Consider the following 53,595-nt stretch of genomic DNA (forward strand, 5'->3'; position numbering starts at 1 on the left):
AGCGACAGCAGTTCGTGGATGGATCGCCGCCGTCGGCGCCAGAACGGCCTACATCGAGCCGGGCAGCCCTTGGGAAAACGGCTACTGCGAGAGCTTCAATGCGAAGCTCAGGGACGAGCTCTTGAACGGCGAGATATTCTACAGCCTGGCCGAGGCAAGGATCGTCATCGAAGGCTGGCGCCAACACTACAACACAAAGCGCCCACATTCGTCCTTAGGCTATCGGCCACCGGCTCCGGAGGCCGTGCAGTGGCCGGCTCCGCCATCCGGAGCCGCTTCGCCGGCCACCCCCACCATAGCTCCTTGGCCCCTCATGCACTAAGACTGAAACCGGACCACTTCATTGGGGCAGGTCAGTGTAGGACGGCACGCGGATGCCGCCCTGGAAGGACAGAAGCGAGGCGATGTTGACGATCTTGCCCATCCCGCGCGGCAGGGCCGCCTTGGCGAAGGCCTGGCAGGTAAAGAACAGCGCCTTGAGGTTCGTGTCCATCACCGCGTCCCAATCGGCCTCGGAGAAGTCCACCGCGTCGGCGCGGCGGATGATGCCGGCGTTGTTCACCAGGATGTCGATGCGTTCGCTCGCGAAGACCTCGCGCGCGGCCATCGGGTCGGCGAAGTCGAGACGCAGCGAGCGGCCAGTCTTTTTCGAAACCTGGCCCATCAGCGCCAGCGTCTCGTGGCAGTCGCGCCGGCCCGAGGCGATCACCTCGGCCCCCGCCTGCGCCAGCGCCACGGCGATGGCCTGGCCGATGCCGGTATTGGCGCCGGTGACCAGCGCGGTGCGGCCCTCCAGCGAGAAGTGGCTCACCGCAGGTCCTCCGGCTGGATGAAGTCCATGTCCGTGTAGTCCACGTTGTCGCCGGCCATCGCCCAGATGAAGGTGTAGCCGCCGATCCCCGCGCCGGAATGGATCGACCAAGAGGGCGACAGCACCGCCTGCTCGTTGGCGACGAAGAGGTGGCGGGTTTCCTGCGGCTCGCCCATCAGGTGAAGGACGCGCGCCTCGGGGGCCATGCCGTGATAGAGATAGGCCTCCATCCGCCGGTCGTGGACATGGGAGGGGATGGTGTTCCAGACCGAGCCGTCCTCCAGCGTCGTGTAGCCGAGGACCAGCTGGCAGGACTCCATCACCAGCGGGTGGATGAACTGCTTGATGGTGCGCTTGTTCGAGGTTTCCACCGCGCCCATGTGGACATGCTTGGCCTCGGCCACGGTGATCAGCCGGTGCGGCAGCGCCCGGTGCGCCGGGGCCGAGGTGAGGTAGAACCGCCCCTGCCCCAAGAAGGTGACCGGCCCTGCGCCCATGCCGAGATAGAGGACGTCGCCCTCGGCCAGGTCCCAGCCTTCGCCCGCGGCCTCGATCCGGCCGGGCCCGCCGATGTTCACGATCCCCATCTCGCGGCGGTCGAGGAAGGAGGGCGTCTTCGTCTCGGCGATCTGGTCGAGGGTCAGGCTGCCCCCGTCCGGCACCGCGCCGCCCACGACGAAGCGGTCGTAGTGGCTGTAGGTCAGGCGGATCTGCCGTCTGCGAACAGCCCCTCGACCAGGAAATGCCGGCGCAGCTGGGCGGTGTCCATGCCCTTGGCGTGGTCCGGGTGGATCGCGTGGCGGGTCTCGACATGGGTCACCAGGGGTCCTTTCAAAGGAGGTCGGATCAGAGGCCGGCAAGACGCGGCAGCCACATGACGACCGATGGCACATAGGTCACGAGCAGCAGCACCGCGAAGAGAAGCAGGTAAAATGGGCCGAGCGCGCGGATGGCTGTTTCGACGCGAACCTTTGCCACACCCGCTCCGACGAAGAGGCCGGTCCCGACGGGGGGCGTGATCGTCCCGATGGCGAGGTTGAAGACCATCACCACTCCGAAATGTACCGGGTCCATGCCGACCTCTCGTGCGATGGGCAGAAGGATCGGGGTGAAGATCAGGATCGCCGGACCCATGTCCATGAAGCAGCCGACGACCAGCAGCAGGATGTTGATGATCAGAAGGACGATCAGCGGATTCTCCGAAATCGCTAGGATCAGCGCGCTGACAGCGGCAGGGATGCCCGTGAAGGCCATTGCGAAGCTGAGCGCCGCGGATGCGGCCAGGAGCAACATGATCGTCCCGGTCATCTGGACCGTCTCGATCAGGAAGGACGGCAGGGCGCGCAAGGGCACCGTGCGGTGGATCACGAAGGCCAGCAGCATGGTGTAAATGACGGCGATGCCCGAGGCCTCGACCGCGGTGACGATGCCCAGCATGATGCCGCTGATGATCAGCACGATCAGCATGAGGCTGGGCAGCGCCCGCAGCGTGACCTGGGCCGCGTCGCGCATCGTTGGCCTCGCATCGCCGCGCCAGCCGCGCCGGCGCGCGATGAGGCCGGTCATTACCATCAGCCCCAGCCCCCACAGCACGCCCGCCACCGCGCCCGCCAGAAACAGCGCCGCGATGGATGCACCGCCGGCGACCAGCGAGTAGATGATGAACGCGGTCGAGGGCGGGATCAGCATGCCGGTCGGCGCGCTGGCGATGTTGACGGCGGCGGCGAAGCCCGGATCGTAGCCCTCGCGCTTCTGCATGGGCACCATGACCCCTCCGATCGAGGTCGAGGCCGCGATGGCCGAGCCCGAGATCGCGCCGAAGAGCATGTTACCCGCGATGTTCGTTTGCGCCAGCGAGCCCGGCACCCGGCCTGCCAGCAGCTTGGCGAAATCGACCAGCCGCACCGCAATGCCGCCCGAGTTCATGATGACGCCCGACAGGATGAAGAACGGCACGGCCAGCAGCGTGAAGCTGTCGAGGCTGGCCAGCATCTTCTGCGCCGATGTGAACAGCGCCATGTCGAAGGGCAGCACCAGCAAGAGCGCGGCGATGGCGGCGGCGGTGATCGCCAGCGCCAGCGGGATGCCGAGCAGGGCAAGGCCACCGAAGACGCCCAGCAGGATCAGGCTTGCGGTTCCGGCCATGTCACTCTCCGGGAAGTTCGGCCATGTCCTCGGCGGGAACATGGTGGCTGCGGCCGCGCAGCAGATCGGCAAGGTTCAGGCCCGCGTAAAGCAGCATCAGCCCGCCGCTGACGGGTAGCGCCCCATAGACCCAGCTCATCGGGATGCGCAGCACCGCGCTGGTCTGGCGGGCCGAAATCTGGACGCCGCGCATGCCACCCCAGATCAGCACGACCCCCGCGAAGATGGAAAAGGCCAACACCACCAGCCCCTCCAGACGCAGCTGCCAGCGGCGGGAGAGCCAACCGCGCAGCATGTCGATTGACAGGTGGCTGCCCTGCCCTACGGCATAGGCGGCCCCCAGCATCGACATCCAGATGACGCCGTAGCGCAGCACCTCCTCGGTCACCGAGGAGGGGGCGTTCAGCGCGTAGCGGCTGACGACCTGCCAGGCCAGCACGACGACCAGCACCAGAAGAAGGCCGCAGCACAGCCCGCCGACCACCAGGTCAAGGATGCGCCGCAGCCGGTCCATCAGGCCCCCTCGGCGCCGCGGATCTGTTCGACGACGGCGGCGCTTTCGGCCGGCAGCTCATCATAGATCGGCGCCACGGCGTCGCGGAAGGGCGCAACGTCGACCTCGTGGAACTCGACGTTGAACTGCTCGCGGGCCTCGGTGGCGGCGGCTTCGACCGCTTCATCCCAGACCGACTTGTGGAACTCGGTCGACTCGGCGGCGGCCTCGCGGACAGCGGTCTGGTGTTCCTCGGACAGGCGGTCCATTGCGGCGGTGCCGATCAGCAGGATGTCGGGGATGCGCGTGTGGCCGTCCAGCGTGTAATGCTTTGCGACCTCGGCATGGCGGGCGATGGTCAGCGCGAACTCGTTGTTCTCGGCCCCGTCCAGAACGCCCTGCTGCAGCGAGGTGTAGACCTCGGCTTGCCCCATCGCGACGGGGGTGGCGCCGAGCAGCTCGGTCATGCGGATCGCGGTCGGGCTTTGCAGCACGCGGATCTTGAGGCCGGCGAGATCTTCGACCGACTGCACCGGGCGGTTCACCGTGTAGAAGTTCCGAGCGCCCGAATTGTAGTAGGTGAGCCCGACAAAGCCCAGATCGGCGGTGGACTGGTAGATCGGGTCCATGATCGCCGCGCCGTCCATCGCGCGGTAGAAGTGGTCCTGGTCGTCAAAGAGAAAGGGCAGCGGGAAGACGCCATAGACCGGGGCGAAGCTCTCCAAGAGCCCGCCCGAGACCTTGGTCATGTCCAGTGCGCCGCCCTGCAGCATCTCGACCATCTCGCGCTCGCCGCCCAACTGGCCGTCGGGGAAGAACTGCACGGTCACTTCACCGGCGGTCTTCTCCTCGACGAGGCGGGCGAACTCCTCCATCGCCTCGACGGTGGGGGTGGCGTTCTGGGCATATCCGAAGCGCAGCGTTTCGGCTTGGGCGGCGCCGGCGGCCATGATCAGCGCCAATGCGGTCAGGGTCTTGTTCATTCTTCTCTCCTCCCTCAAAGATCGCGCGTCAGATGTAGCCGCGCAGGTATTCAGCCAGGGCCAGCATCGCCATCGCCTGCCCATAGGGCATCGAGGTCCGCGGGATCTGGCGGTAATAGTCGAGATCGCTGCCCATTGCGGTGCCGAAGGACACGTTCTGCAGCTCGCCCTCCGGGCTGATGTTGTCGATGACGGCCTTGATGGCGCGCTCGGCGACGGGGGCGTAGTCGGCGGGCAGGTAGCGGCGGCGCACGCCCTTCAGCAGGCCATAGGCAAAGCCCGCCGTCGCGGATGCCTCGAGGTAGCTGCCGCTGTCGTCCAGCAGCGTGTGCCACAGGCCGCTTTCGTCCTGCATCTCCCTCAGCGCGCGCGCCTGCCGCTGGAACAGCGACAGCAGGTGGCGGCGGGTCGGATCGCCCTCGGGCAGGTTCAGCAGCTCGATGAACTCGGGGATCACGATGGTGATCCAGCTGTTGCCCCGCGCCCAGAGCGCGCGGGCGAAGTTGTGGTTGCCGTCGAAGGTCCAGCCGTGAAACCACAGTCCGCTGGACGTGTCCGCCAGATACTGCGCGTGCAGCAGGAACTGGTACTTGGCTTCCTCGACATAATGCGGCCGGTTCAGCACGAGGCCGATCTTCGCCAGCGGCATGACCGACATCATCAGCGTGTCGTCCCAGAGCTGCTGGTCGTTCACGCTGTTATAGACGATGTGCTGCAACCCGCCCTCGTGGGTGCGCGGCATCTCATGCATGACCCACTCGGCCCAGGTGTCGAGGTAGGGCAGCCACATCGGGTTGCGGTCACGCTCGTAGAGATGCGCCAGCGTCAGGAAGGGGGCGACGGTGTTGATGTTCTTCGTCGGCGTGCCCTCGGCCAGCCGCGCGTCGAACCAGTCCCGGATGATGCGGGCAGCCTTGTCGCTGCCGGTCAGCTGTCCGTATTGCAGCAGCCCGTAGAGGCCGATGCCGTGAGTCCATTCCCACCCGGCCCAGCCCTTGGTGTCGATCACGCGCCCGTCTTCCAGCCGCAAGAGGAACTCGCCCGTGTCATCGGTGATGTTCACCAGGTTGTCGGCCAGGCGCTCGATCAGTCCCGCGGCTTCGCTGCGCGAGATGAAGCGGTCCTTCTGCCGCAGAATCGGGTGCATCAGTCTTCCTCCATTTTCGGAACGTCGTTCCGGAATTGACAGAAGCACAGCGCGTTTCGCAAATCAACTGCCATTATGCGTACCGCTGCACCAGCAATTGCTTGACAGGACGCCGCATCCCTTGTTTTTCAGAACGGTGTTCCGAAATAAGAAGAACCGTAATGGCCCCAAGACCGCAGAAGACTGAGAATGCCGCCGCCGTGCTGAAAGTGTTCGCGGTTCTTGAGTCGCTGGCTGAAGAGCGCCGGGCCAGTTTGGCCGAGATCGCGCAGCGGGCGATGACCTCGAAGACGACGGCGCACCGGCTTTTGCAGACGATGCTTGACCTCGGCTATGTCGAGCAGGACCGCGAGACAGAGAAATATGCCCTGACGCTGAAACTGTTCGGCCTCGGCGCCCGCATCCTGCGCGGGCAGGAGGATCTGCTGCGGGTCTGCGACCGCGAGATGGGCAAGCTGTCGCGCGCCACGGGCGAGTCGATCAACCTGGGCGTCATGGACGACTTCGACCAGCGCGTCGCCTATATCCACAAGTATGACAGCGCCTATAACCTGTCGATGCAGTCGACCTTGGGCAAGCGGAACCCGCTGCACTCGACCTCGCTCGGCAAGGCGCTGCTGGCGTTTCGCGACGAGGACGAGATCACGGAGCGCGTCGCCGCGATGGAGCTGAAGAAACTCGCGCCCCGCACCATCACCGATCGCGACGCGCTGCGCGAGGAACTGGCCGCCACCCGCGCCCGTGGCTACGCCGAAGAAATAGAGGAGTCCGAGGCCGGCGTGCGCTGCATGGCCGCACCGGTGATGGATCACGCGGGCAAGTCGGTGGCGGCGATCAGCATCGCCTTTCCGCTGGTCCGCTTCGACGAGTCGCGCAAGGCGGAATATGTGCGCCTCCTGACCGAGGCCGGACGCGCGGCCTCGGCCGCGCTTGGCTACGTCTGACACGCCGCCCACCAGGCCCGCGCGTAAACTGCCAGCGCCTCGCCCTCCGGGCGCGGCCAAGGCCGTGTCTCGGGCGCGCGGGCATCGGGCAGGCACAGCATAGCGGCCCCCGTGCTGGTTCCCGTGGCCGAGGCGGCCGTGGCAATACCGTCGGGGCTGAGCACCGCCAGCATGTCCAGATAGTCGGGATTGCGGGCAAATGGCCCCTCGACGATCACCGGCCCCGCAGCGCCCGCCAGATCGAGGCAAATCCGCGTCATCAGCGCCAGATACCACGCCAGCGCCGCCATCCGATGCCCCTCGGTCGCAGGCTCGGCAGTCCAGCTGGCCTGCCGGCCGGGAAATGGGCCGCAGCCGGATTGGACCGAGGGCAACAGCATCACCCCCTGCCCCAGCACCGCCGCCCGGTCGGCAGCGTCCGGCACGGCTGTGCTGCCCGCGCGAATGATCTCGTATTCCCGCCCGCCCATGAACCGAGCCGAGGGCACCGGCTGGCCAAGCGCGTTCACGTTCACCAGCACGTCCCGCGCAGGGTCAAGCGCGGCCGCCTGCCCGCCGACCGCCATGCAGACGACCCAGGTTCCCGTCGACACAACCGCAAACGGTCCCGTGCGCCCGAGAAGATGCGGATAGAGCGAGGCATTGCTGTCATGGATGCCCACCGCCACCGGCGTGCCGGCGGGGATGCCCGTCGCAGCCGTAACCTCTGGCGTGACGCCGCCCAGCACCTCATCGGCGCGGCGGGCGGGAGCAATGCGACTTTCCAGTCCAAGCGCTTTTGCCACCGGTGACAGCTGCCCCTGCCACGGGTCCCACAGGTCGGTGTGGCAGCCGAGCGAGGTCATGTCGCTTGCAAGCTCGCCCGTCAGCCGAAAGCCCCAGTACTGCGGATAGGTCACGACATGCGCGACACGCGCCGCCACCTCCGGCCGGCCCATCAGCCAGTGCAACTGCGCGCCGAGGTTCAGCCCGCCCGGCAGGCGCGGCGAGCCGGTGATGGCAAACCTAGAGCGCAGCGCGTTATAGGCAGGATCTGCGGGGATCGGATGCTCGTAGTCCAGCATCGGCACTGCCAACCTGCCTTGCCCGTCCAGCAGCACCGCCGCCGCGCCATGCGTCGTCACCGAGATGGCGTCGATCCCATGCGCCTCCTGCATCTGCCGAAGTCCGTCCAGGAAAAAGGTCCAGTGCCCGTCCAGGTCCATATGCGGCCAGGGCGGGCCCGGCAGGACGCGGTTCGGGCGGGTCAGAACGGCGATCTCGGCAAGCGTCTCGCCATCGACCAGCGCAAGCTTGCCGTTGGTCTTGCCGACGTCCAGAACGGCGATGCGCCTCATGGCAGGTGGAACATCTGAACCAGCGGCACTGCGACCGGCTCACTGTCCCCATGCGTCAGCATCAGGTCGGCCATATGCGCCCACCAGCGCTGCATCACCGGATGCGCGGGCAGATCGTCCATTCCGTGATCCTCGGGGCGCGTGAGCATGCCGAAGAGGGCGTTCGTTTCCGGGTCCAGGTGGATCGAGTAGTCGCTGACCCCGGCGGCGCGCAGCAACTCCACCAGCTCGGGCCAGATCTCATCGTGGCGTCGGCGGTATTCGTCGGCGGCACCGGGGTTCAGCATCATGCGGAAGGCGTAGCGGGGCATCAGGTCCTCAGCTTGAAAATCAGGCGCGGCACGGCGATCACGCCGATCAGCAGCGCGCCCACGACGATGGACATCACGATCCCCGGCACGTTCAGAAGCCCGAGGCCAAACGTCACCAGCCCCATCACAATGGCCGCCAGCACGACTCCAAGGATGGTGCCCGAGCCGCCGAGGATGCTGACCCCGCCCAGAACGACGATGGTCACCACCTCCAGCTCGAATCCTGTCGCAATCGAGGGGCGGGTCGAGCCGAGGCGCGAGGTCAGGCAGACCGCCGCAACACCGCTCATCAGGCCAGTCAGCAGGAACAGGATGAAGCGGATGCGGTCCACGCGGATGCCGGAAAAGCGCGCGGCGGTCGCGTTGTTACCAATGGCATAGACGATTCGGCCGAAGCTGGTGCGGTGCAGCAGCGTTCCGAAGACCAGCGCGGCGATGGTAAAGATCACCAGCTCGACCGTGATGACCCAGAAGACATAGCCCTGCCCGAACCAGGCGAAGCTGGCCGGGTATCCGGTGAAGGCCGCGTCGCCCAGGACGATGTAGCTGATCCCGCGGAAGAGGCTCATCGTGCCGATGGTCACCACGATGGAGGGCAGCCCCAGCCCCGCCACCAGCGCGCCGTTGAACGCGCCGCAGAGAAGGCCGGTGCCAAGGCCCACCAGCACGATCAGCGGCGTGCCGGCGCCAAGGCTCATCGCCATGCCCATCGCGGTCGAGGCCAGCGCGATGATCGCGCCGACGGACAGATCTATTTCTCCTGCGACGATCAGCATCGCCATGGCGAAGGCGATCATCGCCTCTTCGGTAAAGTTGAAGCTGGCGTCGCTGAGGTTCCACGGGTCGAGGAAATAGGGCGAGGCCATTGCGTTCATCAGGAAGATTGCGACGGCGACGACCAGCAGCAGGCTCTCCCAGCTTTTCAGGGCGCGGGCGGCAGGGCTGGTCAGGCGGTTGGGGATCTGGCGGGGTGCTGTGGTCGTGGTCATGTCCGCGCCTCGGCTTGCTTAAGGATGATGCGCCCCGGGTCCCGCCGGCCAAGCGTGTTCACGGCGATGGCAATCAGGATGGCGCTGCCCGAGATTGCCATCTGCCAGAAAGGCGAGATGCCGACGACCGGCAGCGCGTTCTTGATAATCCCTAGGAACAGCGCACCCATGACTGCGCCGCCGACAGTGCCCGCGCCGCCCGCGATAGCAATGCCGCCGATGACGCAGGCGGCGACTACGTCTAGCTCGAACCCGCGGGCGATGTCGACATAGGCGACAGCATACCGCGCAATCCACAGATATCCAGTCAGCCCGGCCAAGGCGCCGGCCAGCACGAAGGCCGCGAACTGCGTGCGCCCGACCGAGATGCCGGCATAGCCCGCCGCATGAGGATTGCCGCCGACCGCATAAAGCGCACGGCCAAGCGGCAGCCGCGCGACCGCCAGTCCGAGCAGCGCCACGGCGGCAACGGCGATCCAGGCCATGATGGGCAGGCCCAGGACGACCATGCGCGGCAGCGCCTTAAAGGGATCGCTCAGCTGGTGGGCGTTGATCCAGGCTCCGTTCGTCAAGAGGAAGATCGTGCCGCGATAGATCGTCATCGTGCCAAGCGTCACAACGATCGACGGGATGCCGAGCTTCCAGACCAGAAGCCCGTTCACCGCGCCAAGGGCCGCGCCCATGACGATGACGGCCGGCAGGATCACCGCCAGCGGCACACCCATCCCGTCCATCAGCGCCGCGACCATGCCGCAGAGCGCAAGGTTCGCGGCCACCGACAGGTCGATGCACTTGGTCAGGATCACCGTCATCTGCCCAAGCGCCAGAAGGATCAGGGGCGAGGTGTCGGTCAGCACGCGCGCAAGATTTCCGGGCGTCACGAAGGCGGGGAAGCGGCTGGCGATGACGGCCAGCAGGGCCAGAATGGCGAGCGCGAGAATCGCCTCGCGCGACTTGAGGATGGTCATGCGGCCTCCTGCTGGCTGATGCCGACGGCGGCGCGGACGAGGTTCTCGGGCGTCATAGCGGCGCCGGTGAACTCGCCGGCCAGGCGCCCTTCGCGCATGACGATGACGCGGTCGGACATGCCCAGAACCTCGGGGATTTCGCTGCTGACCATGATCACGGCCAGCCCTTGCCCGGCCAGTTCGGACATGAAGTCATGGACCGCGGCCTTTGAGCCGATGTCGATGCCCTTGGTCGGCTCGTCCAGGATGATCACCCGCGGCTTCGTTGCCAGCCACTTGGCGATGACGACCTTCTGCTGGTTGCCCCCCGACAGAAGCGCGATGTTCTGATCGAGGCTCGCCGCCCTGAGGTCCAGCCGCTGCGTATACTCACGCGCCAGCTTGAACTCCTCAGCCAGCCGCAGGAAGCCGGCGCGGCTGGTGCGCGGCAGCGAAGGCAGCGTGACGTTCTGGAAGATCGGCAAGCCCTTGACGGCGCCCTGCGCGCCGCGATCCTCGGGGACATAGACGATGCCCGCATCCACCGCCTGCGCGGTCGTGCGCAGTACGCGCACTTGGCCCTCGATCCTGCAGGCGCCTTTGGACGGACGGGTGATGCCGAACAGCGACTGCATCACCTCAGACCGGCCGGCCCCGACCAGACCGTAGAAGCCCAGGATCTCGCCAGCGTGGAGGGTGAAGGTGATGTCCTCGAACTCGGTGGGGTGGCTGTAGCCGGCGATCGTCAGGACCGGCGCGCCGATCGTCGCCGGGCGCTTGGGATAGATCTGGTCGACGCTGCGCCCGACCATCAGGCGAACCAGCTCGGCCTCGGAGGTGCCGGCCATCGCGCCCTCGCCGACAAACGCGCCGTCGCGGAAGACGGTCCAGCGGTCGGCGATGCGGAAGATCTCGTCGAACTTGTGGCTGATGAAGAGGATGGCCTTGCCTTGCCGCTTCAGCGTCTCGACCAGCTCATAAAGCTCGGCGATTTCCTTGTGCGACAGGGCGGCGGTCGGCTCGTCCATGATGACGACCCGGGCGTCCACCGACAGCGCGCGGGCGATGGCGACGAGGTGCCGGCTGGCGATGCCCAGATCGCGCAGGCGCGCGGCGGGCGAGATCGAGGCGCCGATGCTGCGCAGGATCTCGGCGGCACGGGCCCGCATCGCGCGGCGGTCGATCAGGCCCCACCGAGTGCGGGGCGCGTGGCCGATGAAGATGTTCTCGGCCACGGTCAGCTCGTCGAAGAGCACCGTTTCCTGGTGGATCGCGGTGACGCCGGCCTTCTGCGCCGATTGCGCGCCCGGGAAGCTGACGGGGCGGCCGTCCAGCATGATCTGCCCCTCGTCCGGCTGGTAGATGCCGGTCAGGACCTTCACGATAGTCGACTTGCCGGCGCCGTTCTCGCCGATCAGCGCGGTGACCTGGCCGGGGAACAGGTCCAGCCGGACGCCGTCCAGCGCCTTGACACCCGGGAATGTCTTGACGATGCCGCGCAAGGACAGCACGGGCGCCGTGGGTTCAGCCTGCATGGGATATGTCCTGCGCAAAGGCCCCGGCACGCGAGGACGCGCCGGGGATCAGCGATCAGAAGATCGAGCTGAACTCGTCGATGTTGCTGGCGTCATAGGTGAAGGGGTCGGCCATCGCGGCCTCGCCGTTCTCGTCCAGCGTCACCTCGCCCATGCGGCCGATCGAGATGGTCGCGCCCGGTTCGGCCGTCGCCTCGTCCTTCGCCAGATGATAGGCGATCATCGTGGCGGAGTAGCCCAGATCGATCGGGTTCCAGATCGCGAAGCTCTGCGATGCGCCCGATTTCACATGCCCCGCCATCTCGGAGGGCAGCCCCAGGCCGGTCACGTTCACCTCGCCCACCTTGCCGGCATCCGTCACGGCCTGCGCGGCCGCCACGATGCCCACGCTGGTCGGCGCGATGATCGCGTCGAGGTCCGGGTGGCTCTGCATCAGACCCTGCGCCTCGCGATAGGACTTGTCGGCCAGGTCGTCGCCATAGACCGTCGCGACGACCTCGATGTTCGGGTAATCGCCCATGACCTTCTGCATTTCCTCGATCCAGACGTTCTGGTTGGTCGAGGTCGAGGTCGCCGACAGCACCGCGACCTGCCCGCCGTCCGGCAGGTGGTCCGCCGCCAGCTTGATGATCGTGTTGCCGATCAGCGGGGCCGAGGACGGGTTCAGGTGCATCTCGCGGCCCTCAGGTGCCACGCCGCTGTCCCAGCTGATGACCGTGATGCCCCGCTCCATTGCGCGCTTCAGGGTCGGCACCAGCGCGTCGGTGTCGTTGGCGCTGACCGCGATGGCGTCTACGCGCTGCGCGATCAGGCTGTTCAGCACCTCGATCTGGCCCTCGGCCGTGGTGTCGGTCGGGCCGGTATAGATGATCTCGACATCGCCCAGCTCGGCCGCGGCTTCCTCGGCGCCCTTGTTGGCGGCTTCGAAGAAGCCGATGCCGAGCGCCTTGGCGACAAGGGCAATCCGCATGGGCTCCGCCTGCGCGGCGCCGGCCATAAGCGCCGAAGCCATTGCGGCCGTCGTCAGGATCTTTCTCAACATGCTCATCTTTCCTCCCCTATGAGCGGTGCCGCGCGTCATTCCTCCTGCGCGCGGCTCTTTCTGGCCGGTGCGGCGACGGGCGCCACGATCAGCCGGATCTCGGCCGCCTGCAGCATCGCGGCGGCGCGATCGTCGATGCCGTCATCGGTGATGACGGTATGGATGCGGGCAAGCGAGCACAGCAACAGGCTGGAGCGCTGGCCGAACTTCGAGCTGTCGGCCAGGACCACCAGCTCATCCGCCTGCCCGATCAGCTTCTGCTCGGCCTGCACCAGCAACGGATCGCCCTCCATCAGGCCAAGGGGGCCGAGGCCGCGGCAGCCCATGAACATGCGCTTGGCGTAAAAATGGCTGCTGCCGTCGGCGTCGAAGGGTGACAGGATGATGTTCTGCTCGCGATAGATCGCGCCGGCGGGCAGCAGGACGGTGTTCTTCGACTGCTTCAGCAAATGCTCGGCAATCGGGAAGCTGTTGGTGAAGACCTGCAGCCGCTTCGTCGTCAGCGGGTGGACCATCTGGAAGGTGGTCGTCCCGCCGTTGATGATGATCGCGTCGCCATCCTCGCACAGATCGACCGCCGCCTGCGCGATTGCACGCTTCTGCGCGATATTGATCGTTTCGTTGACAGCGAAGGGGCGGGCGTTGATGCCGACGAATTGCGGCGGGTGGACCGCCTCGGCCCCGCCCCGTACGCGGCGAAGCTTCTTGGTCAGGTGCAGCTGGGCGATGTCACGGCGCACCGTTGCCTCGGAAACGCCGGTCAGGGCGCAGAGATCGGCCACGCTGACGACGGGCCGCTCCTGGACCGCCGACAGGATGATGCGATGACGCTCTGTTTCCAGCATGGTGTCTCCCCTTGCCAGCAGTTTCCATCACTCCCGCGCATTGTCAATCATTTTCGCGCGCAGAAACGCTTTATGCACCTGCATAATGATTGAAGCTGATCGAAAGTGATTGACTTGGCGCGCGCCCACCCGCTAACGGAAAAGCGACAGAGGCGGCATGCGCCGCTCGAATCGGGAGGATTCTATGACCGAGACCCTCGCCCGCCAGCGGCTCGAGAACCTGTGGGACGATGCCAGGACCGCGTCCATGACCGAGCCTGAAAAGCTGCTCTACCGCTCGAACCTTCTGGGGTCCGACAAGCGCGTGACCAACTATGGCGGCGGCAACACCTCGGCCAAGGTGATGCAGGCGGACCCGCTGACCGGCGAGCAGCTCGAGGTGCTGTGGGTTAAAGGCTCGGGCGGCGATATTGGGTCCATGAAGATGGACGGCTTCTCGACGCTCTACATGGACAAGCTGCGCGCGCTGAAGGGCAAGTATCGCGGGCTGGCCCATGAAGACGAGATGGTCGGTTACCTGCCCCATTGCACCTTCGCGCTGAACCCGCGCGCGGCCAGCATCGACACGCCGCTGCACGCCTACGTGCCGCGCCGCCATGTCGATCACGTCCATTCCGACGCAATCATTGCCATCGCCGCCTCGGTCAATTCGAAAGAGCTGACAGCCGAGATCTTCGGCGGCGAGATCGGCTGGCTGCCGTGGAAGAAGCCGGGCTACGAGCTAGGCCTCTGGCTGGAAAAGCTGGCGACCGAAAACCCCGGCATGCGCGGTGCGGTGCTGGAAAGCCACGGCCTCTTCACTTGGGCGGATGACGCCAAGGACTGCTACCTGACGACGCTGGAGATCATCAACAAAGCCGCCGCCTGGCTGGAGGATCGCACCGCCGGCGAGCCGGCCTTTGGCGGCGCCAAGGTGCCTACGCTGGACGCGTCGCAGCGCCGCGACATCGCGGCCCGGCTGATGCCGGTGATCCGAGGCCTCATCTCGAAGGACCGCCACAAGGTCGGCCATTTCGACGACCAGCCGGCCGTGCTGGAGTTCGTCGGCTCGAACGCGCTGGAGACGCTGGCGCCGATGGGCACCTCCTGCCCCGACCACTTCCTGCGCACCAAGATCCGCCCGCTGGTGATCGACTTCGACCCGGCGAACCCGGATCTTGATGCCACCATTGCCGGGCTGGGCGATGCCGTCGCCGCCTATCGTGACGATTACGCCGCCTACTACGATCGCTGCAAGCACCCCAACAGCCCGGCACTGCGCGATCCGAATGCGGTGGTTTACCTGGTTCCCGGCGTCGGCATGCTGACCTTCGCCCTCGACAAGGCCACCGCCCGCATCTCGGGCGAATTCTACGTCAATGCGATTAATGTGATGCGCGGCGCCAGCGCCGTCAGCACCTATCAGGGCCTGCCCGAGCAGGAGGCTTTCGACATCGAGTACTGGCTGCTGGAAGAGGCGAAGCTGCAGCGGATGCCGAAGCCCAAGTCGCTGGCCGGACGAGTGGCGCTGGTCACCGGCGGCGCGGGCGGCATCGGTGCGGCGACGGCCGAGCGCTTCCTGCGCGAAGGCGCATGCGTCATGTTGGCCGACATCGACAGGGCCGCCTTGAAGACCGCGCATGAGGGGCTGGCGGCCAGCTTCGGCGGCGACTTGGTGCGCAGCGTGCAGATGAACGTCACCGACGAGACTCAGGTCGCCCGCGCCTATGCCGAGATGGCGGTAGAGTTCGGTGGGATCGACATCCTGGTGTCGAACGCCGGCATCGCGTCCTCGGCACCTATCGAGGAGACCTCGCTGGCGCTCTGGAACAAGAACATGGACATCCTGTCGACCGGCTACTTCCTGGTTAGCCGCGAGGCGTTCAAGACCTTCCGCGCGCAAGACATAGGTGGGTCAGTGATCTTCATCGCCTCGAAGAACGGCCTCGCCGCCAGCCCGAACGCCAGCGCCTACTGCACCGCGAAGGCGGCCGAGATCCATCTGGCCCGTTGCTTGGCGCTGGAAGGGGCGGAAGCCGGCATCCGGGTCAACGTTGTGAACCCCGACGCGGTCCTGCGCGGCTCGCGGATCTGGGAGGGAGAGTGGCTGGACCAGCGCGCCAGCACGTATGGCACCGACAAGGACGGGCTGGAGGAGATGTATCGCAACCGCTCGATGCTGAAACGCTCGGTCCTGCCCGAGGACATTGCCGAGGGCGCGTACTTCTTCGCTTCGGACCTTTCGGCCAAATCGACCGGCAACATCCTCAACGTGGACGCCGGCAACGTCCAGGCCTTCACGAGGTAAGCCATGATCGACAAGCACCTAATCGAGGCGCAGAATGCCTCGCGCCACGCTGACCTTGAGGCCGACTACGACGCGCTCGGCACCCGTCTCGCCCGCCGCGGCGTGGATATCGAGGCGCTGACAACCCGCGCCGCTGGTTTCGACGTCGCAGTCCCCAGCTGGGGCACCGGCACCGGCGGGACGCGCTTCGCGCGCTTCCCCGGCAAGGGCGAGCCGCGCGGGATAATGGACAAGCTGGACGATTGCGGCGTGATCCACGCCCTGACCGCCGCCACGCCCCGCGTCAGCCTGCACATCCCTTGGGACAAGGAGGACCCCGCCCTCCTGCGCGAGAAGGCCGAGGAGGTGGGGCTTGGCTTCGACGCCATGAACTCGAACACCTTCCAAGACCAGCCGGACCAGGCGCACAGCTATAAGTTCGGCTCATTGTCCCACACGGACGCCGCGACGCGCCGGCAGGCGGTCGAGCATAATCTCGAATGCATTGAGATCGGCCAGCAGATCGGCTCAACCGCGCTGAGTGTTTGGATCGGGGACGGGTCGAACTTCCCCGGCCAGACCTCGCTCTCGCGCCAGTTCGACCGCTACATGGAGGCGATGGGCCAAGTCTATGCCGGGCTGCCGGACGACTGGCGCCTCTTCTCTGAGCACAAGATCTATGAGCCCGCGTTCTACTCGACGGTCGTTCAGGACTGGGGCACAAGCCTGATTACGGCGCAGGAGCTTGGGCCCAAGGCGCAATGCCTCGTGGACCTCGGCCACCACGCGCCGAACGTGAACATCGAGATGATCGTGTCGCGCCTCATCCGCGCGGGCAAGCTAGGCGGGTTCCACTTCAACGACAGCAAGTATGGCGACGATGATCTGGACAGCGGCACCATCGACCCGTTCCGCCTGTTCCTGGTCTGGAACGAGCTGGTGGAACTCGAGGACATGCCCGGCCTGAACCTGTCGCACATGATCGACCAGAGCCACAACGTCACCGACCCGATCGAGAGCCTGATCGTCTCGGCCATCGAGATCCAGCGCGCCTTCGTGCAGGCCTCGCTTGTGGATCGTGTCGCGCTAGAGGGCTACCGGACCGAGAACGACGCGCTGATGGCCGCGGCCACTCTGCGCGCGGCCTTCCGCACGGATGTTGACCCGATCCTGCAGATGGGGCGGCTTCGTAAGGGGGCGGCGATCGATCCGGTGGCAGCATATCGTTCCTCGGGCTGGCGTGCGGGCGCGGCAAAGACGCGGCCAGCCGTGGCGGCGGGCGGCGGCGGGATCGTCTGAGGCATCAGCGGGGGCAGCTTTACTTCGATGCCACATGGTGAAATGCCGGCAGCGCCGGCACATCCCCTCACAAAGAGCACCGCCATGAGCCTCAGCGCCCCTTCCGCCATCATTCCCCCTGTCGCGCAGTTCGGGCCGGGCCTCGCCTGGATGGCGCTGAGCATGTGCAGTTTCATCGGCATGTCCGTCGGCTCGCGTGAGATGGCGGCTACCATGTCAATCCGGCAGGTCCTGTTCTTCCGCGCGCTGGTTGGGCTGCTGGTCATCCTCGCCGTCGGTCGCGCGCTCTTTCCCGAGGTCCGGCGCATGGCGCAGCTGCGCCTGCACCTGCTGCGCAACGTCATCCACTTCACCGGCCAGTATCTTTGGACCATCGGCATCGTGCTGCTGCCGCTCGCCTCGGTCTTTGCGCTGGAATTCACCATGCCGATCTGGGTGACGCTGTTCGCCTGGCTGCTGCTGCGCGAACGGCTGAGCCGGCCGCGCCTGCTGGCGACGGTCGGCGGGTTCATCGGCGTCATGGTCATCGTCCGCCCCGGCGTCGGCATGGTCGATCCGGCGGCGTTGCTGGTGCTTGCCGCCGCGGCCGCATATGGGATGTCGCTGATCCTGGTGAAGCGGCTGACGCAACACTGCTCGCCCGGCGCCATTGTCGTCTGGATGATCCTGATCCAGCTGCCGCTCGGCCTGGCCTTTGCGGTGACGGACTGGCAGCCGGTGCAAGCCGCCTCGATCCCCTGGATGCTGGTCGCGGGGATCGGCGCGCTTGCCGCGCATTATTCGCAGGCGCAGGCGCTGAAGCGGCTGGACGCCTCGATCCTCATCCCCATCGACTTCCTGAGGGTGCCGATGGCGGCTGTGGTCGGATATTCGCTCTATGGCGAGGCGATCGACCTGTGGGTGGTCCTGGGCGGCGGGATAATCCTGATGTCGAACTTCCAGGCCGTCATGGCCGAGCGCCGCAGCCGCCGCAGCACCACTTCGGCCTGAGCCGGCGAGGGCGTGTCATGCTGGTTACGATCTGGCCGATCTTCGGGTTGATCTACCTTGGCTTCATCCTTGCGCGCTTTGCCTGGTCCTCGCCCGAGTTCTGGGGTGCGGCTGAGCGCATCAACTACTGGCTGCTGTTTCCCGCCCTGCTGATCGGCAGCCTTGCAAGCGCCCCTGTCCACGGTCATCGAGGTCCCTTGCCAATCTTTGTTCACCTTGAGTCACTACATATCACCAGGCGCAACCAAATTCTGCTAGGTTGAGACGGTTTAGCAGCACACCGCCATGCACCTTGCCGCTGAACATGACATTGGAAAGCGAGTGCATCTGCGGCTCGTGCAACAGCTGTTCCGTACCGCTATCTGTCGGCTTTTCGTTCATCCCGATTCACCTCACTTCACGCACGGGATTCCCCGACGCTGGCGGCGGCGCTGCGCCAAAGCCGGTTAGTAGGAGCCCATCAAACGTGAGCTATCCTTTAACACCAGCCGAGATCATGACCGCTTCCGTCACGCGTTTTTGGAACACCAGGTAGGCGAGGATCACCGGCGCAGCTGCCAACAGAGCCAGTGCCATGATCCGGCCATAGGCAATGCCGAATGTGTCGTAGACTTGCGTGATGCCAACAGGGATCGTCATCATGCTTTCGCTGGACGCAATAAGAAACGGCCAGAAGAAGTTGTTCCACGCGCTGATGAAGGTGATGATGGCAAGAGCCGCGGTGATGCCCCAGTTGAGCGGCAGGTAGAGCTTGAAGAGCAGCGTGAACTCTCCGCCGCCGTCCAGCAGCACTGCCTCGCGCATCTCCCGGGGGATGGCGTCGAAGAACTGCTTGTAGACGATGATCACGACGGGAACGACAAGCTGCGGCATGATGATCCCACCCCAGCTGTTCACGAGGCCCAAATCGTTCATCAGGATGAACTGCGCAACGTAGAGCGCCGGGATTGGGACCATGAAACTTGCCACTATCAGCAGGTACAGCAGCTTGCGGCCCGGAAAGCGCAGCTGCGACAGCGCGTAGGCGCACATCATCCCGGTGAAGAGCACCGTGATGGTGATGATCAGCGATGTGCCGACCGAGTTCAGGTACCAGCGCGGCAGCTGCGATGTCGCCAGCACCGAGAGGTACGAGGCGAAGTTGATCTCGTCCAGCAGGACGCCGGCATCCGACACGATCCGCGACTCGCTCCGCAGCGAGGTTGTCAGCGCCCAGTAGAGCGGGAAAACCCAGATGAAGGCCGCGATCAGCACAAGCGTGACAAAGGCGACGTTGCGGGCGCGCTTGGCGGTCATCGGCGGCCTCTGATCTTCAGCAGCTGGAATTGCAGGACGGACAGGATGACGATGATGGCGAAGAGCACCATCGCGACAGCCGAAGCGTAGCCGCCATTGTTCAGCTGGAACGCCTCTCGGTACATCTGCAGCAGCACGACATAGGACTGGTTGAACGGCCCGCCGGCGGACAGCAGGTAGACCTGGTCGAAGAGCTTCAGCTGCAGGATCAGTTGCAGGGTCAGGACCAGCGTCGTGACGGGCCAGAGCAAGGGCCAAGTGATGCGGCGGAATCGCTGCCATGGGGTTGCGCCGTCAAGGGCGGCGGCCTCGTAGAGGTCCTGAGGGATGTTGCGCAAGCCGGCGATGAAGAGCAGCACGTTGAAGCCGTTGGTCCACCAGACCGTGACCAGCGCGATCATTGGCATGACCCAGTTAGGGTCGCGGAAGACCGCGACCGGCCGTCCTGCCACGGCAGCGATCAGCGGCTGGAGGATGCCGAACTGGAAATCCAGCATCCATGACCAGATCAGCGTCACCACAGACACCGGCAGGATGTAGGGCAGGAAGAACAGGGTCAGCACCAGCGCCTGCATCCGCCCCCTCAACTGGCCGACGGCCAGCGCGATCAGCAGCGCAATCACAGTTGTCGGAATCACGGTCAGCACGACGAAGTAGAGGTTGTTCCACAGCGAGGTCCGGAACAGCCGGTCGGTCAGAAGCTTCGCGTAGTTGTCGAACCCCACCCAGTCTCCGTCGCCGATCAGGGGCGCGTTGGTGAAGCTGAGCATCACCACCTTGATCGTTGGGTAAAGAAAGAAGATTGCAAAGATAATCATGAACGGCGCGACGAGAATGATCGCCGACCGCATTTCGCGCTGCTTGCGTCTGATGCGTGACATGGGGGCCTTTTCGTCGCGGAAGATGGGCCGGGGACGCAGCGCCCCCGGCCGAACACGTTAATCGAGCAGCGCTTGCAGTTCCTGCTTCATCTGCTCGGCCGCGTCCTGCGGCTCAAGAAAGCCGTGGACCGCCGGCGCCACCAAGTTGTTGATCGAGTCGTAGATCGGCGAGGCCACCCCCGCGATCGTCGAGCGTGGGTCGAACTCGGCATTGTCAGCGAGCGAGGCATATGTCGCGTTCGGCTGCAGCTCTTGGTACTCGGCGCTTTCCACGGTGGCGCTGTAGGCAGGGATATGTCCCGCATCCGCCCAAGCCAGCGAGTTGCGTTGCATCCAGCCGATTGCGGTCATGGCTGCCTCGCGCTCTTCCGCCGACATGTTGGCGTCGTTCGGGATGGCCAGCGCGTGCGAATCTGCCCAGGTCGCGGGACGGTCCAGCAGCTGCGGCACCTCGTTGGCAAACCATTCGAACCCAAGCGTGTCGGCTTCGGTCGCGTCGTTGAAAGTCGGCACCTCCCACACGCCGTTGATATGCAGCACCGCACGTCCGCTTTGGAAGAGCGCGACCGAAGCGGGATATGCGGCCTGCTCGGGGATCAGCCCCTCGGACCGCCAGTCGGTCAGGATCTGGATCGCCCGCACAGCCTTGTCGAGATTGTCCCCTGCCAGCACTTCACCGTCGGTGATCAGCTCGCCGTCCTGCTGGCGCAGCAGCGTGTAGAACATCCGCCAGGTGCCGCCGCCACCTTCCGTCTGGAAGCTGAGCGGGTCAGAGAAGCCGTTCTCCTTGGCCCAGGTGAGCATCTCCGTCAGGTCCTCAATGGAGTCGAGGCCGGTCAGGTTACCATCCGCGTCCAGCCAGTCAGTTCCTTCAAGGGCGGTGCGGTTGTAGTAGGCGACGATGGCGTGGACGTCGAAAGGTACGGCCATCAACTGGCCGTCATCGTCCTGCGCCGCCTCGATGGCCGAGGCGATGAAGTCGTCGCGGCTGAGGCCGGCGGTCTCCAGGTCCTCGTCGGTGATGGGCGACAGCACGCCCTCTTCCAACGCAATGGGCAGGCGCGAGAGGTGATAGGTCATGATGTCGGGGCCTTGCCCGACGGCGACCGAGGTACGGACCTTCGTGTAGAAGGGCAGGCCCCATTCCGAGGTGGTAGCCGTGATGTTGATCTCGGGATGCTCTTCATTGAAGCGATCAATCAGCGCCTTCATGCGAACGCCGTCGCCGCCGGCGAGGAAGTCCCACCATTCCAGTTCAACCACCGCAAGGGCCGGACCGGACATGCCCATGACCAGCGCAGCGCTGGCAAGTACCTTCGAAACAGAGCCTGTCATTTTGTTTCTCCTCCTCCAGAAGACAAGATGAAGTGTCGTACTGTTCAGCGCAGCCGTTCCCCGCTGCTGGCGAACAGGTAGATGCGGCCGGGCTGCGGGGTGACTGTCTGCACCGTTCCCCTCATCCCGTGCCGGATGCCGTCCTGCTGAAAGACGACGGCGCCGCCGCCCTCCAGCGCGCCGTGCTGGTAGGACACGCCGCCCAGCTCCTCGGCGACGTCGACGGCGACGCGCAGGCCTGGCCCATCAGTCAAGGCCAGATGTTCGGGCCGAATGCCGACCGTGACGCCCGACCCGACAGAGGGCCGAGCCGAGACGTCGAGCAGAAGCTCCAGATCGTTCTGATCGGTCAGCCGGACGGTGATGCCGGCATCGCTGTGCCCCGAAACGGTCGCCTCAAAAAAGTTCATCGCGGGCGAGCCGATGAAGCCCGCAACGAAGCGGTTGGACGGGTTCTCGTAAAGATCCAGCGGGTTGCCCGACTGCTGGACATGACCGCCCTGCAAGACGAAGATCTTGTCGGCCAGCGTCATCGCCTCGACCTGGTCATGGGTGACGTAGATCATCGTCGCGCCAAGTGCCTTGTGCAGGCGCGCCAGCTCCAGTCGCATCTGGACGCGCAACTCGGCGTCCAGGTTCGACAGCGGCTCGTCAAACAGGAACACCTCGGGTGCGCGGACGATGGCGCGGCCGATTGCGACGCGCTGGCGTTGGCCGCCCGACAGCTGGCTGGGCTTCAGCTGAAGCTGGTCGGTCAGGCGCAGGATGGCGGCTGCCTCATGCACCTTCTTCTGCACCACGTCCTTCTTTTCCCGCGCAAGGCGCAGGCTGAAGGCCATGTTCTCGAACACCGTCAGGTGCGGGTAAAGCGCGTAGGACTGGAAAACCATCGCAACGCCTCGCTTGGCCGGGTCTTCTTCCGTCACGTCGCGCTGGCCGATGCGGATCGTCCCCGAGGTCGTGTCCTCCAGCCCCGCGATCATCCGCAGCAAGGTGGACTTGCCGCAGCCCGAGGGGCCGATGAAGACGGCGAATTCGCCCTTCTCGATGTGAATATCGACGCCGCGGATGATCTCGATCGCGCCGAAAGCCTTAGTGACCGCGTCAAGCTGAACGCCGGTCTCGGTGACGACCTGCTGCTTCTCGCTGATGCTCATGTCACTCCACAGCGATGCGGATCAGATTATAGGAAAGAGGCCCAAGCTGAGCCTTCACGGCACCGTCGTCCACCGACAGCTTGTCGCCCTGGCGCGGCTTGATCCGGTCGGGGTTGGCGCTGGTGTTGGCTTCACGTGCGCCGGTGCCGTCGCCGCCCAGGACCTGGTGGTCGATCAGGCTGACGTTCTGGAAGCCATGCAGCGCCAGGTCCATATCCATCGCCTCGTCGGGGCTGCGGTTGATCGCGAAGATGGTCAATGACTTGCCATCCGTCGCCCGCACCGCCGCGATGTCCAGATAGCTGACATCCTGCGCCGCATCCGCACTGTAATGCGGCCCGTCCACCGCGACGTTCAGCGCCGTTCCGCGCCCGAAGAGGCTGGCAAACTGGTACGGGAAGTAAATCGCGGTCGCCCAGGCCTTGCCGCCCTTTTCCGCCCGGATCGGGGCGATCACGTTCACAAGCTGCGCGATGGCCGCGATCTTGACGCGGTCGGACCGGCGGATGAACTCGTTCAGCAGCCCGCCGACCAGTAGGGCATCCTCAAGGTTGTAATCCTCCTCCAGCAGCTCGGGCGCTTCGGGCCAGTCCCACTCGCGCCAGTTGCGGCTGTCCTGCTCGCGGTTGTGATACCAGACGTTCCATTCATCGAAGCAGATATAGACGTCGTTCTTGGCGCGCTTCTTGGCCTTGATGAAGTCGATCACTCCGCCGATTGCCTGGATGTACCGGCCGGTCTCGTCGATCTTGGCAAAGTAGTTCAGCGTGTTGTGGCTGCTGTTGCCGAAGTACTTGTGCAGCGAGATGTAGTCGACGTTCTCGTAGCACTCGTCCAGAACCTGCCGTTCCCATTCCGGATAGGTCGCCATCTGATCGTTCGATGAGCCGCAGACGATCGTCTCGATGCCCTTGCCGAAGGCCTTCACGGCCTTGGAGGTCTCGTCCGCAAGGCGACCATATTCCTTGGCCTCTTTATGACCTATCTGCCAAGGCCCATCCATCTCGTTGCCCAGACACCACATCTGGACGTTGTAAGGTTCAGTCACCCCATGCTGGCGTCGCAGGTCGCTCCAATACGTGCCCTGAGGATGATTGCAGTACTCGACGAAGTTGCGCGCCTCTTCAATGCTACGAGTCCCGAGGTTGACTGCTAGCATCATCGCGATCCCGGCGTCCTTTGCCCAACCGGCGAACTCGTTGATGCCGACCTGGTTCGTCTCACGCGAGCGCCACGCAAGGTCCAGCCTGACCGGTCGCTGCTCCTTGGCGCCAATCCCGTCTTCCCAATTGTAGGCCGACACGAAATTGCCGCCCGGATATCGGATCGCCGGGATGTTCAACGCCCGAACCAACTCCAGCACATCCTTGCGAAAGCCCTGTGCGTTGGCGGTAGGGTGATCGGGCTCATAGATGCCGGTGTAGATCGCTCGACCCATATGCTCGATGAACGCGGAATACAGCCGGTCATCGATGCGAGCGATACTAAAATCCCGATGGATTGTTGCGCGGCTCTTCACATGTCCCTCCCTCTGATCTGTCACCAAAGAAGTTACGGGAACGGCGCCTTACCTCGCAATTGAGTTAGACGATATCTGACTTACCACTTTTGTTAACACTCGGCTCATCCAGCAGCTGTTTGACCAGCGCGAGCATCTGCTCGGCTCCGGATGACAGGCTCCGATCGCGGGGGCGTAGTACGTGATAGGGCTCGATCGCGATCGGGTTGCACGTCTTCAGCAGCACCAGGTCGGCCGAAAAGGGGGGCTTAAGCAGCAGGTCAGCCACCTCCTGCGTCACGGCGGCAATGACATCAGAGTCGCGCATCAGTGCCATGATCGCTACTACCGACGCCGTCTCGATCAGGTTCTGGGGCATGTCGGCACCTTCGCGGCGGAAGGCCAACTCGATTGCATGCCGAATAGGCGCGCCGTGCTCTTGCATGGTCCAGGGGTAGTCCGCGACCTCCGCCAGCAGCAGATGGTCCCGGTGACGCAGCTCGTGCCCGCCATGCACCATCAGCAGCACCGCTTCATTCCGCGCGGGCGATATTTCGAAGGCACCTGCATTCACGCCGCGTTCGAGGCGACAGATCGCGAAGTCGTATTCGCCACGTTCGAGCCCCCACATCAGACGCGATGAGGAAGAAACGTCAAGCGAGACCTTCAAAAGCGGCGCGTGCCGCTTGAGCTGGAGGATTGCGGGAATGACGGCCGCAAGCGCGGCACCGGTCACCGCGCCGATCCGCACCAATCCGGCTGTTCCTGCTTGGTGGGCGATAAAATCATGTGCCAGTTGATCGATATCGTGGACAACCTTCAACGCGTGGTGTCCTAGAACTCGCCCGAGCGCTGTCGGCTTCATGCCCTTCGTATCGCGCTCGAACAAGGACAAGCCAAGCTTCCCCTCAATCTCGGTCAGCATGCGAGATGCGGCCGGAACCGTCATGTTACATGCGTCAGCGGCGAGACGAAGTTTCCCAAGCCGCCCAATGCTGGCAATTAGTCGAAGCTGAACCGGTCTGAGTGACTTGAGATAATGTTCCACCGCTTTGGCTCCACCTTTTATTGGGATTCTGTATTGGCCGATTTGAGAGACTATCCCGGCAACCGGTTACCTCTCGCTCTGCCTCAATCCGCCGGCCCGCCACGCAGACTTGGTCTCGTCTAGACGTTAGTGCATTACTGGCTTGGGAGCTATGTTGAGGTTGATAGCGAAGCGACTCCGGATGGTGGATCTGGCACGCGGTCTTCCGAGTTGCGGCCGATCGCCGAGTGGTGAGGACTTTCGCTTGGCGGAGGAATGTTTGCGCCATCTACACGCAGGCATGCGCGACGTGTGGCTATCGTGCCGCCGTGTTAGCACGTCCTTGTACGCCCATAGCAAAGACGGAGCCGAAATGTCCCATCCAACCATCACCGGGCTCAATCACGTGACGCTGGCCGTGGCGGATCTGCGGCGGTCGATCGTGTTCTACACGCATGTGCTGGGCTTTCGCCTGCGCGCCAAGTGGCCGAAGGGGGCCTATCTCTCGGCCGGGGCGCTGTGGTTGTGCCTCGCGTTGGACCCGAAGACCAGCACGGCGCGGCGCGAGGATTACACGCATCTGGCATTTGGCGCCCGCGAGGATGAGTTCGACGGTCTTACCCGCCGGATCCGCGCGGCGGCCCGGATCTGGAAAGAGAACCGCTCAGAGGGCGCTTCGGTGTATTTTCTGGATCCGGACGGGCACAGGCTGGAGCTTCACCTCGGCTCGCTGGAGACGCGGCTGGCGCATTGCCGCGCGCACCCTGCGCCGGGCCTGATCCTGCATGACTGACGCGGCTGCATTTCTGCCGACAAAGCGGCTGTGCTGCGGCGCTATTCTGACATACGTTCTTCAGAAAGCCTCAGTCAAAGGAGTGCCGCGTTCGTCATGAGCCGCCCCACGATCCACGATGTCGCCCGTGCGGCCGGTGTCAGCCTCTCGACCGTCGACAGGGTCCTGAACGAGCGCACAGGCGTGCGGCAGGCGACACAGTCGCGGGTCGCCGCGGCCATGCGCGAGCTGGGATTCCAGCGCAACCTCGCCGCGGCAAGTCTTGCGCGGCGGCGGCAGGACCGGCTGCTCTTCATCCTGCCGGGCGGGTCGAACAGCTTCATGCGCGGGCTGGAGCGCGAGCTGACGCGGAAGGCCGCGGCGTGGGAGTTCACGCAGCTCGAGGTGGCGACGGTGCCTCCGTTCGATGACGCGGCGCTCGCCGCGGCGCTGCGCGAGGTCGATCCGGCACAGACGCATGGCGTGGCGGTCGTGGCCACCGACAGCGCCGTGGTGCGCGCCGCGCTGGCCGAGCTGCGAGACAAGGGCGTGGCGGTTGTCACGCTGGTCTCGGACCTCCCCTCCTCCCGGCGTCAGCATTTCGTCGGCATCGACAACGTGCAGGCCGGGCGGACCGCCGCAAGCCTGCTGGGCCGGTTCTGCCGGGGCCGTCCGGGGCGAATCGTGATCGTCGCCGGCTCGATGCTGGTGCGCGACCATGCCGAGCGCAGGCTGGGCTTCGAGCAGGTGCTGCGCGCCGAGTTTCCCGAGCAGCAGATCCTGCCGCCGCTGGAGGCGCTGGACGATCAGGACATCGTCGCGGCCGAGCTGGGCGCGGTGCTGGATCGCCACCCGGATGTCGTCGGGATCTACAGCCTCGGCGCCGGCACGCGCGGCGTGGCGCGGGCAATGGCCGGCCGGACCCCCCGCCCCGCCACCGTCGTGCACGAGTTGACCGCCCACTCGCGGCAGGCGCTTCTGGATGGCAGCTTCGACGCCGTCATCCGCCAGGACCACGCCCGCGAGGTCGCGGCGGCCGTCTCGCTGCTTCAGGCGCTCATCGCGGGCAAGCCGGTCGAGCCCGAGGCCGGCCGCATCGGCATCGAGGTCTTCCTGCGCGACAACCTGCCCTGAGGGCCGCGCGGCTGAATCGCGGTTGCGCTGCCGCCCGCTTTGACATACGTATGTCAATATTCTGCGAGAGATCGTCAGAAGAACCCGGTTGAGGAGCCGGAGATGGGGAGGACACCATGAAATATCCTACTGCGGCCCTGGCCGCCGCCATTGCCGTCATCGCGGGTCATGCCGCCCATGCGCAGGTCCAGATCGACGTGCTGCGGGTCGTCGTGAACCCCGAGCAGGAGGCGTATCTCGAGGGCATCGCCCGCGAGTTCGAGGCGCAGAACGAGGGCGTGACCGTCCGCTTCGAGTATGTCGCGAACGAGGCCTACAAGGCCCGCCTGCCGACGCTTCTGCAATCCAACGCGGCGCCCGACATCTTCTACAGCTGGGGCGGCCAGACCGTCGTCGAGCAGGTCGAGGCTGGCTTCCTGCAGCCCATCGACGACCACCTGCCCGAGGGCTTCCGCGACACCATCCCTGAGGCCGGGCTTCAGGCCTATGAGGTCGAGGGCCAGCTCTACGGGCTGCCGCAATACGCCACTGAGGTCGTCTTCTGGACCAACACGGCTTTGGCCGAGCAGGCCGGCATCGACTACGAAGCCATCGAGACCTGGGACGATCTCCTCGCCGCCGTGCAGCAGGCCAAGGATGCCGGCCTGACGCCGATCGTGGCGGGCGGGCAGGACAAGTGGCCGCTGCATTTCTACTGGAGCTATCTGGCCCTGCGCGAAGGCGGCCCGAACGTCGTGACCGACGCCATGGCCGGCGAGAACGGCGGCTTCGAGAACGAGGCCTTCATCGAGGCGGGCCGCAAGTTCCAAGCCCTGGCCGAGATGGAGCCGTTCCAGCCCGGCTACATCAGCACCACCTACGAGACCGCCAGCGGCATGTTCGCCGACGGCGCCGGCGTCTTCCACCTGATGGGGGACTGGGACTACCTGCCCATGCGCGAGCGTTCGACCAGCGGCGAGGGGCTGCCGGACGACCAGCTGGCGATCATCAGCTTCCCCGCGGTTTCCGATCCGGTGGCCGAGGGCGGCAATGACGCGACGCTTGGCGGCATCAACGGTTGGGCCGTCACGGCCAATGCCGAGCCGGAGGCCGTCGAGTTCCTGGCCTTCATGATGAACGCCGAGAACCAGCGCGAGGCCGGTGCGCAGCAGCTGTTCATCCCGATCGCCGTCGGCACCTCGGACGGGATGGAGAACCCGTTCTACGTCCAGGTCGCTCAGAACATCGAGGCGAGCAGCTACCACCAGATCTTCCTCGACCAGTATCTCGGGGCCTCGGTGGGCGCGACGATCAACGACATTTCGGCCGATCTCGCACAAGGGAACATCACCCCGGAAGCGGCCGCGACGCAGGTCCAGGAATCCTGGGACTTCCGCTGAGCCAAGGGGGCGGCCTCCTCGCCGCCCCTCCCCCACCCTTTCCCAAGACTGACAGGAGCGCGGCATGACCCTCGCTGACGCCGGAAGGCGGCTGCCTGCCTCCGCCCGGATGCGGCGGGCGATCTCGAACGGGCGCGTCACGGCGGTGCTGATCCTGCTGCCGCCCGCGCTGATCCTCTTCACCCTGTTCGTGACGCTGCCCCTGGGCGAATCCGCCTGGTATTCGTTCTTCAACTGGAACGGCTACGGCACTCCCTCGAACTTCGTCGGGATCGCGAATTACGAGCGGATCCTGAACCATTCGGTCTTCCACATCGCCGTCGGCAACACGCTGAAGATCGTCGCCATCTCGCTGCTGATCCAGATGCCGCTGGCGCTGTTCCTGGCGCTGCTGATCTACAAGAAGACGCCCACCAACGCCGTCTTCCGTCTGGTCTTCTTCCTGCCCTACATCCTGGCCGAGGTCGCCGCCGGCCTGATCTGGTCCTTTGTCTTCGACGGGAACTACGGCGTCACCGCCTCCATCGCCCAAAGCCTCGGGCTGGGTAACGTCTTCATCCTGTCCGATCCCGACCTCGCCTTCATGGCGATCATGACGGTGATCGTCTGGAAATATTTCGGCTTTCACATGATGATCTACATCGCCGCGCTGCAAAGCGTGCCGCAGGACCAGATCGAGGCCGCCAAGATCGAGGGCGCCTCGCGCAGGCAGGTCGTCCGCTACGTCCAGATCCCGCATATCAAGCCCGCCATCGCGGTCAGCGCCTTCTTCGCCATCATCGGCGCGCTGCAGGTCTTCGACGTCATCATCCCGCTGACGAATGGCGGCCCGTCGAACCAGACCCATACCATCGTGACCTATCTCTACACCTTCGGCCTGACGCGGCTGAACATCGGCTTCGGCTCGGCGGTGGGCGTGATTCTGTTCGTCGGCGCGGTGACGGTCGCGGTCTTCTACCAGCGCATCTTCATGAAGAGGGCCGAGGCATGACCCGCAACATCCTGCGCGTGACGCTGCTGCTGATCGTGGCCAGCTTCGTGCTGGCCCCGATGATCGCGACCATCCTCGGCGGCTTCAAGACCAATGCCGAGATCCGCACCAACGCGCTCGGCCTGCCCGCCATGTGGAACACCGAGTTCTACGGCCAGATCATCACCGACCCGGCCTTCTGGCGCTACTTGCGCAACTCGATGATCATCTCGGTCGGCTCGGTCGTGCTGACGCTGATCGTGGGGGCGGCGGCGGCCTACGTCTTCGCGCAGATCCGGTTCTTCGGCTCGCGGATGCTGTTCTCCTACATCCTCCTCGGCCTGATGTTCCCCTTCGCCACCGCGATCCTGCCGCTGTTCATCAAGGTCCGCGACATCGGGCTGCTGGACACGTGGTGGGCGGTGATCCTGCCGCAGACCGCCTTCAGCCTGTCGCTGGCGATCCTGCTGTTCCGCACCTTCTTCGCCCAGCTTCCGAAAGAGCTGTTCGAGGCCGCCTATATCGACGGCTGCGGCTATGTGCGCTTCTTCTGGCGCTTTACCCTGCCGCTGTCGGCGCCGATCCTGGCGACCGTGGGCGTCTTCGTCTTCGTGCAAAGCTGGAACAACTTCCTTCTTCCGCTGGTGGTCCTCAACTCGCGCGACGTCTTCACCTGGCCGCTCGGGATGATGCAGTTCCGCGGCGAATACGTCACCCAGTGGAACCTGACCCTGGCCTTCGTCACGCTGACCATCGTGCCGGCCATCGTCTTCTTCCTCGCTGCCCAGAAATACATCGTCGCCGGCCTGACGGGCGGCGCGGTCAAAGGATAAGACCCATGATCCAGAACCCGATCCTTCCGGGCTTCAACCCCGACCCCTCGATCGTCCGGGTGGGGGATGACTACTACATCGCCACCTCGACCTTCGAATGGTATCCGGGCGTGCAGATCCACCACTCGCGCGACCTGGCGAACTGGCGGCTGGTGACGCGCCCGCTGAACCGCGCGGCGCAGCTGGACATGCGCGGCGATCCCGACAGCGGCGGCATCTGGGCGCCGTGCCTGACCTATGCGGACGGGATGTTCTGGCTGATCTACACCGACGTGAAGCGCCGGGACGGGGCGTGGAAGGACAGTCACAACTACCTGGTCACCGCCTCCAGCATCGAGGGGCCGTGGTCGGACGCGATCTACCTGAACTCGTCGGGCTTCGATCCCTCGCTGTTCCACGACGCGGACGGGCGGAAGTGGCTGCTGAACATGATCTGGGACCACAACCAGACCGGTGGCGACCGCTTCGGCGGGATCGTGATGCAGGAATACTCGCACGAGGACCGGAAGCTCGTCGGCCCCGTCCGCAACATCTATCGCGGCACCGACCTGAAGCTGACCGAGGGACCGCATCTCTACCGCCGCGACGGCTACTACTACCTGCTGACGGCCGAGGGCGGTACGGGATACGACCATGCCGTGACCATGGCCCGCTCGAAGGAGCTGTTCGGGCCCTACGAGACGGACCCCGCCAAGCACGTCCTGACCGCGCGCGGCACGGATGGCCTGCTGCAACGCTGCGGCCATGCAGATATCGTCGAGACGCAGGACGGCCAGTTCTACATGGTGCATCTCTGCTCGCGCCCGCTTAACGAGACGCGGCGCCTGCCCGCCGGCAATGGCAGCATCCATGCCGATGATGTGCGCCGCTCGCCTCTCGGGCGTGAGACGGCAATCCAGAAACTGGACTGGCCCGCGGGCAAATTCCCCCGCATGGCCCATGGCGGCAACGCTCCCGCCGACACCGCCCCCTGCGACTTGCCCCCGCACCCCTTCCCCGAGGACGCGCCCCGCGTCACCTTCGACGGTGCCCTGCCCGCGGCCTTCCAGTGGCTGCGGACACCCGAAGCGGATCGCCTCTTCAGCCTGACCGAGCGTCCCGGCGCCCTGCGGATCATCGGCCGCGAGTCCCCCGGCTCGGCCTTCGAGCACGCGCTGCTGGCCCGCCGTCAGACCGCCCTCAGCTTCCGCGCCGAAACGACGCTGGAGATGGAGCCGGGCGACTACCAGCATTTCGCCGGCCTCATCGCCTGGTATGGCCGCTTCAAGTTCCACTACCTGGCCGTCACCGCGAACGAGGGCGGTCAGCGCGTCCTGACCGTCTACAGCTGCGCCGCCGACTGGCCCGATGCCCGCGTGACCTACCCGATCACGCCCATCCCGCTGCCGGATGGGCCAATCCAACTAGGCTGCGACGTGGACGGCATGACCCTGCGCTTCCGCTACAAGGCCGACGGCGACTGGACCGACCTTGGGATCACGCTGGACCAGTCCACGATCTCGGACGAGGCGGGGAACGGGCCGGGCAACAACTTCACCGGCGCCTTCATCGGGATCTGCGCGCATGACACGTCCGGACGTGGGCGCCATGCGGATTTCCTGGACTTCACCTATCAGCCGCTGAACGGCGGGCCGCAGGTGAGCCATGTCTGAAGTCCGGCTGCAGAACATCTCAAAATCCTTCGGCGGCCACACGGTCCTGCCCGACCTGAACCTGACGGTCCCCGACGGCTCCTTCACCGTGCTCGTCGGCCCCTCGGGCTGCGGCAAGTCCACGCTCTTGCGCATCATCTCGGGCCTCGAGGAACCCACCTCCGGCGCCGTGATGATCGGCGGGCATGACGTGACGCTGGACGAGCCGTCCAAGCGCGGCATCTCGATGGTCTTCCAGTCCTACGCGCTCTATCCGCACATGACGGTCGCGCAGAACATCGACTTCGGCCTGCGGCTCGCCAAGATGCCCGCGGCCGAGCGCAAGTCCCGCGTGGCCGAGGCCGCGCGCATCCTAGCGCTGGAACCCTATCTCGACCGCAAGCCCGCGCAGCTTTCGGGCGGCCAGCGTCAGCGCGTCGCCATCGGCCGCTCCATCGTGCGCCAGCCCAAGGTGTTCCTCTTCGACGAGCCGCTCTCGAACCTCGACGCCGCGCTGCGCACGCAGATGCGGGTGGAACTGGCGCAGCTGCACCAGTCGCTGGACGCCACGATGATCTACGTCACCCATGATCAGGTCGAGGCGATGACTTTGGCCGACCAGATCGTCGTCATGAACGCTGGCCGGATCGAGCAGGTGGGCGCCCCGATGGAGCTGTACGACCGCCCGCAGACCGTCTTTGTCGCCGGCTTCATCGGCTCGCCGAAGATGAACCTGATGCCCGGCGCGGCGGTCGGCCATCCCGAGGCTGAGACGGCAGGCATCCGCCCCGAGCATCTGGTGATTGCCCCCGAAGGCCTGTCCGCCCGCGCGCTGGTGGTCGAGACTCTTGGCGCCGACACGATCGTTCACGCCGATGTCGAGGGCGTCGGTCCGATGACCGTGCGCCTTGCCGGCAACAACCGCCTCCGCGCCGGCGAGGTGATCCGCATCGCCCCCGAGCCGGGGCACATGCACCTTTTCGACAAGAACGGACAACGGATGGGAGAGCCCGCATGAGCGCGCTAGGACTGGGCATCATCGGCTGCGGCGTCATCAGCGAGATCTACCTCAAGAACGCCCGCCTTTTCCCGCAGCTGAAGCTGATCGCGGTCGCCGACCTCAACGAGGCCGCCGCCCGCGCCAAGGCCGAGGCGCATGGGCTTGAGGCGCTGACCCCCGAGGCGCTGCTGGCGCGGGACGACATCGACATCGTCCTGAACCTGACCGTCCCCGCCGCGCATCTGGCGGTCGGCCTCGCGGCGCTGGAGGCCGGCAAGCACGTCTATTCCGAAAAACCGCTGGCCGTCAGCCTGGAGGACGGCAAGCGGCTGGCCGAGGCGGCGGCCACGCGCGGCCTTCGCATCGGCTGCGCGCCTGACACCTTCCTCGGCGCCTCGCACCAGACCTCGCGCGCGGTGGTGGATGCGGGGCGGATCGGCCAGCCCATCGCCGGGACGGCCGTGATGATGGTTGCAGGGCATGAGCGCTGGCACCCCAACCCGGACTTCTACTATGCCGGGCCGGGCGCCGGGCCGCTTTACGACATGGGGCCCTATTACATCACCGCGATGGTGAACCTGCTCGGTCCGGTGCGGGCGGTCAGCGGCATGGCCTCGCGTCTGCGCGCCAGCCGGACCATCGCCTCGGGGCCGCGGGCGGGGGAAAGCATCCCGGTCGATGCCCAGACCCATGTGGCGGGCGTCATGGAGTTCGACAGCGGCGCCCTGATCCAGATCGCCATGAGCTTCGACGTTCGCGCCCATGGGCACAGCCCGCTGGAGCTGTACGGGACCAAGGCCTCGATCAAGATCCCCGACCCCAACCGCTTCGACGGACAGGTGATGCTGTCCGGCGCGGATGGCTGGGCCGCCGTGCTTTCGAACCACGAGTTCGGCGGCGACAACCACCGCGCGCTCGGCCTGGCCGATATGGCCGATGCGATCCTGACCGGCCGGCCGCACCGGGCCAGCGGCGATCTGGCGCTGCATGTGCTGGACGTCATCGCATCGCTCTTGCAGGCGGCCGAAAGCGGACGCACCGTCACCCTCACCTCGACCTGCGCGCGGCCCGAGCCGATGTGCGCAGGCGCCCTAGCCCATCTTACCCCGGAGACCGCATGACCAAATCCGCACTGATCTTCTGGGGTGGCTGGGACGGCCACGAGCCCGAAGCCTGCACGCAGCGCCTCGCCGCGATGCTGCGCGAGGACGGCTTCGACGTGGAAACCCACCAAGGCACCGAGATCCTGACCTCCACTGACCTCACGCGTTTCGACCTGATCGTGCCGATGATGACCCAGGTGCAGGTCGCGCCCGAGGGGCTGAAGGCGCTGATCGCCGCCGTCGCGGCGGGCACCGGCCTCGGCGGCTTTCACGGCGGCATGGGCGACACGTTCCGCGCCGAGCCCTATTACCAGTACATGACTGGCGGCCAATGGGTCGCTCATCCTGGCAACTTCATCGACTACCGCGTGAACGTCACGGGCGGGGACGACCCGATCATGGCCGGGATCGAGGACTTCGACTACCACTCCGAGCAGTATTACCTGCATGTCGATCCCGCCATCGAGGTGCTGGCCACGACCACCTTCGACGGCGCCCACGATCCGTGGATCAAGGGCGTAGTCATGCCGGTCTTCTGGAAGAAGCACTACGGCGCGGCGCGCGTCTTCTACTCCGCGCTTGGCCACAACGCGGCCGAGCTTGACCATCCGCAGATGCAGACCATCCTGCGCCGGGGCCTGGCCTGGGCCGCGCGCTGAAAAGATTTTCCAACAGGGACTGAAGCATGAGCTACTTCAAGGACATCGCCCCGATCCAGTTCGAGGGGCCGGACAGCGACAACGAGTTCGCCTATCGCCACTACGACCCGAACGAGGTCGTGATGGGCAAGCGGATGGAGGATCACCTCCGCCTCGCTGTCGCCTATTGGCATTCCCTGGCCTATGAGGGCGGCGATCCCTTCGGCGGGCGCACCTTCGAGCGGCCGTGGTATGGCGACGACATGGCCGCCGCCCGCGCGAAAGCCGACGCGGCCTTCGATCTGTTCGGCATCCTCAACGTGCCGTTCTTCTGCTTCCACGACGCCGATGTCCGCCCCGAGGGCGGCAGCTTCGCCGAAAGCCGCCGCAATCTGGAAGAGATCTGCGACGTCTTCGCCGGCAAGATGCAGCAGACGGGCACCAGGCTGCTCTGGGGCACGGCGAACATGTTCAGCCACCGCCGCTGGATGGCGGGCGCGGCGACGAACCCCGACCCCGAGATCTTCGCCTATGCCGCCGCGACCGTGAAGGCCTGCATGGACGTCACGCATCAGCTGGGCGGCGAGAACTACGTCCTCTGGGGCGGACGCGAAGGCTACGAGAGCCTCCTGAACACCGACCTGACGCGCGAAGCCGAGCAGGCCGGGGCGTTCCTCAGCAAGGTCGTCGAGTACAAGCACAAGATCGGCTTCAAGGGCGCGATCCTGATCGAGCCGAAGCCACAGGAGCCGGCCAAGCACCAGTACGACTTCGACGTCGGCACGATCTACGGCTTCCTCAAGCGCTTCGGGCTCGAGAACGAGGTCAAGCTGAACATCGAGCAGGGCCACGCGATCCTCGCCGGCCACAGCTTCGAGCATGAGCTGGCGCTGGCCGGATCGCTCGGGCTTCTGGGCTCCATCGACATGAACCGGAACGACTATCAGTCGGGCTGGGACACGGACCAGTTCCCGAACAACGTCCCCGAAGTCGCGCTGGCTTACTACGAGGTGCTTCGCGCGGGCGGCTTCGAGACGGGCGGGACCAACTTCGACGCGCGGGTGCGCCGCCAGTCGCTGGACCCCGAGGACCTGGTGCTGGCCCATGTCGGCGCCATCGACATCTGCGCCCGGGGCCTCAAGGCCGCCGCCGCGATGCTGGAGGATGGCGGGCTCGAGAAGATGCGGGCCGAGCGCTATGCGGGCTGGGACAGCGACGCGTCGCAGGCGATGCTGAAGTCCGAGTCGCTGGACGAGATCGCGGCCCGGGTCGAAGAGACGAACCTCAACCCGCAGCCCCGCTCGGGCCGGCAGGAGCGGGTCGAGAACTGGGTCAGCCGCTTCGTCTGAGGCGCTCTCGGGGCGCGGTCAGACCTGCGCCCCGAGCCCCCGCGCGATCAGGTTCTGCATCAGCGCGCGGGTGCCGAACTGCCATTCCGGGCACTGGTCCGTCCGCGCCACCCGGTTCACCAGCCGGCCAAGCCGGGGCGAGGCGATCTCGACCCGGTCCCCCGTCTCGTGCGTGAAGCCGAGGCCCGGCCCGCGCCGGTCCTTCACGGGCGCGAACATCGTCCCGAGGAACAGTACGGCCCCGTCGGGATACTGGTGCGAGCGGTTCCTCAGTTGCCGCGCCAGGTCCTCGGGGCTGCGGCTGATCGCCTCCATCCGGCTTTCGCCGGTCATCTCGAACCCGTCCTGCCCCTCGACCCGCAGCGTGACGCGTGCGGTCTCGACATCGTGCAGGGTGTAGCCCCGATCCAGCAGCCGGATGAACGGCCCGATTGCGCAGGAGGCGTTGTTGTCCTTGGCCTTGCCCAGCAGCAGGGCTGATCGCCCCTCGACGTCGCGCAGGTTCACATCATTGCCGAGCGTCGCGCCGACGATGGTCCCATCCGAGCGCAGGACCAGCACCACCTCGGGCTCGGGGTTGTTCCATTCCGAGATGGGGTGGATGCCGACCAGATCGCCGCAGCCGACGGCCGACATGGGCTGGGACTTGGTGAAGATCTCGGCGTCGGGGCCGATCCCGACCTCCAGGTATTGCGACCACATCCCCATCTCCTGCAGCAGCGCCTTGACGCGCGCCGCCTCGGCCGAGCCTGCCCGCAGGTCTCGCAGGTTGTCCCCGATCACCGGGGCCAGCCGGGCGCGGATCTCCTGCGCGCGGGCGGCGTCGCCCCGCGCCTGCTCCTCGATCACGCGCTCCAGCATGCTGTCAGCGAACGTGACGCCGGCGGCCTTGATCGCCTGAAGGTCCACCGGCGCCAGCAGGCGCCCGGCGCTGCCGTCGAGGAACCCGTCGAGCGGTCCGAGGTCCGGCAGGTCCGCCGCCGCCAGCGTCTCGGCCAGGTCCGGCCGCTCGAGCAGGCCCGACATGGTGGCCGAAAGCGCGACGAGGTTCAGCGCGTGCCCGTTGCGGATGAGCACCGGGCAGGGTCCGCCCTCCGCCTCGGACCAGACGCGGCCCAGAAGCAGCGCCTCGGCATGATCATCAGGCAGCAGCATGTCGGCACTCAGCGTCAGGTCGGCGGCCACGGGCGGCTCCTTGGCAGAAGATATGTCAGACAACATTACATGATCCGGGCGCAGAGGCCAGTCCCGTAGGCCCTCAACCGTAGAGCTGAAGCCGCAGCGCCACCCGTTCGGCCGAGCCGAGCATGTGCGCCCGCATCGCATCGCGCGCCGCCACGGGATCGCGGGCGGCGATGGCGGCGCGCAGCGCCCGGTGCTCGCGCTCGACCTGCGGGCCGATCTCCTCGGGGCGGGCGCGGGCGCGCGAATCGATGATGGTGTGCAGGATGCGGTCCGAAATCGCGCCGAGGAACTGCACGAAATAGGCGTTGCCCGTCGCCGCGGCGATGGCGCGGTGAAAGTCCAGATCGCCCAGCATCACGTCGTCGCCCGAGGCCTCCGGCGCGGCCATGCGCGCCAGCGCGGCGTCCAGCTGCTCCAGGTGCTCGGGGCCGTGATGCGTGGCAGCAAGGCCGGCGGCCTCGATCTCCAGCGGCAGGCGCAGCTGGAAGAGGTCGCGGAAGGCATGCGGCTCCATCCGACCGTCCTCGAGGCGGATATGGCGCGCGGGGCGCTGGATGACGAAGGCGCCGGCGCCCTGACGCGTCTCGATCAGGCCCTCGTTGCGCAGCTGCGCGATGGCCTCGCGCACGACGGTCCGGCTGACGGCGAAGCTGCGCGTCAGGGCCAGCTCGGTCGGCAGGCGGTCGCCGGGTTTCAGCGCCCCCTCGCGGATCTGCAGGGACAGCGCGGCGGCGATACGGGCCGGAAGGTGCTGCGGTCGGCTCATCGGGGTGAACTCGCTCATCAGGCCGTCTCCTGGCGGGGTTGATGTTCGGGATTTATCAGACAATCCTACCGAAAGAAATCCGCCAGTCCGCTGAAGACCGCCGCAAGGATCGCCATGACCGATGACAGCCCCCGCCGCCTGCGCTCGCAGGACTGGTTCGACAACCCAGACCACGCCGACATGACCGCGCTTTACCTGGAGCGGTTCATGAACTACGGCACCACCCCCGAGGAGCTGCGCTCGGGCCGCCCGATCATCGGCATTGCGCAATCGGGCAGCGATCTCAATCCCTGCAACCGCCACCATCTGGACCTTGCCAAGCGCGTGCGGGACGGCATCCGCGACGCGGGCGGCATCGCCATCGAGTTTCCGTCCCACCCGCTCTTCGAGAACTGCAAGCGGCCCACGGCGGCGCTGGACCGCAACCTCGCCTATCTGGGGCTGGTCGAGCTGCTCTACGGCTATCCCTTCGACGGGGTGGTGCTGACCACCGGCTGCGACAAGACGACGCCCTCGGCGATCATGGCGGCGGCGACGGTGGACATCCCGGCCATCGTCCTGTCGGGCGGGCCGATGCTGGACGGCTGGCACGAGGGCAAGCTGGCCGGCTCTGGCACGGTGATCTGGCAGTCGCGGCGGAAATATGCGGCGGGCGAGATCACGCGGGACGAATTCCTGCAGACCGCGCTCGATAGCGCGCCCTCCATCGGGCATTGCAACACGATGGGCACTGCCTCGACCATGAACGCTATCGCCGAGGCGCTCGGGCTGTCGCTGACCGGCTGCGCGGCCATCCCGGCGGCCTATCGCGAGCGGGGGCAGATCGCCTATCGCACGGGCCTGCGCGCCGTCGAGATCGTGCGCGAGGACCTGCGCCCGTCGAAGATCCTGACTCGCGCGGCCTTCCTCAACGCGATCCGGGTGAATTCGGCCATCGGCGGGTCCACCAACGCGCAGCCGCATCTGATGGCGATGGCGCTGCACGCGGGCGTCACGCTGGAGCCGTCCGACTGGCAGACCCACGGCTACGACGTGCCGCTGCTGGCCAATGTCCAGCCGGCCGGCGCCTATCTGGGCGAGCGTTTCCACCGCGCCGGCGGCGTGCCCGCCATCATGTGGGAGCTGATGCAGGCGGGAAAGCTGGACGCCGACTGTCCCACCATCACCGGCCGGACGATGGCCGAGAACCTTCAGGGCCGCGAGGCGACCGACCGCGAGGTGATCCGCCCCTTCGACGCGCCGCTGATGGACCGGGCGGGCTTCCTGGTGCTGAAGGGCAACCTCTTCGACTTCGCGATCATGAAGACCAGCGTCATCTCCGAGGACTTCCGCGCCCGCTACCTCTGCCAGCCCGGCCACGAGGGCGTCTTCGAGGGCACCGCCTTCGTCTTCGACGGCTCGGCGGACTATCACGCGCGGATCAACGACCCCGACCTGCCCATCGACGAGAACTCGATCCTGGTGATCCGGGGGGCGGGCCCGCTCGGCTGGCCCGGCTCGGCCGAGGTGGTGAACATGCAGCCGCCCGACCGCCTGCTGAAGCGCGGCATCCGCAGCCTGCCGACGCTTGGCGACGGGCGGCAGTCTGGGACGGCCGACAGCCCCTCGATCCTGAACGCCTCGCCGGAAAGCGCGGCGGGGGGCGGGCTGGCCTTCCTGCGGACGGGCGACCGCATCCGCATCGACCTGAACCACGGCCGCTGCGACATGCTGGTGGACGAGGCCGAGATCGCGCGCCGCAAGACGGAAGGGCTGCCCGCCGTGCCCGCCTCGGCGACGCCCTGGCAGCGGCTCTACCGCGAGACGGTGACGCAGCTCGATGCGGGCGCCACGATCCGCGGCGCGGAGGAGTTCAGCCGCATCGCCGGCACGCCGCCCCGCCACAACCACTAGCCTCGGGGCATGGGCGCGCCGCCTGTGCCCGAGAAGCCTCGCTTCCCGGTTGCGTTGCCATAGACTGCACAAAAGCGGGTGACGATCCGCCGCGACATCCTTAGGTTGCACGGTAAACGAAGCTCGGAGCGCGCGATGAGATACAGACGACTTCTGCTGGGCCTGCTGGTCATCGTCGTCGCGCTGTGGATCATCGTGGGCGAGCAGATGTCGGGCGCCAGCGCGGATGCGGTGGTGAACGCGCCCGTCGTGACGGTGCGCGCCACCGTCGCCGGTAACCTGACCGTCGCGCCGCGCCAGCTGGGCGCGCGAGTGACATCGGGCGAGGTTCTGGCCAGCATCGAGGACCCGGTCGTCGATCGCGTCCGGCTGGACGACCTGCTGATGGAGGCGCGGCTGGAGGAGGCCGCGCGCGTCCAGATCGAGGCGCTGCTGGCCGACACCGAAACCGTCCGCGCCTCGCTTCTGGAACGGACCGAGATCTTCCGCGCCTGCCGGCTGGAGGAGCTGCGCGCCCGCCTGGCCCATGCAGAGGCGCGCCTCGCCATCCTCGAGGCCGGCGGCGGGCCCGCAACTGGTGCGCAGCAGCAGCTTCTGGATGCGGTCGAGGAAGGCATCGACCGCCTGCCGGCCGAGCCGCGGCTGGATGCGCTGACGCTGGACCATGCCCGCGAGCGGGTCGAGGTGCTGCGAATCGCCCTGCGCGCGGCCGAGGACGACGTCTTCCTCGGTGACGGCTACAACGATGCACCCAATGCCGAGCAGCGCGCGGTCGAGCTGGCGGGCGAGATCTCGTCCCTGCTGACGCGCCTCGCCGAGGCCGAAGAGCGCGTCGCTGCGGTCAGCGAGCGCGTGGACCGCGAGCGTCGGCGCGTCAACGGGCTGACCGGCGGCGAGATGCAGGCCCCCGTCACCGGCCTTCTGTGGGAGGTGCTTCAGGCCAGCGGCGTCAATGTCCAGCGCGGCGATCCGCTGCTGCGGCTGGTGGACTGCCGCGGCACGCTGGTCACCGCCTCGGTGACCGAAAGGGTCTACAACTCGCTGGCCGTCGGGGATGCGGCCGAGTTCCGGCTCGGCGGCACCTCCACCGTCTATGGCGCGACCGTGGCACGCCTGGCCGGCAGCGGGGCCGAGACGATCTATCGCAACCTCGCCGTCGCCCCGAGTGAGCGTCACCTCGAGCGCTACGACGTCGCGCTGATCGTGCCCGAACTGGCCGAGCTTGGCGTCGAGGGCTGCATGATCGGCCGCACCGGCCGCGCCTTCTTCGACGGCCGGCCGCTGGACGGGCTGCGCCGCCTGCTGCCCTAGATGCTGGACTTCCCGCTTCTCTCGACCCTCGGCTCCAGCACGGCCCACCTGCTGCTGGCGCTCGGGGTGGGGCTGACGCTGTCGTCCTGGGTGGACGTGCGCAACAACCTGCACCGCGCGCTTCTGCTGATCGTCACCTTCCTGCTGGCGATGCGCTACATCTGGTGGCGCGGGACCGAGACGCTGGCCCCGGCGGGCTGGACGCTGGACATGCTGGCCAGCTGGTCGCTCTTCGGCTTCGAGCTGCTGGCGATGGTCGGCACGGTCAGCTCCTACGTCATCATGTCCCGCATCAAGCTGCGCTCGGACGAGGCCGACGCCCATGCCGGCTGGTGGGGCGAGACTGAGCCGCGCGTCGCCATCCTGATCGCCACCTACAACGAGGAGCAGGACGTTCTCGAGCGCACCATCGTCGGCGCCCGCGCGCTTGGGCACCGCAACAAGGAGGTACTGATCCTCGACGACAGCCGACGCGACTGGCTGCGCGACTACTGCGCCGCGCAGGGCGTGCGCTACATGCGCCGGCCGGACAACAAGGGCTCGAAGGCGGGCAACATCAACCACTGCCTCGACCGGCTGGCCGAGGACCCGGTGCCGCCCGACTTCGTCGCCGTGCTGGACGCGGACTTCGTGCCCCATCGCGGCTTCATCTCGCGCTGCCTCGCGCTGTTCCACGACCCCAAGGTCGGGCTGGTCCAGACGCCGCAGCACTTCTTCAACGCCGACCCGATCCAGCACAACCTGGGGATCAGCCACTCCTATCCCGACGAGCAGCGGTTCTTCTTCGACCACATGCAACCTTCGCGCGATGGCTGGGGGATCGCCTTCTGCTGCGGCACCTCCTCGGTCTGCCGCTGGACGGCGCTGCGCGACATCGGCGGGCTGCCGACCGAGAGCGTGACCGAGGATTTCATGCTGACCCTCGATCTGCAGGACAAGGGCTGGGCGTCGGTCTACCTGTCCGAGCCGCTGACCGAGGGCCTCGCCCCGGAAGGGCTGAAGGAATACGTCACGCAGCGGGCGCGCTGGTGCCTGGGGCTGATGCAGATCGCCCGCTCGCGCCTTGGGCCGCTGTCGAAGAACAACCTGCGCCTGCGCGATCGCTGGAGCGTCGCGGATTCGGTCCTCTTCTGGACGACCAGCTTTCCCTTCCGCATCGCGGTCGTCGTCTATCCCCTGCTCTACTGGTATTTCGGCACCATCGTCGTGGACGCGCAGCTGGCCGAGGTGCTCAGCATCTTCGGCACCTTCTTCCTGTGGTCGCAGATGGTCCAGCGGGTGCTGATGCCGGGGATGGTGGTGCCGATCCTGCACGACGTGGGCCAGCTGATCGGGGCCATTCCCATCAGCCGCGCGGCCTTCACCGGCCTCTTCAAGCCGAAGGGGCACCCCTTCTCGGTCACGGCCAAGGGCGGCGACCGCACGCGGATCACGGTGCAATGGCGGATGATGGCGCCCTTCACGGTGCTGCTGGCGCTGACGATCGTCGGGCTGCTGCTGGGGATCTTCGTGGACCGCTTCGCCTATCACGACGCGGGCGACGGCAAGTGGGTGGTGCTGTTCTGGACGATCTACAACGTCTTCGTGCTGTCGATGACCGTCCTCGCCTGCGTCGAGCTGCCGCGTCGCGAGCGGCACATCGCCGACCGCCCGGACCGCGCGATCTTCGTCACCGAGGGCGACATCCGCCGCCACTGGATCACCACCCTGACAATGGACGAGGCGCGGCTGCGCGGCCGCACCTATCCGGTCGGCACCCAGGGCAAGCTGCGGCTGCGCGACGCCGGCGACATCGCGGTCGAGGTGATCGCGCCGACGGTGGACGGCATCCGCGTGCGGCTCTTGCCGACGGTCGAGCAGCGCGAGGCGTTGCTGGTGCGCTTTTATGCCGAGGGCGCCGCGCCCGGCACGGCGCGGGCGCAGCTGGGCGGGCTGATCGCGGGGCTGAGCCGCCGCCTCTCGTTCAGTTCTGGTCGCTGATGCGGTCCTGCTGAAGCCGCGTCAGCGCGACCGACAGCTGCGCCGCCTCACGCGTGACGCGCGAGTTTGCCGGATATTCCTGCGATCCGTCCGAGATGCGGCCGGCCGAATCCGCCAGCCGGCTGATCGGCACCAGCACCGCCCGCACGAACAGCACCGTCAGCAGGCCGATGGCGGCGATCATCAGCAGCAACGCGTAATGGGCACCGTTGCGGACCAGGTCGACGCCGAAGCTCAGCTGCGTCGCGTCCAGGCGGCCGATCATGCGCCAGCCGAAATTCGGCAGATCCCCATAGCCGACCTGCGGCACGATGGACGAGAAGTAATCCCGCCCGTCCGGCCAGGTCTCGCGCCCGCCCGAGGCGACGCCGGTCTGCGCTGCACGTAGGATCTGCAGCTCGCGCGCGCTCGGGGCCTCGGTGGTGGAGGCGGCCGAGACCTCGCCCGCCGGGTTCAGCAGGAACAGGTCGAGCCCGTAGAGCTGCGCCGATTCCCGCAGTTCGGCCGTCAGCCAGGCGGCGTTGATGTGCATGCCCAGAACGCCCACGGGATCGCCTGCGGGGCTGCGCACCGGCAGCGCCAGGTCGATGAAGCGCAAGGGCTCGCCGCCCTCGCCGCCCAGAAGCTGCGCCAGCAGCAGCGCGTCATGGACATCGCCCGCAAAGCCGCCGCTCAGCCCGCCGCGGAACCAGGGGCGCTGGCTCACGTCCACCCCGACCAGAAGCCCGTTGGTGGCGGCCACGACATTGCCGCCCAGATCCGCGAAGCCCAGCCACGAGATGCGGCTGCCGTCGCCGCTGGCCCCGGTCAGCAGATGGCCCAGCCCCTCGGGGTCGAGCTGCGGGACCTGCTCGGCCAGGTGGCTCAGGTCGCGCCAGTCGCGCTCGAGCGTGCGGGCCAGTTCCTGCGTCGCCGCCTGCGTCCGGAAACGCGCCGCGTAGTCCAGCGTGCTGTCGGTGAAGCGGTCGCCGCGCAAGACGGCGAAGATCGAGGGCACGGCCAGCATCACCAGAAGACAGGCCAGGGCAAAGAACAAGGCGGCCTTGCGCAGCGTCAGGCGGGGAAGATCGGTCATGTGGCCTCAGAAGGTGTTGATGGAGATGCCGGCGAAGATCTCGTCCGAGCTGAGCTTGTAGCCGAGGCGCAGGCTGACGGGCCCCTGCCCGAGCCGCTTCTGCACCGCCAGCGTGGTCTCGTGGTAGTCCTCGCTGCCGCCGCGAGACAGCTCGATCCCGATATTGGCAGGCGCGAAGGTCACCTGCCCCAGCACGAACCAGGACCTGTGCACGCTGCTCGCCTCGGCCAGCCCGTAGATCGAGCCGAAGGGCGTGGCAGTCCACCGGTCGACCGCGACGCGCAGCCCCGCCTCCACCTCGCGCGCCTCGCCGTCGCTGCGGCGCAGGCCCACCGCCGGGCCTAGCCGCACCGTCGCCGGCGCCTCCAGCGGCAGGGTATAGGCGAGGAAGGTGGTGCCGGACCGGCCGCCCTCGTAGTTCGAGAGGGTCGTCCCGTAGCTCAGCGCGCCGCGGCTGGCGGTGGCGACGGCGGATTGGGTGCGATCGCCGATGTCGGCCTGGGCGAAGAAACCGTCGGCCGCCGCGGCCGGCGCGGCGGCCCCCGCAAGGCAGGCGGCCAGCGCGAATGTCAGCTTGCGGAACATGGCAATCCTTGTGCGGCACACGTTTAAGTGCAGTATTAACCTTCCTCTACAGCCTGCGCTAGTGGCGCCGACACCGCGCGGCGCGACCGGGGCCCGCGCGGCTTGCCGGGGCGCCGCGGCTGCCCTAAGCACGGGCGGTCCCTGCCCCGCCGCGCGCCGAAAGGAGCTGCCATGCTCGATGTGCTGACCCCGCTGGCCCACGAGGCGGGGGATCTGGCCCTGTCGCATTTCCGCAACCTCGGCCGCGATGCGGTGGCCGAGAAGGGGCCGCTGGACCTCGTGACGATCGCCGACCGCGAGGTCGAGGCGCTGGTGACCAAGCGCCTGCGCCAGGCCTTCCCCGAGGACGGGGTGCTGGGCGAGGAGGGCGGGCACACGCGCGGCACGTCCGGGCGGGTCTGGATCATCGACCCCATCGACGGGACGTTCAACTTCGTGCGCGGCCTTGATGACTGGGCGGTGTCGATCGGGCTGATGCAGGACGGCCGGCCCGTCGCCGGCATCGTCCACGCGCCGGCGATGGGCGTGACGCTGTCCGGCGGCGTCGACGCGGCGCCCTTGCTGAACGGCCGCCCGCTCCCGCCGCTGACGGGCTTCAGCCGGGACCGCGCCTTGGTCGGCGTCGGGTTGGGCCAGTCGGTTCCCGCGCCCGAGCGGATCGAGATGCTGCGCGTGCTGATGCAGGATCTCGGCATCGTCTTCCGCCACTGCAACGCCACGACCATCTCGCTGATCGAGCTGGCGACGGGCGAGGTGGACGGCCATGTCGGCTATGGCGAAAGCGCGTGGGACGTGATGGGCGCCTGGCCCGTGCTGACGGCGCTCGGCGCCGTCTCGACGGTGGACTGGGCCAGAACGCCGCTTGATGCGAAGCTGCGCTTCGTGATCGGCAAGCCCGAGCTGGTCGAGGCTTGCCGCAGTCTTGGGCGCGAGGCTTGGCTCAGCCCTGCGGCACCTTGACCTCGCCCTCTTCCTCGCCGTCCCAGTAGTGGACGCGCACGGCGTGCACATGGATCAGCGCCATGCCCGGCGTGTCGATCCCGTCGGGGAACCACCGCTCGATATCGGCGGACCAATGCTCCTTGAACGCGGCCTTGTCGTGGATGATCCGCGCCTCGCCCTCGACCGCGACGAACAGCGGCGGCGCGCCGAGGATGCCGGCGCGGCCCTGGAAGGACAGCGCGACATGCTTGTCGCGGGTGATGTCGGCGACGGTGCGGGTGTCGTCATAGGTGAAGTAGTAGCTGTCGCCGTCCCACTCCACCTCGCTGTTGTTGCTCATCGGGCGGGTGGCCAGCTGGCCGCCCTCGGTCCTGGTCGTCAGCATGGCGAAGTCGATCTTTCCCATCGCCTTTGCCAGATCATGCAGCGTCTTGCCGGCCATGATGTCTCCTGCGGGTTGCGGTTGCGCGTCAGGTGAACGCGGCCCGCGCCCCATTCGTTGCGCCGCCCTGCCCTGCACTGCGGCAGCCGCGCTGCAACGGCTCATTTTATGCATGCGGCGGGCTGACAAGCCCTGCGCTTGGGCCTAGACAACCTGAACGAGGGTTAGGTGACGAGGCGATGATGTTTTCCACAACCTGTAGGCGCGGCGCGCCGGCGAGGGCCGAGGCATGAAGATCCTCGTGACCGGCGGGGCCGGCTTCATCGGCTCGGCGGTGGTGCGCCTTGCCGTCGCGCGGGGACATGAGGTCGTGAATCTCGACGCGCTGACCTATGCCGCCAACCTTGAGAACGTCGCCTCGGTCGCGGACGCGCCGGGCTATGCCTTCGAGAAGGCCGACATCCGCGACCGCGCCGCGCTGGACCGGATCCTCGCGCAGCACCGGCCCGACGCGATCATGCACCTGGCCGCCGAGAGCCATGTGGACCGCTCGATCGACGGGCCGGACGCCTTCGTGCAGACCAACGTCATCGGTACCTTCAACCTTCTGGAAGCCGCGCGCGCCTACTGGACCGCGGCGGGCCGGCCCGAGGGCTTCCGCTTCCACCACATCTCGACCGACGAGGTCTTCGGCTCGCTCGGGCCAGAGGGGCAGTTCACCGAGGACACGTCCTATGATCCGCGCAGCCCCTATTCGGCCAGCAAGGCGGGCAGCGACCACCTGGTGCGGGCTTGGGCGGAAACCTATGGCCTTCCGACGCTTCTGACCAACTGCTCGAACAATTACGGCCCCTTCCACTTCCCGGAAAAGCTGGTGCCGGTGGTGATCCTGAAGGCGCTCGCCGGCCAGCCGATCCCGGTCTATGGCGACGGCGGCAACGTGCGCGACTGGCTCTATGTCGAGGATCACGCCGACGCGCTGCTGCTGGTGCTGGAGAAGGGTGCGGTGGGCCGCAGCTACAACATCGGCGGCGAGAACGAGGCGAAGAACATCGACCTCGTCCGCACCATCTGCGCCCACATGGACGAGCTGCATCCCGAAGGCGCGCCCCATGCCGAGCTGATCACCTTCGTCGCCGACCGGCCCGGCCACGACCGCCGCTACGCCATCGACCCGACCCGCATCCGTACCGAGCTGGGCTGGCGCCCTTCGGTCACGGTCGAGGAGGGGCTGCGCCGCACCGTCGAATGGTATCTGGCGAACCGCGACTGGTGGCAGCCGCTCCTCTCGCGCGAGGGCGTCGGCACCAGGCTGGGCGCGGCATGAACGGCCTCCTCGTCTTCGGGCAGAGCGGTCAACTGGCGCGCGAACTCGCCGCGCTGGCGCCCGAGGCGCGCCTCTTCGGCCGCACCGAGGCCGACCTGACGAACCCCGAGGGTTGCGCCGCGGCCATCGCCGCCGCCCGGCCCGCCGCCGTCGTCAACGCCGCCGCCTATACCGCCGTGGACCGGGCCGAGACGGATGCCGACGCCGCGCGGCTGGTGAATGCGGACAGCCCCGCCGCGATGGCCCGCGCCTGCGCCGCGCTTGGCATTCCCTTCCTGCACGTCTCGACCGACTACGTCTTCGACGGCAGCGGCGAGGCCCCCCGCGCCGAGGATGCGCCGACCGGCCCCCTGGGCGTCTACGGCGCGACCAAGCTGGCCGGCGAGGCGGCGATCCGCGAGGCGGGCGGGCAATGGGCGGTGATGCGGACCTCCTGGGTCTTCAGCCGCCACGGCGCCAACTTCGTCAAGACCATGCTCCGCCTCGGGGCCGAGCGGGACCGGCTGACCATCGTCGCCGACCAAGTCGGCGGGCCGACCCCGGCCGCCGACATCGCCGCCGCGGCGCTGACCATGATCGGCGCCATGCGAAACGACGCCTCGAAGGGCGGGCTCTACCATTTCGCGGGCGCGCCGGACGTGTCCTGGGCCGATTTCGCCCGCGCGATCTTCGCCCGCGCCGGGCTGTCGCCCGAGGTGGTGGACATCCCGACCTCGGCCTATCCCACCCCGGCCCGGCGGCCGCTGAACTCGCGGCTTGATTGCAGCCGCATCGCGCAGGATTTCGGGATCGCGCGGCCCGACTGGCAGGCGGGGCTGGCCCGCGTGCTGCAAGAGCTGGAGACGACGGCATGACGACACGGAAAGGCATCATCCTGGCGGGAGGCTCGGGCACGCGGCTCTACCCGATCACGATGGGCGTCTCGAAGCAGCTCCTGCCGCTCTACGACAAGCCGATGATCTACTACCCGATCTCGGTCCTGATGCTGACCGGCATCCGCGAGATCGCGATCATCACCACGCCCGAGGACCAGGCCCAGTTCCAGCGCCTGCTGGGCGACGGCAGCCAGTGGGGCCTTGCCTTCACTTGGATCATCCAGCCCTCGCCCGACGGGCTGGCGCAGGCCTACATCCTGGCCGAGGACTTCCTGGCCGGCAGGCCCTCGGCAATGGTGCTGGGCGACAACATCTTCTTCGGCCACGGCCTGCCGCCGATGCTGCACGCCGCGGATGCGCGCATCTCCGGCGGCACCGTCTTCGGCTATCACGTCGCCGATCCCGAACGCTACGGCGTCGTCGATTTCGACGAGAACATGCGCGCCCGCGCCATCGTGGAAAAGCCCGAGGTGCCGCCCTCGGATTACGCCGTCACGGGTCTCTACTTTCTCGACGGCACCGCGCCCGAGCGCGCGCGAGCCGTTCAGCCCTCGCCCCGCGGCGAGCTGGAGATCACCACCCTACTCGAGACCTACCTGCACGAGGGCGCGCTTCAGGTCGAGCGGATGGGCCGGGGCTTCGCCTGGCTCGACACCGGCACCCATGCCAGCCTGCTGGACGCGGGCAACTTCGTGCGCACGCTCGAGACGCGGCAGGGCCTGCAGACCGGCTCGCCCGAAGAGATCGCCTTCGGTGCGGGCTGGATCACCGCCGACGAGCTGCGCACGCAGGCCATGCGCTACTCGAAGAACGCCTATGGCGCCTACCTGCTGAAGCTGCTGGACTGAGGCCCCGCCCCCGACCGGGCCAAGTTGCGTTTGCAATGGGCTCGAGCGGGGCCGATAGTTGCGCGACGACGACAGCCGGGGGAACGGCCGGATGATCACCATCGTTCACGCCGCCGACCTACCCTGCCGCCCCGAGGACCTGCCGCGGGACGCGCTGGCCGAGGCCGGGATGCTGGTCCTCGCGGGTCCGGGCGGCGCCTTCGACGGGCTGGACCTGCCCGAGCCGCCGGGGCGCGTCGGCGGGCGGATCATCCGCCTTCAGCACATCTTGCCCGAGCCTTCGGCCTTCGCCCTCCTCGCGGACGCCGTCCGCCTGCTCCGCCACCTGCCCGCACCCTGGGGCGCGCTGCGCTACCGCCGGACGGGCACCCCACCTGCCGCGCTGGACGAGGGGCGGGAGGTGGCGTGGCAGATCGGCGACAACGGCGAGATCACCGCCTTCCGCCTGTCGCCCGGCGCGGCGGACGATCCGCTTCTGCCCGTGCTGACGCGCGAGCTGGCCGGCCGCCCGCTCAGCGACTCGCGCCGCTTCGACTTCCTCGCGGCCGCCCTGACCGCCGCCTCGGCTCCGGCCGGACCGGACGCGGCATGAAAAGCGCCGACCAGCTCTGGCGCGAGATCGCCGGACCAGAGCGAACAAACAAGCGGCCGGACTTCCGCGTCGATCCCGACTTCCGCGCGGACCCGTCGGACCGCAGCCACCGCAGCCGCTACAGCGAGCTTCGCGAGAAGGCGCCCCATATCGATGCCGGCCTTGCCGCGCTGATCATCCACCCGGACCTCAAGGCGCTTTTCGAGGCCGGCGATCCCGACGCGCTGCACCTGGCCTTCGAGCTGATCCAGCTCGGCGCGCCCGTGGACGTGACCGTGGCCGATTTCTCGATGCAGGCCTATCTCGACTGGCATCCCGACATCGCCCGCGCGCGGATGAACCCGCTGATGCACTACCTTCGCTATGCCACCATCGAGGGCCGGCACCGGGCGCTGGCCGACCTGCGCAAGGGGCTGCATCTGGGTGCGCAGCCTTTCCTGCCCGAGCGCGAGACGGTGCTGATCTGCGTGCACGAGCTGTCGCGCACCGGCGCGCCCGTGGTGGGGCTGGACCTGGCGCGGCAGGCGAGCCTCAGCTGCAACACCATCGTGGCGACCCATCAGGCCGGCCCGCTGCTGGACGCGTTCCTGCCCCACTGCTGCGCCGTGCAGGTCCTGAAGAACCCGCTGCGCGAGCTGCCCTATGTCCCCTTCCCGGCCTTCCGGCAGATCGACCGGGCGATCCTGAACTCGGTCGAGAGCGTCCTCTTCGTCCATCCGCTTGTGGCCGCGAACATTCCCTTTGCGGCCTATATCCACGAATACGCGGACAACACCGACGCCTGGAAGATGGCCTGCATGACGACCTTTGCAGACCTCCTGGTCTTCGGCTCGGACCATGTCCGGGACACCTGGCGCGGACGCTTCGACGATGTCGGCTTCGACGCCCGGACCGACAGCACGATCATCCCCCAGCAGGCGCTGGTCGAGGGGAATGTCGGCGCCGCCCGCCGGACCGCGGCGCGGCAGGAGCTGTCGCGGGTGCTGAAGCGGGATCTGACGGATGTCCGACTGATCTGCGGCGCCGGCAAGATCCAGATCCGCAAGGGCACCGACATCTTCGTGCAGGCCGCGCAGATCGCCGCCGGGATCGACCCGGACGCGGTCTTCGTCTGGATCGGGGACGGGCAGAACCACCAGGACCCCCATTTCGGCGTCTATCTCGACGTGCAGATGCGGCAGGTCGGGGCGGGCCGGCCCGGGGGCAACCTGTTCTTCCTGCCGGCCGGACCGCTCTACCCCGTGCTTCTGGATGCGGCCGATGCGATGTTCCTGTCCTCGCGGCTCGATCCGCTGCCCAACGTCGTCTTCGACGCGCTGCGGCACGGGGCGAGCGTCGTCTGCTTCGACGGCGCCACGGGCTTTTCGGATGCCCGCTACTGCGCCTCGCCCCGCATCCGCTGCACGCCCTATCTCGATCCTGCCGCCGCCGTGCGGGCGCTGCTGGAGCTGCCGCGCAAGGCGGACGGTCCCGACGTGGCGGCTGAAGACCCCGCGCCGGACCCGTCGCTCTTTCTCCGGCTGGACCGGGCGCTGCGGGACCGGCTGGCGCGCCAGCGCAGCTTCGTGCTGGGCGCAAGCGCGATCGACAGCCCCCTGCTCTTCACCACGTCCGAGGCCGACCGCCCCCTGCGCCGGCGCGAGCGCGAGAAGATGCTGGGCTATGGCCGCCGCCTCCTCTGGCGCGACATCGAGGACGCGCGCGCGGCGGTGGCCGCCTCAGGCAGCTGGATGCACCGGCGCATGCGGGTCGAGACCTATGCCGAGGTTCCGGCCGACGACCCCCGGCTGCCGCGCTTCTCGATCCATGTCCATGCCTACCACACCGACGATCTCGGGGCAGATTTCCGCGACTTCGCCGCCTTCGCCCGCGCCGACCGCATCGTCGTGACGACAGACGCGCCGGCCAAGGCCGCGCAGGCCCGTGAGGCCGCCGCCGCGCAGGGTCTCAGGATCGAGACGCTGCTGATGCCGAACCAGGGCCGCGACATCCTGCCCTTCCTGCGCCTGTTCGGCGACGGCGGGGCGGCAGGGGGGGACGGCATTTGGTGCCATCTCCACCAGAAGAAGTCGCTCCAGACGACCGATCGCGGCGATGTCTGGAAGCGGTTCCTGCACCGCATCTGCCTCGGCAGCGAGCGGGCGCTGTCCTCTGCCCTTCTGCACATCGCCGAGCCCGGCACGGGACTGGTCGCGCCCTTCGATCCCTATGTCGTCGGCTGGAACGACAGCCACCGCAGCCTCGGCCGGATCGCGGACGCCTTCCCCGGCCCCTTCCCGCCCGCGCCGCTGCTCTTTCCGGTCGGCAACATGTTCTGGACGCACGCCGCGGTCGCCCGCGAGATGCTGGCCCTCTTCGGCGAGGACCACCCCTGGCCGAACGAGCCGATCCCGACGGACGGGACCGAGTTCCACCTGATCGAGCGCCTCTGGCCCGCCATCGCCGCGCGCATGAACCTCGCCTCGGTCTTCCTTCACAAGCCGGACGAGGCGAGGAACTAGATGGTCAAGCTGATCGTGCATATCGGCCTTCCCGGCACGGGATCGGACGCCCTCGCGGCGCGGCTCGAGGCGTCCCGGCACGCGCTGCGCGCGGCGGGCGTGGCCGTTCTTGGCGCATGGCTGGAGCATGTTCCGGGGGGCGGCGCGGCGCCGTGGCAGGCGTCGGGCGGGGTATCTGCCGATCCGGCCGAGGCCGCGGACGCGCTGTTCCCGCTGCTCTCCCGGGCACTGGACGACACGCAGGACGCCGGCGGCCGTCTCGCCATCTGGAGCAACGGCGATCTCTGCGCTGCCGCCACGGTGCCGGCGCTGCGCCGCCTGGCGCAGACTGGCCACGAGGTCGAGGTGCAGGGCTACGTCCCCCGCCACGACCGCTGGCTCACCGGCTGCTATGCAGGATGGGCGCTGCGGCAGAGGATGGCGGCGCGTCCCGTTCCCGCCTTTGCCGACTGGCTTCAGGCGCAGGGAACCTGCCCTGCCCTTGCGGACCAGCTTGCGGCGTGGGAAGCGGCCATCGGCGCCTCGCTTCGGCTCTTCAACGCCGAGGCGGCGGGGGATGTGGCGGCGCATTTTCTCGCCCTGAACGGCATTGCCGACCTCGTCGCGCCGCAGCCGGACGCGCCTGACCTGGGCCGGATTTTCCCCACCAACCGTCAACTGGCCGATGTCGCCGCCGCGCAGGCCGCGGACATCGCCGCCACCAACGCCATGCTGGCGCGGCAGGGCCAGCCTCCCTTGGGCCCGGCCGGTCCCTCGCCCTGGCCTTTCGACCCGCTGGCGCTGCGCCTCGTGCGCGCGCTGGCCGAGGAAGCCGGTTCGCACGGCGAAACGGAGGTTGCCGCACTCGCCCGCCAGTTAGCTGCGAGCGAGCGGCAGGTGCAGGCGCTGTCGGTGCAGCTGCGCCGCCTCGCCGCCCCGCGCGCCGAGGAGTTCGCGGCGCGGCTGCGTCTGGCGCTGGCGCTGGACGATCCGCAGGCGCTGCTCTCGCCCGATGCCGTCGCTGCCGAGGTCCAGCGCCTGCGCACCGACCTGACCGCGGCAGAGGCCGCGGCCGAGGCGGCGCGCCGCCGCGTCGCCGCGCTGGAGTCCAGCACCTCCTGGCGGCTGACGGCACCGCTTCGGACCCTCGGGCGGCTGATGCGCCGCCCTGGGCGGTGAGGGCTCAGATCTCGCGCAGGTCCGCGGGGATCAGCGCGTCGGGCAGGTTCTGGTAGCAGACCGGGCGCAGGAAGCGGCGGATCGAGAG

At 67.2% G+C, this 53,595-nt stretch carries 49 protein-coding genes and 1 pseudogene; 26 read left to right on the top strand and 24 right to left on the bottom strand.

The window, feature by feature from the left end:
* Positions 1-322, top strand: a 322-nt coding sequence (locus tag BLP73_RS16935) for an integrase core domain-containing protein (RefSeq protein WP_139166009.1), incomplete at its 5' end; no start/stop codon positions are given.
* Between the two features lie 33 nt (positions 323-355).
* Here the strand turns inward: BLP73_RS16935 and BLP73_RS16940 are convergent.
* From BLP73_RS16940 to bglB, 6 genes and pseudogenes are all read right to left on the bottom strand, one after another.
* A pseudogene (locus BLP73_RS16940) lies at positions 356-811 on the bottom strand (SDR family NAD(P)-dependent oxidoreductase); the annotation flags it as partial.
* Positions 808-1,485, bottom strand: coding sequence for a 5-dehydro-4-deoxy-D-glucuronate isomerase (gene kduI, locus BLP73_RS16945; RefSeq protein WP_245686728.1), 678 nt, complete (start codon positions 1,483-1,485; stop codon positions 808-810). The gene kduI and the pseudogene BLP73_RS16940, both read right to left, overlap by 4 nt.
* Before the next feature lie 172 nt (positions 1,486-1,657).
* Entirely contained in the window at positions 1,658-2,956 is a 1,299-nt protein-coding gene (locus BLP73_RS16950) for a TRAP transporter large permease (protein ID WP_090747549.1), read from the bottom strand.
* A gap of 1 nt (position 2,957) precedes the next feature.
* Positions 2,958-3,470, bottom strand: coding sequence for a TRAP transporter small permease (locus BLP73_RS16955; RefSeq protein ID WP_090747552.1), 513 nt, complete (start codon positions 3,468-3,470; stop codon positions 2,958-2,960).
* Complete coding sequence (locus BLP73_RS16960; RefSeq protein ID WP_090747555.1) at positions 3,470-4,432, bottom strand: TRAP transporter substrate-binding protein; 963 nt, start codon at positions 4,430-4,432, stop codon at positions 3,470-3,472. The genes BLP73_RS16955 and BLP73_RS16960 overlap by 1 nt, the downstream gene beginning before the upstream one ends.
* Before the next feature lie 28 nt (positions 4,433-4,460).
* Positions 4,461-5,579 (bottom strand): beta-galactosidase BglB, encoded by a 1,119-nt coding sequence (gene bglB / locus BLP73_RS16965; RefSeq protein ID WP_090747558.1) that lies wholly within the window; start codon positions 5,577-5,579, stop codon positions 4,461-4,463.
* 161 nt (positions 5,580-5,740) lie between these two features.
* Between bglB and kdgR the strand changes: the two genes are divergently transcribed.
* Positions 5,741-6,523, top strand: coding sequence for a DNA-binding transcriptional regulator KdgR (gene kdgR / locus BLP73_RS16970; protein ID WP_090747562.1), 783 nt, complete (start codon positions 5,741-5,743; stop codon positions 6,521-6,523).
* Here kdgR and BLP73_RS16975 read toward each other — a convergent pair.
* Genes BLP73_RS16975 through BLP73_RS17005 form a run of 7 tightly spaced genes read right to left on the bottom strand, consistent with a single transcriptional unit; the run spans position 6,514 to position 13,529 of the window.
* Positions 6,514-7,860, bottom strand: coding sequence for an FGGY-family carbohydrate kinase (locus BLP73_RS16975; protein ID WP_090747565.1), 1,347 nt, complete (start codon positions 7,858-7,860; stop codon positions 6,514-6,516). The genes kdgR and BLP73_RS16975 overlap by 10 nt on opposite strands.
* Positions 7,857-8,171 (bottom strand): L-rhamnose mutarotase, encoded by a 315-nt coding sequence (gene rhaM / locus BLP73_RS16980; protein WP_090747568.1) that lies wholly within the window; start codon positions 8,169-8,171, stop codon positions 7,857-7,859. The genes BLP73_RS16975 and rhaM overlap by 4 nt, the downstream gene beginning before the upstream one ends.
* Positions 8,171-9,160, bottom strand: a complete 990-nt coding sequence (locus BLP73_RS16985; RefSeq protein ID WP_090747571.1) for an ABC transporter permease — start codon at positions 9,158-9,160, stop codon at positions 8,171-8,173. The genes rhaM and BLP73_RS16985 overlap by 1 nt, the downstream gene beginning before the upstream one ends.
* On the bottom strand, positions 9,157-10,128 hold the full coding sequence (locus BLP73_RS16990; RefSeq protein ID WP_090747574.1) for an ABC transporter permease: 972 nt from the start codon (positions 10,126-10,128) through the stop codon (positions 9,157-9,159). The genes BLP73_RS16985 and BLP73_RS16990 overlap by 4 nt, the downstream gene beginning before the upstream one ends.
* Positions 10,125-11,642, bottom strand: a complete 1,518-nt coding sequence (locus tag BLP73_RS16995) for a sugar ABC transporter ATP-binding protein (protein ID WP_090747577.1) — start codon at positions 11,640-11,642, stop codon at positions 10,125-10,127. Before BLP73_RS16995 ends, BLP73_RS16990 begins: the two co-directional genes overlap by 4 nt.
* 55 nt (positions 11,643-11,697) lie before the next feature.
* Entirely contained in the window at positions 11,698-12,690 is a 993-nt protein-coding gene (gene rhaS, locus BLP73_RS17000; protein WP_090747580.1) for a rhamnose ABC transporter substrate-binding protein, read from the bottom strand.
* 29 nt (positions 12,691-12,719) lie between these two features.
* A complete protein-coding gene (locus BLP73_RS17005) occupies positions 12,720-13,529 on the bottom strand; it encodes a DeoR/GlpR family DNA-binding transcription regulator (RefSeq protein WP_090747583.1) in 810 nt (269 codons plus the stop codon).
* Between the two features lie 184 nt (positions 13,530-13,713).
* Here BLP73_RS17005 and BLP73_RS17010 point away from each other — a divergent pair, with 184 nt between their 5' ends.
* From BLP73_RS17010 to BLP73_RS17025, 4 genes are all read left to right on the top strand, one after another.
* The gene (locus BLP73_RS17010) at positions 13,714-15,816 is read left to right on the top strand and encodes a bifunctional rhamnulose-1-phosphate aldolase/short-chain dehydrogenase (protein WP_090747589.1); all 2,103 of its coding nucleotides are present in this window, start codon (positions 13,714-13,716) and stop codon (positions 15,814-15,816) included.
* Between the two features lie 3 nt (positions 15,817-15,819).
* A complete protein-coding gene (gene rhaI / locus BLP73_RS17015; RefSeq protein WP_090747592.1) occupies positions 15,820-17,094 on the top strand; it encodes an L-rhamnose catabolism isomerase in 1,275 nt (424 codons plus the stop codon).
* An 84-nt stretch (positions 17,095-17,178) separates the two neighbouring features.
* On the top strand, positions 17,179-18,084 hold the full coding sequence (locus BLP73_RS17020; RefSeq protein ID WP_217630717.1) for a DMT family transporter: 906 nt from the start codon (positions 17,179-17,181) through the stop codon (positions 18,082-18,084).
* A gap of 17 nt (positions 18,085-18,101) precedes the next feature.
* Positions 18,102-18,347, top strand: coding sequence for an AEC family transporter (locus BLP73_RS17025; RefSeq protein WP_090747595.1), 246 nt, complete (start codon positions 18,102-18,104; stop codon positions 18,345-18,347).
* Between the two features lie 208 nt (positions 18,348-18,555).
* Here BLP73_RS17025 and BLP73_RS17030 read toward each other — a convergent pair whose 3' ends face one another.
* The 6 genes from BLP73_RS17030 to BLP73_RS17055 all read right to left on the bottom strand — a co-directional run bounded on the left by BLP73_RS17030 (position 18,556) and on the right by BLP73_RS17055 (position 25,299).
* Complete coding sequence (locus BLP73_RS17030; RefSeq protein ID WP_090747598.1) at positions 18,556-19,380, bottom strand: carbohydrate ABC transporter permease; 825 nt, start codon at positions 19,378-19,380, stop codon at positions 18,556-18,558.
* Complete coding sequence (locus BLP73_RS17035) at positions 19,377-20,198, bottom strand: carbohydrate ABC transporter permease (RefSeq protein ID WP_245686729.1); 822 nt, start codon at positions 20,196-20,198, stop codon at positions 19,377-19,379. Before BLP73_RS17035 ends, BLP73_RS17030 begins: the two co-directional genes overlap by 4 nt.
* Positions 20,199-20,318: 120 nt before the next feature.
* Positions 20,319-21,596, bottom strand: a complete 1,278-nt coding sequence (locus tag BLP73_RS17040) for an extracellular solute-binding protein (RefSeq protein ID WP_090747604.1) — start codon at positions 21,594-21,596, stop codon at positions 20,319-20,321.
* Positions 21,597-21,640: 44 nt separating this feature from the next.
* Entirely contained in the window at positions 21,641-22,753 is a 1,113-nt protein-coding gene (locus BLP73_RS17045; protein WP_090747607.1) for an ABC transporter ATP-binding protein, read from the bottom strand.
* 1 nt (position 22,754) lies between these two features.
* Positions 22,755-24,272, bottom strand: coding sequence for an arabinosylfuranosidase ArfA (gene arfA, locus BLP73_RS17050; protein ID WP_090747610.1), 1,518 nt, complete (start codon positions 24,270-24,272; stop codon positions 22,755-22,757).
* Between the two features lie 64 nt (positions 24,273-24,336).
* Complete coding sequence (locus tag BLP73_RS17055) at positions 24,337-25,299, bottom strand: LysR family transcriptional regulator (RefSeq protein WP_090747613.1); 963 nt, start codon at positions 25,297-25,299, stop codon at positions 24,337-24,339.
* A gap of 352 nt (positions 25,300-25,651) precedes the next feature.
* Between BLP73_RS17055 and BLP73_RS17060 the strand changes: the two genes are divergently transcribed.
* The 10 genes from BLP73_RS17060 (at position 25,652) to xylA (ending at position 36,087) form a co-directional block, all read left to right on the top strand.
* Entirely contained in the window at positions 25,652-26,071 is a 420-nt protein-coding gene (locus BLP73_RS17060) for a VOC family protein (RefSeq protein ID WP_090747616.1), read from the top strand.
* Between the two features lie 96 nt (positions 26,072-26,167).
* Complete coding sequence (locus BLP73_RS17065; RefSeq protein ID WP_090747620.1) at positions 26,168-27,184, top strand: LacI family DNA-binding transcriptional regulator; 1,017 nt, start codon at positions 26,168-26,170, stop codon at positions 27,182-27,184.
* A gap of 116 nt (positions 27,185-27,300) precedes the next feature.
* Complete coding sequence (locus BLP73_RS17070) at positions 27,301-28,563, top strand: ABC transporter substrate-binding protein (RefSeq protein ID WP_090747623.1); 1,263 nt, start codon at positions 27,301-27,303, stop codon at positions 28,561-28,563.
* 64 nt (positions 28,564-28,627) lie between these two features.
* Positions 28,628-29,554 (top strand): carbohydrate ABC transporter permease, encoded by a 927-nt coding sequence (locus tag BLP73_RS17075; RefSeq protein ID WP_090747626.1) that lies wholly within the window; start codon positions 28,628-28,630, stop codon positions 29,552-29,554.
* On the top strand, positions 29,551-30,366 hold the full coding sequence (locus BLP73_RS17080) for a carbohydrate ABC transporter permease (RefSeq protein ID WP_090747629.1): 816 nt from the start codon (positions 29,551-29,553) through the stop codon (positions 30,364-30,366). The genes BLP73_RS17075 and BLP73_RS17080 overlap by 4 nt, the downstream gene beginning before the upstream one ends.
* 5 nt (positions 30,367-30,371) lie before the next feature.
* Positions 30,372-32,018 carry a glycoside hydrolase family 43 protein gene (locus BLP73_RS17085; RefSeq protein WP_090747632.1) on the top strand — a complete coding sequence of 549 codons (1,647 nt, stop codon included), beginning with the start codon at positions 30,372-30,374 and terminating at the stop codon, positions 32,016-32,018.
* Positions 32,011-33,015: an ABC transporter ATP-binding protein gene (locus tag BLP73_RS17090; RefSeq protein ID WP_090747635.1), complete on the top strand. Its 1,005-nt coding sequence runs from the start codon at positions 32,011-32,013 to the stop codon at positions 33,013-33,015. Before BLP73_RS17085 ends, BLP73_RS17090 begins: the two co-directional genes overlap by 8 nt.
* A complete protein-coding gene (locus BLP73_RS17095) occupies positions 33,012-34,118 on the top strand; it encodes a Gfo/Idh/MocA family protein (RefSeq protein ID WP_090747638.1) in 1,107 nt (368 codons plus the stop codon). Before BLP73_RS17090 ends, BLP73_RS17095 begins: the two co-directional genes overlap by 4 nt.
* On the top strand, positions 34,115-34,759 hold the full coding sequence (locus BLP73_RS17100) for a ThuA domain-containing protein (protein WP_090747641.1): 645 nt from the start codon (positions 34,115-34,117) through the stop codon (positions 34,757-34,759). The genes BLP73_RS17095 and BLP73_RS17100 overlap by 4 nt, the downstream gene beginning before the upstream one ends.
* 26 nt (positions 34,760-34,785) lie before the next feature.
* Positions 34,786-36,087 (top strand): xylose isomerase, encoded by a 1,302-nt coding sequence (xylA, locus tag BLP73_RS17105; protein WP_090747644.1) that lies wholly within the window; start codon positions 34,786-34,788, stop codon positions 36,085-36,087.
* Positions 36,088-36,105: 18 nt separating this feature from the next.
* On the opposite strand, the gene BLP73_RS17110 is transcribed toward xylA, so the two are convergent.
* Positions 36,106-37,272 (bottom strand): fumarylacetoacetate hydrolase family protein, encoded by a 1,167-nt coding sequence (locus tag BLP73_RS17110; protein ID WP_245686730.1) that lies wholly within the window; start codon positions 37,270-37,272, stop codon positions 36,106-36,108.
* A 73-nt stretch (positions 37,273-37,345) separates the two neighbouring features.
* On the bottom strand, positions 37,346-38,056 hold the full coding sequence (locus BLP73_RS17115) for a FadR/GntR family transcriptional regulator (RefSeq protein WP_090747647.1): 711 nt from the start codon (positions 38,054-38,056) through the stop codon (positions 37,346-37,348).
* 96 nt (positions 38,057-38,152) lie between these two features.
* Here BLP73_RS17115 and BLP73_RS17120 point away from each other — a divergent pair, with 96 nt between their 5' ends.
* The 3 genes from BLP73_RS17120 (at position 38,153) to BLP73_RS17130 (ending at position 43,222) form a co-directional block, all read left to right on the top strand.
* Complete coding sequence (locus tag BLP73_RS17120) at positions 38,153-39,931, top strand: IlvD/Edd family dehydratase (protein WP_090747650.1); 1,779 nt, start codon at positions 38,153-38,155, stop codon at positions 39,929-39,931.
* Between the two features lie 135 nt (positions 39,932-40,066).
* Entirely contained in the window at positions 40,067-41,242 is a 1,176-nt protein-coding gene (locus BLP73_RS17125; RefSeq protein ID WP_090747653.1) for an HlyD family secretion protein, read from the top strand.
* Positions 41,243-43,222: a glycosyltransferase gene (locus tag BLP73_RS17130; RefSeq protein WP_090747656.1), complete on the top strand. Its 1,980-nt coding sequence runs from the start codon at positions 41,243-41,245 to the stop codon at positions 43,220-43,222. It abuts the gene before it with no gap.
* Here BLP73_RS17130 and BLP73_RS17135 read toward each other — a convergent pair.
* Positions 43,206-44,297, bottom strand: a complete 1,092-nt coding sequence (locus BLP73_RS17135; RefSeq protein WP_090747659.1) for a cache domain-containing protein — start codon at positions 44,295-44,297, stop codon at positions 43,206-43,208. The two genes, BLP73_RS17130 and BLP73_RS17135, sit on opposite strands and share 17 nt — an antisense overlap.
* A 6-nt stretch (positions 44,298-44,303) precedes the next feature.
* The gene (locus BLP73_RS17140; RefSeq protein ID WP_090747662.1) at positions 44,304-44,882 is read right to left on the bottom strand and encodes a hypothetical protein; all 579 of its coding nucleotides are present in this window, start codon (positions 44,880-44,882) and stop codon (positions 44,304-44,306) included.
* A gap of 171 nt (positions 44,883-45,053) precedes the next feature.
* Between BLP73_RS17140 and BLP73_RS17145 the strand changes: the two genes are divergently transcribed.
* On the top strand, positions 45,054-45,842 hold the full coding sequence (locus BLP73_RS17145) for an inositol monophosphatase family protein (RefSeq protein WP_090747665.1): 789 nt from the start codon (positions 45,054-45,056) through the stop codon (positions 45,840-45,842).
* Here the strand turns inward: BLP73_RS17145 and BLP73_RS17150 are convergent.
* Positions 45,823-46,266, bottom strand: coding sequence for a pyridoxamine 5'-phosphate oxidase family protein (locus BLP73_RS17150; RefSeq protein WP_090747668.1), 444 nt, complete (start codon positions 46,264-46,266; stop codon positions 45,823-45,825). The genes BLP73_RS17145 and BLP73_RS17150 overlap by 20 nt on opposite strands.
* 229 nt (positions 46,267-46,495) lie before the next feature.
* On the opposite strand from BLP73_RS17150, the gene rfbB reads away from it, so the two are divergent.
* From rfbB to BLP73_RS17180, 6 genes are read left to right on the top strand one after another with little or no spacing between them, the layout of a single operon-like run.
* On the top strand, positions 46,496-47,533 hold the full coding sequence (gene rfbB / locus BLP73_RS17155; RefSeq protein ID WP_090747671.1) for a dTDP-glucose 4,6-dehydratase: 1,038 nt from the start codon (positions 46,496-46,498) through the stop codon (positions 47,531-47,533).
* Positions 47,530-48,387, top strand: coding sequence for a dTDP-4-dehydrorhamnose reductase (rfbD, locus tag BLP73_RS17160; RefSeq protein ID WP_090747674.1), 858 nt, complete (start codon positions 47,530-47,532; stop codon positions 48,385-48,387). The genes rfbB and rfbD overlap by 4 nt, the downstream gene beginning before the upstream one ends.
* A complete protein-coding gene (gene rfbA, locus BLP73_RS17165; protein WP_090747677.1) occupies positions 48,384-49,256 on the top strand; it encodes a glucose-1-phosphate thymidylyltransferase RfbA in 873 nt (290 codons plus the stop codon). Before rfbD ends, rfbA begins: the two co-directional genes overlap by 4 nt.
* A gap of 58 nt (positions 49,257-49,314) precedes the next feature.
* Positions 49,315-49,848, top strand: a complete 534-nt coding sequence (locus tag BLP73_RS17170) for a hypothetical protein (protein WP_090747680.1) — start codon at positions 49,315-49,317, stop codon at positions 49,846-49,848.
* The gene (locus BLP73_RS17175; RefSeq protein ID WP_090747683.1) at positions 49,845-52,349 is read left to right on the top strand and encodes a rhamnan synthesis F family protein; all 2,505 of its coding nucleotides are present in this window, start codon (positions 49,845-49,847) and stop codon (positions 52,347-52,349) included. The genes BLP73_RS17170 and BLP73_RS17175 overlap by 4 nt, the downstream gene beginning before the upstream one ends.
* Complete coding sequence (locus BLP73_RS17180; protein WP_090747687.1) at positions 52,350-53,507, top strand: hypothetical protein; 1,158 nt, start codon at positions 52,350-52,352, stop codon at positions 53,505-53,507.
* The last annotated feature ends 88 nt before the right edge of the window (positions 53,508-53,595 follow it).

Origin of the sequence: Paracoccus tibetensis (assembly GCF_900102505.1) — a bacterium.
Classification (GTDB): domain Bacteria; phylum Pseudomonadota; class Alphaproteobacteria; order Rhodobacterales; family Rhodobacteraceae; genus Paracoccus; species Paracoccus tibetensis.

Bases quoted from the DNA above. Each gene is read 5' to 3' on its own strand.
- BLP73_RS16995 (WP_090747577.1), bottom strand. From the start codon at position 11,642: ATGCAGGCTGAACCCACGGCGCCCGTGCTGTCCTTGCGCGGCATCGTC.
- BLP73_RS17120 (WP_090747650.1), top strand. From the start codon at position 38,153: ATGACCGATGACAGCCCCCGCCGCCTGCGCTCGCAGGACTGGTTCGAC.
- BLP73_RS17090 (WP_090747635.1), top strand. From the start codon at position 32,011: ATGTCTGAAGTCCGGCTGCAGAACATCTCAAAATCCTTCGGCGGCCAC.
- BLP73_RS16950 (WP_090747549.1), bottom strand. From the start codon at position 2,956: ATGGCCGGAACCGCAAGCCTGATCCTGCTGGGCGTCTTCGGTGGCCTT.
- BLP73_RS16955 (WP_090747552.1), bottom strand. From the start codon at position 3,470: ATGGACCGGCTGCGGCGCATCCTTGACCTGGTGGTCGGCGGGCTGTGC.
- rhaS (WP_090747580.1), bottom strand. From the start codon at position 12,690: ATGAGCATGTTGAGAAAGATCCTGACGACGGCCGCAATGGCTTCGGCG.
- rfbA (WP_090747677.1), top strand. From the start codon at position 48,384: ATGACGACACGGAAAGGCATCATCCTGGCGGGAGGCTCGGGCACGCGG.
- BLP73_RS17075 (WP_090747626.1), top strand. From the start codon at position 28,628: ATGACCCTCGCTGACGCCGGAAGGCGGCTGCCTGCCTCCGCCCGGATG.
- bglB (WP_090747558.1), bottom strand. From the start codon at position 5,579: ATGCACCCGATTCTGCGGCAGAAGGACCGCTTCATCTCGCGCAGCGAA.
- BLP73_RS17030 (WP_090747598.1), bottom strand. From the start codon at position 19,380: ATGACCGCCAAGCGCGCCCGCAACGTCGCCTTTGTCACGCTTGTGCTG.
- BLP73_RS17045 (WP_090747607.1), bottom strand. From the start codon at position 22,753: ATGAGCATCAGCGAGAAGCAGCAGGTCGTCACCGAGACCGGCGTTCAG.
- BLP73_RS17085 (WP_090747632.1), top strand. From the start codon at position 30,372: ATGATCCAGAACCCGATCCTTCCGGGCTTCAACCCCGACCCCTCGATC.
- rfbD (WP_090747674.1), top strand. From the start codon at position 47,530: ATGAACGGCCTCCTCGTCTTCGGGCAGAGCGGTCAACTGGCGCGCGAA.
- BLP73_RS17125 (WP_090747653.1), top strand. From the start codon at position 40,067: ATGAGATACAGACGACTTCTGCTGGGCCTGCTGGTCATCGTCGTCGCG.
- BLP73_RS17040 (WP_090747604.1), bottom strand. From the start codon at position 21,596: ATGACAGGCTCTGTTTCGAAGGTACTTGCCAGCGCTGCGCTGGTCATG.
- rfbB (WP_090747671.1), top strand. From the start codon at position 46,496: ATGAAGATCCTCGTGACCGGCGGGGCCGGCTTCATCGGCTCGGCGGTG.
- BLP73_RS17095 (WP_090747638.1), top strand. From the start codon at position 33,012: ATGAGCGCGCTAGGACTGGGCATCATCGGCTGCGGCGTCATCAGCGAG.
- BLP73_RS17005 (WP_090747583.1), bottom strand. From the start codon at position 13,529: ATGCTGGAAACAGAGCGTCATCGCATCATCCTGTCGGCGGTCCAGGAG.
- BLP73_RS16975 (WP_090747565.1), bottom strand. From the start codon at position 7,860: ATGAGGCGCATCGCCGTTCTGGACGTCGGCAAGACCAACGGCAAGCTT.
- BLP73_RS17140 (WP_090747662.1), bottom strand. From the start codon at position 44,882: ATGTTCCGCAAGCTGACATTCGCGCTGGCCGCCTGCCTTGCGGGGGCC.
- BLP73_RS16985 (WP_090747571.1), bottom strand. From the start codon at position 9,160: ATGACCACGACCACAGCACCCCGCCAGATCCCCAACCGCCTGACCAGC.
- BLP73_RS17130 (WP_090747656.1), top strand. From the start codon at position 41,243: ATGCTGGACTTCCCGCTTCTCTCGACCCTCGGCTCCAGCACGGCCCAC.
- BLP73_RS17080 (WP_090747629.1), top strand. From the start codon at position 29,551: ATGACCCGCAACATCCTGCGCGTGACGCTGCTGCTGATCGTGGCCAGC.
- rhaM (WP_090747568.1), bottom strand. From the start codon at position 8,171: ATGCCCCGCTACGCCTTCCGCATGATGCTGAACCCCGGTGCCGCCGAC.
- BLP73_RS17135 (WP_090747659.1), bottom strand. From the start codon at position 44,297: ATGACCGATCTTCCCCGCCTGACGCTGCGCAAGGCCGCCTTGTTCTTT.
- BLP73_RS17020 (WP_217630717.1), top strand. From the start codon at position 17,179: ATGAGCCTCAGCGCCCCTTCCGCCATCATTCCCCCTGTCGCGCAGTTC.
- BLP73_RS17065 (WP_090747620.1), top strand. From the start codon at position 26,168: ATGAGCCGCCCCACGATCCACGATGTCGCCCGTGCGGCCGGTGTCAGC.
- BLP73_RS17145 (WP_090747665.1), top strand. From the start codon at position 45,054: ATGCTCGATGTGCTGACCCCGCTGGCCCACGAGGCGGGGGATCTGGCC.
- BLP73_RS17070 (WP_090747623.1), top strand. From the start codon at position 27,301: ATGAAATATCCTACTGCGGCCCTGGCCGCCGCCATTGCCGTCATCGCG.
- BLP73_RS17100 (WP_090747641.1), top strand. From the start codon at position 34,115: ATGACCAAATCCGCACTGATCTTCTGGGGTGGCTGGGACGGCCACGAG.
- BLP73_RS17175 (WP_090747683.1), top strand. From the start codon at position 49,845: ATGAAAAGCGCCGACCAGCTCTGGCGCGAGATCGCCGGACCAGAGCGA.
- BLP73_RS17060 (WP_090747616.1), top strand. From the start codon at position 25,652: ATGTCCCATCCAACCATCACCGGGCTCAATCACGTGACGCTGGCCGTG.
- BLP73_RS17035 (WP_245686729.1), bottom strand. From the start codon at position 20,198: ATGATTATCTTTGCAATCTTCTTTCTTTACCCAACGATCAAGGTGGTG.
- xylA (WP_090747644.1), top strand. From the start codon at position 34,786: ATGAGCTACTTCAAGGACATCGCCCCGATCCAGTTCGAGGGGCCGGAC.
- BLP73_RS17010 (WP_090747589.1), top strand. From the start codon at position 13,714: ATGACCGAGACCCTCGCCCGCCAGCGGCTCGAGAACCTGTGGGACGAT.
- BLP73_RS16960 (WP_090747555.1), bottom strand. From the start codon at position 4,432: ATGAACAAGACCCTGACCGCATTGGCGCTGATCATGGCCGCCGGCGCC.
- BLP73_RS16990 (WP_090747574.1), bottom strand. From the start codon at position 10,128: ATGACCATCCTCAAGTCGCGCGAGGCGATTCTCGCGCTCGCCATTCTG.
- BLP73_RS17115 (WP_090747647.1), bottom strand. From the start codon at position 38,056: ATGAGCGAGTTCACCCCGATGAGCCGACCGCAGCACCTTCCGGCCCGT.
- BLP73_RS17150 (WP_090747668.1), bottom strand. From the start codon at position 46,266: ATGGCCGGCAAGACGCTGCATGATCTGGCAAAGGCGATGGGAAAGATC.
- BLP73_RS17025 (WP_090747595.1), top strand. From the start codon at position 18,102: ATGCTGGTTACGATCTGGCCGATCTTCGGGTTGATCTACCTTGGCTTC.
- kdgR (WP_090747562.1), top strand. From the start codon at position 5,741: ATGGCCCCAAGACCGCAGAAGACTGAGAATGCCGCCGCCGTGCTGAAA.
- BLP73_RS17180 (WP_090747687.1), top strand. From the start codon at position 52,350: ATGGTCAAGCTGATCGTGCATATCGGCCTTCCCGGCACGGGATCGGAC.
- rhaI (WP_090747592.1), top strand. From the start codon at position 15,820: ATGATCGACAAGCACCTAATCGAGGCGCAGAATGCCTCGCGCCACGCT.